The 47325-nt window shown below is 38.6% G+C and carries 42 protein-coding genes, 2 tRNA genes, 1 riboswitch and 1 other annotated feature; of the genes, 9 read left to right on the top strand and 35 right to left on the bottom strand.

The annotated features are described in order from the left end of the window. Positions 1–126: 126 nt before the first annotated feature. The 10 genes from HMPREF0634_RS01855 to serS form a co-directional block, all read right to left on the bottom strand. Positions 127–216: transfer RNA gene (locus HMPREF0634_RS01855), tRNA-Ser, on the bottom strand. A gap of 58 nt (positions 217–274) precedes the next feature. Further along, positions 275–1909: a cell wall-binding repeat-containing protein gene (locus tag HMPREF0634_RS01860; RefSeq protein WP_007788505.1), complete on the bottom strand. Its 1635-nt coding sequence runs from the start codon at positions 1907–1909 to the stop codon at positions 275–277. Between the two features lie 153 nt (positions 1910–2062). Further along, positions 2063–3238, bottom strand: a complete 1176-nt coding sequence (locus HMPREF0634_RS10095) for a thiamine phosphate synthase (protein WP_007788490.1) — start codon at positions 3236–3238, stop codon at positions 2063–2065. Between the two features lie 9 nt (positions 3239–3247). After that, positions 3248–4423, bottom strand: coding sequence for a 2-iminoacetate synthase ThiH (thiH, locus tag HMPREF0634_RS01875; RefSeq protein ID WP_007788496.1), 1176 nt, complete (start codon positions 4421–4423; stop codon positions 3248–3250). A gap of 12 nt (positions 4424–4435) precedes the next feature. Next, a complete protein-coding gene (locus HMPREF0634_RS01880) occupies positions 4436–5203 on the bottom strand; it encodes a thiazole synthase (RefSeq protein WP_007788536.1) in 768 nt (255 codons plus the stop codon). Between the two features lie 68 nt (positions 5204–5271). Beyond that, positions 5272–6000, bottom strand: a complete 729-nt coding sequence (gene thiF / locus HMPREF0634_RS01885) for a sulfur carrier protein ThiS adenylyltransferase ThiF (RefSeq protein WP_007788499.1) — start codon at positions 5998–6000, stop codon at positions 5272–5274. After that, positions 5993–6187, bottom strand: a complete 195-nt coding sequence (thiS, locus tag HMPREF0634_RS01890; protein ID WP_007788497.1) for a sulfur carrier protein ThiS — start codon at positions 6185–6187, stop codon at positions 5993–5995. The genes thiF and thiS overlap by 8 nt, the downstream gene beginning before the upstream one ends. A gap of 314 nt (positions 6188–6501) precedes the next feature. Continuing rightward, positions 6502–7878 (bottom strand): alanine/glycine:cation symporter family protein, encoded by a 1377-nt coding sequence (locus HMPREF0634_RS01895; protein WP_050786331.1) that lies wholly within the window; start codon positions 7876–7878, stop codon positions 6502–6504. 896 nt (positions 7879–8774) lie between these two features. After that, a complete protein-coding gene (locus HMPREF0634_RS01900; protein ID WP_040565626.1) occupies positions 8775–9008 on the bottom strand; it encodes a hypothetical protein in 234 nt (77 codons plus the stop codon). Positions 9009–9481: 473 nt separating this feature from the next. Continuing rightward, complete coding sequence (serS, locus tag HMPREF0634_RS01905; RefSeq protein WP_007788491.1) at positions 9482–10762, bottom strand: serine--tRNA ligase; 1281 nt, start codon at positions 10760–10762, stop codon at positions 9482–9484. A gap of 131 nt (positions 10763–10893) precedes the next feature. Continuing rightward, positions 10894–11101, bottom strand: a binding site (T-box leader). 264 nt (positions 11102–11365) lie between these two features. On the opposite strand from serS, the gene HMPREF0634_RS09735 reads away from it, so the two are divergent. Together HMPREF0634_RS09735 and HMPREF0634_RS01910 are read left to right on the top strand one after the other, a co-directional pair. Continuing rightward, on the top strand, positions 11366–11518 hold the full coding sequence (locus tag HMPREF0634_RS09735) for a hypothetical protein (RefSeq protein ID WP_007788516.1): 153 nt from the start codon (positions 11366–11368) through the stop codon (positions 11516–11518). Next, on the top strand, positions 11502–12137 hold the full coding sequence (locus HMPREF0634_RS01910; protein WP_007788495.1) for a pentapeptide repeat-containing protein: 636 nt from the start codon (positions 11502–11504) through the stop codon (positions 12135–12137). Before HMPREF0634_RS09735 ends, HMPREF0634_RS01910 begins: the two co-directional genes overlap by 17 nt. A gap of 353 nt (positions 12138–12490) precedes the next feature. Here HMPREF0634_RS01910 and lysA read toward each other — a convergent pair whose 3' ends face one another. From lysA to HMPREF0634_RS01950, 8 genes are all read right to left on the bottom strand, one after another. Then, positions 12491–13786, bottom strand: a complete 1296-nt coding sequence (gene lysA / locus HMPREF0634_RS01915; RefSeq protein WP_007788531.1) for a diaminopimelate decarboxylase — start codon at positions 13784–13786, stop codon at positions 12491–12493. Positions 13787–13892: 106 nt separating this feature from the next. Beyond that, complete coding sequence (locus HMPREF0634_RS01920) at positions 13893–14969, bottom strand: alanine racemase (RefSeq protein ID WP_007788513.1); 1077 nt, start codon at positions 14967–14969, stop codon at positions 13893–13895. Positions 14970–14984: 15 nt separating this feature from the next. Further along, entirely contained in the window at positions 14985–16136 is a 1152-nt protein-coding gene (locus HMPREF0634_RS01925) for a M20 metallopeptidase family protein (protein WP_007788523.1), read from the bottom strand. A gap of 117 nt (positions 16137–16253) precedes the next feature. After that, a complete protein-coding gene (gene dapD / locus HMPREF0634_RS01930; protein WP_007788522.1) occupies positions 16254–16973 on the bottom strand; it encodes a 2,3,4,5-tetrahydropyridine-2,6-dicarboxylate N-acetyltransferase in 720 nt (239 codons plus the stop codon). Positions 16974–17014: 41 nt separating this feature from the next. After that, on the bottom strand, positions 17015–17746 hold the full coding sequence (dapB, locus tag HMPREF0634_RS01935) for a 4-hydroxy-tetrahydrodipicolinate reductase (protein WP_007788493.1): 732 nt from the start codon (positions 17744–17746) through the stop codon (positions 17015–17017). Position 17747: 1 nt separating this feature from the next. Continuing rightward, positions 17748–18647 carry a 4-hydroxy-tetrahydrodipicolinate synthase gene (dapA, locus tag HMPREF0634_RS01940; RefSeq protein ID WP_007788494.1) on the bottom strand — a complete coding sequence of 300 codons (900 nt, stop codon included), beginning with the start codon at positions 18645–18647 and terminating at the stop codon, positions 17748–17750. A gap of 54 nt (positions 18648–18701) precedes the next feature. Further along, positions 18702–19685, bottom strand: a complete 984-nt coding sequence (locus HMPREF0634_RS01945) for an aspartate-semialdehyde dehydrogenase (RefSeq protein ID WP_007788503.1) — start codon at positions 19683–19685, stop codon at positions 18702–18704. Between the two features lie 178 nt (positions 19686–19863). Further along, positions 19864–21069 carry an aspartate kinase gene (locus HMPREF0634_RS01950; RefSeq protein ID WP_007788489.1) on the bottom strand — a complete coding sequence of 402 codons (1206 nt, stop codon included), beginning with the start codon at positions 21067–21069 and terminating at the stop codon, positions 19864–19866. A 291-nt stretch (positions 21070–21360) separates the two neighbouring features. Beyond that, positions 21361–21536, bottom strand: a riboswitch (Lysine riboswitch). 181 nt (positions 21537–21717) lie between these two features. Here HMPREF0634_RS01950 and HMPREF0634_RS01955 point away from each other — a divergent pair. Then, positions 21718–22371, top strand: coding sequence for a hypothetical protein (locus HMPREF0634_RS01955; protein WP_040565627.1), 654 nt, complete (start codon positions 21718–21720; stop codon positions 22369–22371). A gap of 103 nt (positions 22372–22474) precedes the next feature. On the opposite strand, the gene HMPREF0634_RS01960 is transcribed toward HMPREF0634_RS01955, so the two are convergent. The 9 genes from HMPREF0634_RS01960 to HMPREF0634_RS02000 all read right to left on the bottom strand — a co-directional run bounded on the left by HMPREF0634_RS01960 (position 22475) and on the right by HMPREF0634_RS02000 (position 31689). Then, on the bottom strand, positions 22475–23302 hold the full coding sequence (locus tag HMPREF0634_RS01960) for an exodeoxyribonuclease III (protein WP_007788492.1): 828 nt from the start codon (positions 23300–23302) through the stop codon (positions 22475–22477). 285 nt (positions 23303–23587) lie between these two features. After that, the gene (gene tuf, locus HMPREF0634_RS01965) at positions 23588–24781 is read right to left on the bottom strand and encodes an elongation factor Tu (protein WP_007788515.1); all 1194 of its coding nucleotides are present in this window, start codon (positions 24779–24781) and stop codon (positions 23588–23590) included. 214 nt (positions 24782–24995) lie between these two features. Further along, positions 24996–27062 carry an elongation factor G gene (gene fusA / locus HMPREF0634_RS01970; RefSeq protein ID WP_007788540.1) on the bottom strand — a complete coding sequence of 689 codons (2067 nt, stop codon included), beginning with the start codon at positions 27060–27062 and terminating at the stop codon, positions 24996–24998. 37 nt (positions 27063–27099) lie between these two features. Beyond that, positions 27100–27570, bottom strand: coding sequence for a 30S ribosomal protein S7 (gene rpsG / locus HMPREF0634_RS01975; RefSeq protein ID WP_007788527.1), 471 nt, complete (start codon positions 27568–27570; stop codon positions 27100–27102). Positions 27571–27787: 217 nt separating this feature from the next. Continuing rightward, the gene (gene rpsL / locus HMPREF0634_RS01980) at positions 27788–28210 is read right to left on the bottom strand and encodes a 30S ribosomal protein S12 (RefSeq protein ID WP_007788509.1); all 423 of its coding nucleotides are present in this window, start codon (positions 28208–28210) and stop codon (positions 27788–27790) included. Positions 28211–28425: 215 nt separating this feature from the next. After that, positions 28426–29706, bottom strand: a complete 1281-nt coding sequence (locus tag HMPREF0634_RS01985) for a nucleotide sugar dehydrogenase (RefSeq protein WP_007788520.1) — start codon at positions 29704–29706, stop codon at positions 28426–28428. A 17-nt stretch (positions 29707–29723) separates the two neighbouring features. Beyond that, a complete protein-coding gene (gene ispF / locus HMPREF0634_RS01990; protein ID WP_007788550.1) occupies positions 29724–30197 on the bottom strand; it encodes a 2-C-methyl-D-erythritol 2,4-cyclodiphosphate synthase in 474 nt (157 codons plus the stop codon). Positions 30198–30245: 48 nt separating this feature from the next. Beyond that, positions 30246–30938 (bottom strand): 2-C-methyl-D-erythritol 4-phosphate cytidylyltransferase, encoded by a 693-nt coding sequence (gene ispD, locus HMPREF0634_RS01995; RefSeq protein WP_007788511.1) that lies wholly within the window; start codon positions 30936–30938, stop codon positions 30246–30248. Next, entirely contained in the window at positions 30925–31689 is a 765-nt protein-coding gene (locus HMPREF0634_RS02000; protein ID WP_007788534.1) for a helix-turn-helix transcriptional regulator, read from the bottom strand. Before HMPREF0634_RS02000 ends, ispD begins: the two co-directional genes overlap by 14 nt. A gap of 327 nt (positions 31690–32016) precedes the next feature. Here HMPREF0634_RS02000 and HMPREF0634_RS02005 point away from each other — a divergent pair, with 327 nt between their 5' ends. Beyond that, complete coding sequence (locus HMPREF0634_RS02005) at positions 32017–32568, top strand: flavodoxin family protein (RefSeq protein ID WP_040565628.1); 552 nt, start codon at positions 32017–32019, stop codon at positions 32566–32568. A 138-nt stretch (positions 32569–32706) separates the two neighbouring features. On the opposite strand, the gene HMPREF0634_RS02010 is transcribed toward HMPREF0634_RS02005, so the two are convergent. The 8 genes from HMPREF0634_RS02010 to HMPREF0634_RS02045 all read right to left on the bottom strand — a co-directional run bounded on the left by HMPREF0634_RS02010 (position 32707) and on the right by HMPREF0634_RS02045 (position 39128). Continuing rightward, positions 32707–33288: a hypothetical protein gene (locus HMPREF0634_RS02010; protein WP_050786329.1), complete on the bottom strand. Its 582-nt coding sequence runs from the start codon at positions 33286–33288 to the stop codon at positions 32707–32709. A gap of 130 nt (positions 33289–33418) precedes the next feature. Next, positions 33419–34645, bottom strand: coding sequence for an aminopeptidase (locus tag HMPREF0634_RS02015; RefSeq protein ID WP_007788488.1), 1227 nt, complete (start codon positions 34643–34645; stop codon positions 33419–33421). Between the two features lie 39 nt (positions 34646–34684). Next, on the bottom strand, positions 34685–35854 hold the full coding sequence (locus HMPREF0634_RS02020; RefSeq protein WP_007788529.1) for a CapA family protein: 1170 nt from the start codon (positions 35852–35854) through the stop codon (positions 34685–34687). A gap of 244 nt (positions 35855–36098) precedes the next feature. Beyond that, entirely contained in the window at positions 36099–36638 is a 540-nt protein-coding gene (locus tag HMPREF0634_RS02025; RefSeq protein WP_007788546.1) for a hemerythrin domain-containing protein, read from the bottom strand. A 1-nt stretch (position 36639) separates the two neighbouring features. Further along, positions 36640–37248, bottom strand: a complete 609-nt coding sequence (locus HMPREF0634_RS02030) for a hypothetical protein (RefSeq protein ID WP_007788524.1) — start codon at positions 37246–37248, stop codon at positions 36640–36642. Between the two features lie 12 nt (positions 37249–37260). After that, on the bottom strand, positions 37261–37446 hold the full coding sequence (locus HMPREF0634_RS02035) for a DUF1858 domain-containing protein (protein ID WP_007788548.1): 186 nt from the start codon (positions 37444–37446) through the stop codon (positions 37261–37263). 173 nt (positions 37447–37619) lie between these two features. After that, entirely contained in the window at positions 37620–38936 is a 1317-nt protein-coding gene (locus HMPREF0634_RS02040; RefSeq protein ID WP_007788507.1) for a metallophosphoesterase, read from the bottom strand. Positions 38937–39054: 118 nt separating this feature from the next. Then, positions 39055–39128, bottom strand: a tRNA-Arg gene (locus HMPREF0634_RS02045). A 147-nt stretch (positions 39129–39275) separates the two neighbouring features. Between HMPREF0634_RS02045 and mnmE the strand changes: the two genes are divergently transcribed. From mnmE to HMPREF0634_RS02070, 5 genes are all read left to right on the top strand, one after another. Then, complete coding sequence (gene mnmE / locus HMPREF0634_RS02050; protein WP_007788486.1) at positions 39276–40655, top strand: tRNA uridine-5-carboxymethylaminomethyl(34) synthesis GTPase MnmE; 1380 nt, start codon at positions 39276–39278, stop codon at positions 40653–40655. A 29-nt stretch (positions 40656–40684) separates the two neighbouring features. Then, a complete protein-coding gene (gene mnmG, locus HMPREF0634_RS02055; RefSeq protein WP_007788545.1) occupies positions 40685–42565 on the top strand; it encodes a tRNA uridine-5-carboxymethylaminomethyl(34) synthesis enzyme MnmG in 1881 nt (626 codons plus the stop codon). Between the two features lie 95 nt (positions 42566–42660). Then, positions 42661–43389, top strand: a complete 729-nt coding sequence (gene rsmG, locus HMPREF0634_RS02060; RefSeq protein ID WP_007788538.1) for a 16S rRNA (guanine(527)-N(7))-methyltransferase RsmG — start codon at positions 42661–42663, stop codon at positions 43387–43389. Between the two features lie 359 nt (positions 43390–43748). Then, positions 43749–45074, top strand: coding sequence for a DUF1254 domain-containing protein (locus HMPREF0634_RS02065; protein ID WP_007788541.1), 1326 nt, complete (start codon positions 43749–43751; stop codon positions 45072–45074). 89 nt (positions 45075–45163) lie between these two features. Then, positions 45164–47107 carry an alkyl/aryl-sulfatase gene (locus HMPREF0634_RS02070; protein ID WP_007788543.1) on the top strand — a complete coding sequence of 648 codons (1944 nt, stop codon included), beginning with the start codon at positions 45164–45166 and terminating at the stop codon, positions 47105–47107. Positions 47108–47325 lie beyond the last annotated feature (218 nt).

The raw sequence follows: 47325 nt of genomic DNA on the forward strand, positions 1-47325 counted from the left end.
ATAATTTTATAGATTTTATTGATTTAAATTATCACCAACGTTATTTGACATAGAGCCATTATTTCTCTCACCAAGGCTAAATATTATACAACCATATATTTTCATGTTTATTTAATTCATATTTAATGGCGGAGAGAGAGGGATTTGAACCCTCGGTGCAGTTTCCCACACACCCGCTTTCCAGGCGAGCCCCTTAAGCCACTCGGACACCTCTCCGTATTATTACCACCTAAATAATAATACCACAAGTAGTCCAATTTTATAAGCCCCTATTTTAATTATAATCAATAAATTCCAGCATATTGTCCATCTTCCTATTCATAATACCGCCCACTGAACGATACCCTACACCATAATAACCAAGGGAAGGATCCGTAAGTTCATACTGCCTCAAGGCCCTAGTCCATAGTTCCTTTTCTTCATAGGTAGGGCTCTTTACATGTATGTTAGGATCTTCATGGTCCGGTTGGGATGAGTAGAAGGTGCAATTTCTAGAGTTCTTCTGACAAAACTCCTTTACCCCATCATGACAGGCGAAGTGGTCTACATTACCCCCACTCTTGTCATGGCTGTTCTTGGCAAGACTCTTGTAGGAGAAGTTGTTACCATGTTCAGCTTCAAATTTTTCTATGGCCCTGATAACAGTATTCTTGTCTATTTCCAGGTTCCTATTCTTGGTAAATATTATATTTTCCTTATTTACACCCATAGTTTCAAGAGCTCTTACCATCTCCATATCTCTTAGATAGGTAAAGTCTTCCCTACTAATCCTGCTCCTTCCAGTCCTGATAAACTCACGGTCCAGGGCCTCATATATCCAGCTCTTGCTGCCATCAGTCATCAGTATCAGGTAGACCTTCCTACCATCCTTTACATCCCTGATTATATCCAGTCCCATATCAATTGTCTCATCATCCTGGTGGGGATTTATATATACTACATCTGTCATATATTTTTTAACCAGGCCACCTACAGCCACTATCTTTTGGAAGTGGTAGTCGTGGACTTCTTCACTTGTCTTCTTAACCAATACTATATTGGCATTCATAGCTGCAGCCAGGGGAGATGCTGCTACTGTATCTGCAAATGTCTGACCTGAAGCAACCAGGCCATTCTTAGCTTCTGGGTAGTAGTCTTTTTGGATAATCCTAGATGTTTGATACCTGTCCTGACCACTTATTCTCCTAGCCTTGCCTATCTTGGCCATGGACTCCTTACTGATAGTATTTTCACCACCAATTACCAATACTTCTTCTGCCCCATAGTCATTTATAATTTTTGCCATCTTGTCGTCTATATCTCTTGGTACCAATAGCATTGGAATTCTGTTCATATAGGAATAAGATGACATAGATAGGCTGTCTGCAAATACCTCACTGCTTGCCAATATCAGGTTCTTCTTTATATCGTTATTATTTTTATGGGCAAATTCTCCACACTTATAAGATAGGTCAAATGGTCTATCGGCGCTGATACTTGTAACCTTGTAACCCTTGCTAGCCAAGTCAGATCCTAGCTTTGGATTTATATTAGAACCTACAAGATAGGCGTGTTCAACCCCCAACCTAACCATTTCTTCCCTGGTTCCCTTATCTAGTCCACCCTTACTGTTCAAGAGTATAGGGGCATCTAGGTAGGCTGATACCTGGATGGCAGACATACTGTCTACATAGTTAGACCCATCTACTATTATAACCTCATCTGAATGGTCATAGGCCATCTGTGATATGAGCCTGGATGTCTCCTGCCTGTCCCCACCACTTAAGCTTATGTAGTCCCTACTAGAATCGGTAAGGAATTGGTCAACTTGTTTTTCTCCATAGGCTTCTACACCCAGGCCTCCTACCAATCCCAGTCCAATACTAATCACGCTAGCAAGTGCCAGACATTTATTTAAAAACTTAACCATTAATATACCTCCAAATAATAGAATTTCACATAAAAATTTCTCTCTTCAATAGAATATCACATAATACGGACCTTGTAATTATATTTTAATCCGCAATTTATTAATTTTATATATTTTAGGTAATTTTTACTTATTAATACTATCTACTTTAGCCTATTTTGATTTTTCTTCCCTTCTTTCCTTAAAGAAGTCGGTCAATATCTTGCTGGCCTCTTTTTCCAGTATACCAAACTCATAGTCTATCTTCCTATCCTTGTAAACCTCTAGTTTGAAATCATTGTGTTTGCCTACCAGGTGGTTTTTCTTATGACTGGCCCCTATATATAGGCTCTTTATCCTAGAATTTTCTATAGCACCAGCACACATTAGGCAGGGCTCCATGGTCACATACATCTGACAGTCATATAGTCTCCACCTGCCTAGGGCCTTGGCCGCCTCCTGGATGGCTACCATCTCTGCATGCTGGGTTGGGTCCCCTGTCAGCTCTACCTGATTAAAGCCCCTACCCACAATCTGGCCATCATATACTACTACGGCACCTATGGGTGTTTCCTTCATGGCATAGGCCTTCCTAGCCTCTTTCAAGGCCTCGGACATAAAATAGGCCTTGTCACTAGCCCCTATTTGACCTGACCCAAGACTTCCCTGGTCAGACTTATCCATGCTTCTAGCTGGCCCACATGCCTTGTGACCAAACTTGCCATCCCTCATAAGGCCGGACATAACTGCTACACCCTGGGCACCTCTTTCAAGAACCTGGTCCACCCTATCTGGGCCTATCCCACCTATGGCATAGACTGGTAGTTTAGAAGTTTTACACATTTTATCCAAGAAGTCCAGACCCCTGGGATCCAGCCCCTTCTTACAGTCTGTTGGGAAGATATGACCGGCAAATATATGGCTGGCCCCAAGTCTTTGGGCCTGGCTGGCCTCATCTAGAGAATGGGTAGAAACACCTATACGATCAAAATGGTCTATAAAAGACTGATATTTTTCCCCATCTCTGGCCAGGTCTAGGAGGTCATAGAGGGGCATATGAATATTTTTTATCCCCAATTCTATGGCAGATTTCCAGTACTTGTGGGCATAAATGTCTATCTCATAAGCCTGACAGAGTTCCTGGACATCCCCCAGTAATTTTAGGTAGACTTCCTGGTCTAAGTCTTTTTCCCTCAAGACTAGGCCTTCTATTAGGAAATCCTCCAAATAGATTCCCTGCCTATAGGCTACAAATACCTCTTCAAGCCTCTTTAAAAGACCCTCCTGGCAGATTTTCCTATTGGTTACGACCATCAATTTTTTCTTATTTCTTTCCCCTCTTTTTTCCATACTACTCCCTTACTTGATACCTTCTTCAGTCAGGTTAATATAGTCACTCATGACCGGCTGTAGGCCTCCTGCTTTTATGGCTTCAAATACCTCTTTAACATCTCTAGTGTCAGCGATTTCAAACTGTTCATCGCCCTTTTCATTTTCAATTTCCTCGGAATGACTTCCTATACCCGTACTTACACCAGCAGATATCTTGGTAGCTGCTATTTTTATAATGTTGTCCCTAAACCTTGGTAGCTCCCTAGTTGATACCGTGATGCTGGCAAATGGCAGGAAGATCCTATAGGCACAAATTATCTGTAGTAGTTGGGTTTCGTGAACATCCTTAGGATTTATTTTATCATTATTTATAATAGGTCTCAACCTCGGACAGGAAATTGCTATCTCTGCATGGGGGTACTTTTGCTGGAGTAGGTAGGCATGGTAGCCTGTAGCAAAGGCATCCTTCCTAAAATCATCCAAGCCTAGTAGGGCTGCAAAACCGACCCCTCTCATGCCTCCCCTTAGGGCCCTCTCCTGGGCATTCAACCTATATGGGAAGACCCTCTTGTGGCCTGCCAAATGTAGGGTTTCATACTTGTCAGAATTATAGGTTTCCTGAAATACTGTAACGTAGTCTGCCCCACAAGAATTAAGGTAGGCATATTCATCAGTATTCATAGGGTAGACTTCCAGGCCTACTATACTAAAATACTTGCTGGCCAACCTACAGGCCTCCCCTATATACTTTACATCAGAGTGCTTCCTACTCTCCCCAGTCAGGATTAATATTTCTTGAAGGCCTGTCTCCGCTATGGCCTTCATTTCTTTTTCTATCTGGTCGAAATTTAACCTAGACCTCTTTATCTTGTTGTGGGAATTAAAACCACAATAGATACAGTAGTTCTCACAGTAGTTGGCTATATATAGGGGGGTAAACATATATATTGAATTACCAAAGTGGGCCCTTGTCTCCCTCTGTGCCCTCTGAGCTATCTCTTCTAAAAAGTCCTGGGCAACTGGTGATAGGAGGGCCTGAAAGTCCCTAGGTGACAAGATATCCTTGGCAAGGGCGACTTTGACATCACTTGCAGTAAATGAATCATAGTCATAGGCCTCCATCTGGTCTATTACCCTGGCCATAATATCTGATTCTAGTCTTTCCATCCCATCCATATATTCCATGTGGTCTAATTTCTTCATATCTGGCACCCCCTAGTCCTCTAAGAATCCTGTTAGTGGTGATGAAGCGACCCCACCCTTTTCTACAACCCTGCCCAGCTTGGCAAGATAGGCCAGCCTACCAGCTTCTATAGCCTGTTTAAAGGCCTGGGCCATCATAGGTATATCTCCTGCAGTAGCTATGGCTGTATTGGCCATTATAGCTGCAGCCCCCATTTCCATAGCCTCACAGGCCTGGGACGGTCTACCAATTCCTGCATCTACAATTACAGGTAGGTCTATTTCATCTATCAAGATCTGGATAAAGTCCTTGGTAACCAAGCCCTTGTTTGATCCTATTGGAGATCCAAGTGGCATTATACAGGCTGCCCCTGCATTTTTAAGGTCCCTGGCCACATTTAGGTCCGGGTACATATATGGCATAACTATAAAGCCCTCCTTGGCAAGGATTTCTGTAGCCCTTATAGTCTCCTGGTTGTCCGGTAGTAGGTACTTTGAGTCCCTGATTACCTCAATCTTTACGAAATCACCGCAACCACACTCTCTTGACAGCCTGGCTATCCTGACTGCCTCTTCAGCATTTCTCGCCCCTGACGTATTTGGTAGAAGGGTCACTCCCTTAGGTATATAGTCCAGTATATTTTCAACCTGGCCCCCAACTGCCCTCCTCAAGGCTAGAGTAATAATCTCTGCCCCAGCATACCTTACCGCACTATCTATAAGGTCTAAGGAATACTTACCTGACCCCAATATAAACCTAGAATTAAACTCTCTACCACCGATTATCAACTTATCATCCATAATTATTTCCTCCCTATTTTTCATCCTTAATTAATTCTTTTAAAAATGTACACTTAATATTTTTCGTCCTATCCTTCTAGACCCATAATTAGCCTAAGGATTATATTGGCCTGGTGACCTGCACATATGCTGACCCTCGGGGCCATCATACCAGGTGTAAGCTCAAAGTCAGACCTCTCATCCCCACATAGGTATAGCCTGGAAAACTTCTTTTGAGTCCTAATAAGGTTGGCATCATCCAGACCGGCCATGCCGGAAGCTGCTATTACCAGCTTGTCATTGGAGTTGGCCAGGACCTCTGATACCACCATTGACTTTGTAGCTGGATCATCCAGGGCTTCACATATTATTTGTTGGCCTTTGACAATGTCCATAATATTGTCCCTATTGATTTTAGTATCTATGACCTCTAGGTCTATAAAGGGGTTTATGGACCTTATAACCTCTACCAGGGCCTGGGTCTTTTTCATACCTATATGGCCCAGGCTATAATACTGCCTGTTTAGGTTTGAAGCCTCCACCTGGTCAAAATCAACCAAGACCAGCTTGCCTATATCAGACCTGGCCAGGTAGACTCCTATATTAGATCCCAGGCCTCCAAGGCCCAAAATACAGATGCTGGACCTAGCCAAGACCCCCTCTGGATCACTTATATTTCTCTTAAATATATCCTGAGGGCCTAGTACTCTTCCTCCTATATTTATATTTTTTAGTCCCTTATATATACTTCTCTTTAAGCTAATGACATTCTCTTCTTTTTCCCTAGACTTCTCGAATTTACCCTCTATCTTAACCACCCCCTACAAAACAAACTATCTCTACCTTGTCTGACTCATTTATTACATAGTCTCCATAGGTCCCTCTTTTTATAATGGTCCCATTTACCTCTACGGCCAGCCTATCTACATCAAAGCCTTGGTCTTGCAAATATTTAAGTAGACTTTGACCTCCAGCCAACACTTCCTGTCCATTTATAATCGCCATGATTTCACCATCCTTTTTCGTGTAAATATTCATTTTTGCTGAAAAAAAACGCACGAAGGAAGCCTACACCCGTGGTGGTGTACCCCTTCGTGCGACGTTAATCAACACTCTGATGTTATTTTACTATATTTTTACTTCAAATACAATAGGAAATCGATATTTCAAGTAATTATATTGTCTAACCTTCTGAAGTCTATCCGAATCAAAAAAGTTTTTTGCCCCTTGAATTATCAAGCCACTAAAAAACCGACCCAAGAATCAGACTTTGTCTAATCCCCTAGGTCGGCTAAATTTTCTAATATTAAGCTAAAATATTATTCCCAATAGTCTAGGTCTTCAGGATTTAAACCAACAGACTTAGCGTGGAATTCTGGTTCCTTACCAGCCTTCTTCTGTTCTTCATAATCCTTAAGAGCCTTAATAGCTACTCCACCCAAAATTACACAGCAAGGGATGTTTATAAGAGCCATCAAGCCCATTGTAATATCAGCTAGGGCCCAAGCTGCTTCCATTGATATGATTGCACCAAAGAATACTACTAGTGCAGCGACCACATAGAATATCTTCATAAATCCATCACTTGGCTTCTTGTTACCATTTAGGTAAGATAGGCCTGTTTCACAATAGTAAAGGTTACCTATCAATGTAGTGAAGGCAAACATAATCATAGCTACTGTAATAAATAGAGGTCCAAATGAACCAAATATAGAACGTAATGATTCCTGTACCATTGGTGCACCTGCCATATCAGGCTTGATAGCAACGCCACTGATTAATATCATAAATGCTGTTGCTGAACAAATTAATAAAGTATCTATATATACAGACAAGAACTGTACTAGACCCTGCTTAACTGGGTGAGATACTTCTGCTGATGCTGCTGCATTAGGGGCAGAACCGACACCGGCCTCATTTGAGTAAAGTCCACGCTTGATACCATATACTAGACAAGATCCCGCTAGACCGCCTGCAAATGACCTACCACTAAAGGCATCTGTAAATATCATTCTGAATACTTCTGGTAACATTCCTATATTTAAAACTAGGACTATGATTGAAACTAGCACATAAGCTACACCCATGAACGGAACTATAACCTCTGTTACACGGATCATACTCTTACCACCGCCAACTATAGATATGAAAACTGCAAGGGCTATAATTGCACCTATGATTTTTGGTGTTACACTTGGGTTGTAGAAACCATATACTGAGAATGTGGACTGTAGGTTATATGAGCACAATAGGTTAAATCCAAAACCATATGTCAATATCAAACACACAACGAACAAACCTGCAAGGAACTTGCTCTTCAAAGCTGTTTCAATATAATAGGCTGGACCACCATAGCAACCACCTGTTTTTTCATCTTTACGCTTGTAGATCTGTGCTAGTGTAGATTCTATAAAGGCTGTTGCCGAACCAACTATAGCTAGGACCCACATCCAAAAGGCTGCACCTGGACCACCAAGTACTATAGCTGTAGATACACCAACGATATTACCAGTACCTACACGAGATGCAGTAGAAACCATCAAGGCCTGGAAAGAAGAAACTTTTCCTTTTTCACCTGGCTTTTCCTTAACTGCCCTTATAGATTCTGGAAATAATCTAAGCTGGACAAAATTTGTCCTAAAACTGAAGTAAATACCTGCTACTGCTAGTACTACTATCAAAATAGGATAGTACATAACGTCATCGATTTTTGTCAATAATTCTAAAATAAGTCATTCCTCCCCTTTTGCAGAATAAGATATCCCAGCAGTCATCCTAATTGGGTACTGTTATTAGATACCAATACTCTGAAATTTAACATATTTATTACTAATTTATTCCACAATAATATTATCCTATAAATAGGGTAGAATTGCAAGTAGAAAAATAAATATTTCAAAAAAAGCATTTGCCTATCATTCTTTTTATAAAAAATGAATAATGTTATGCATTTTCGGTCATATATAAAATATTTACATATTATCGAGGTCTTTTTTTGAAAGTTATGCATAAATAAATTCATAAATTAGGGGTATTCCAGACACAAATGAAATAAAAATTTCAATTGTTTCAATATGATAAAATTATCCTTATCTTAAAAACCATAGAATGTAAAAAACCTTTGTTCCTTTTACATAGTAGAAGCTACCATTTATAGTTTTTTATACAACTTTATACTTGGTTTTCTTCTTAGTTCTTTTATAATTTTTGTTTCTAATAAGATGATATATGTTATAAACAATATTTTGATATTTGTATTATTGAATAGCCTGTATTACATAACAAGTCATAAGTTCCAAAAATATAAGTTAAAAATAAAGTAAAAAAAGAGGAGTGTCGTCTCCCCTTCAAAACCTAGAAAAGGTCTCTTAAGTCGTTCATGATTTAAGGGACTTTTTTCCGTTGTATAATCCTCACCAGAATACTCCATTTAGCTAAAGAAAGAGCCTATAGTCTGGTACACTATAGGCTATTTTAAAATAACAAATTGTTAATCTCTTTAGCTACATATATTTAACATAGCTTCATTTATATAGTGTTACCTATATACAAGTTAGCGCATTTTTGATTACTGCTTTTAGATTATATATGTTTAAATCTTGCTTCTTTTTTCAATACTATCTAGGAGAATTAAAAATAATCCTATCATAAACAATTTACTTCTGCTAAAATATATAACATTAAAAATTTCAGAAAATCTAACTAGTTCTATATCAACTGGTCTGAAATTAAATACAAACCATGAGGAAAAAATACATATTAGTATATCAATTATTATTAATATAATCCCCACATCTTTTTTATTTATTTTATCTCTATTTTTCATATTTTATTTATCCTTTATTAAATTATGTCTGAAGTTAATAAATTTTGCTTTTTTATAAGGAGTTCTACTTAATACTTTACCATAAATGATAATGTACTCACAAGAATAGCATTTTTCATTGCTCTACTTTTTTCAATTTATTATTCATAATAAATCACCTCCAAATAATATTATTATAATAATATTATTTATTTTGCAAAAAGTCAACAAAAAAGTCAGAAAATTTTCAAAATTATTTTTTCATAATTTGTAATAGTAAGTTGAACTTGGTTATTTTTTTCTTCCCATTTTAAAAGCCCTCCTATGATAATTGTTTTACCATAGAAGGACTTATTTTAATTTACAGGTTTTTTTGCATACTCTCTCATATTTAATATATTCTACTGATTTAAACTATCACCAATCTTATTTGACAAGAGGCTATACTCCTTGCCTAGACTCATCGTTCTGCAAGTAGTATAGTAGGATCCCAACTATTTTATTAAGTCACACTTCATATACTTTCTTAGGGCTTCCGGAACCACTACGCTGCCATCAGCCTGCTGGTAGTTTTCAAGTATAGCAGCAAGAGTTCTACCAACTGCCAAACCTGATCCATTTAGAGTGTGGACAAATTCAGTCTTGGCATTTCTATCCCTCTTAAATCTGATGTTGGCCCTTCTTGCCTGGAAGTCTTCAAAGTTTGAACAAGAAGATATTTCTACATACCTGTTGTAACTTGGCATCCAAACTTCTAGGTCATACTTCTTGGCAGCAGTAAAGCCTAGGTCTCCTGTACATATCTTAACCACCCTATATGGTAGGCCTAACAACTGTAGCATCTTTTCAGCATCATTAGTCAAAGTTTCTAATTCCTGGTAAGAATCTTCTGGCTTAACAAACTTAACTAGCTCTACCTTATTGAACTGGTGCTGTCTAACTAGACCCCTAGTATCCCTACCAGCTGATCCGGCTTCAGACCTGAAGCATGGAGTGTAGGCACAGTGCTTGATTGGAAGCTTGTCCAAGCTCAATATTTCATTGTTGTAAAGGTTAGTTACTGGAACTTCTGCAGTTGGTACCAAGAAGTATTCTAAACCTTCTAGCTTGAACATATCCTCTTCAAACTTAGGTAGCTGGCCAGTCCCTATAAAGCTGTTTCTATTGGCGATGAAAGGAGGTATTACCTCTGTATAGCCGTTATTTTCAGTATGCTGGTCAAGGAAGAAACCTATTAGAGACCTTTCTAGCTTAGAACCCAAGCCCTTAAGCACTGTAAATCTTGATCCTGTTATCTTTCCACCTCTTTCGAAGTCAAGTATATCAAGGTCTGTTCCTATGTCCCAGTGGGCCTTGTGTTCGAAATCAAACTTTGTAGGCTCTCCCCACCTTCTTATTTCTACGTTGTCTTCATCAGTTTCACCCTGTGGTACATCTGGGTGTGGTACATTAGGTATTCTCATTAGCCTATAAACTAGCTTTTCTTCTACTTCCCTAAGTTCAACGTCAAATTCCTTTATCTTGTCAGATAAGACCTTTAGTTCAGCCTTTATCTCGTCTATATTTTCACCGTTTTTCATCATTACTGGTATCTTCTTAGAGTCAACATTTGACTTGTTCTTTAGGACTTCAACTTCCTTTAAGATAGCCTTTCTCTTGTCATCCAAGTCTAGTACTTCATCAAGGTCCTTAGGATCAAATTCTCCTTCACCCCTTCTGCCCATCAAAAGCTTAATCTCATCAAGATTTTCTCTAATTCTCTTTACGTCTAACATATCTTTACCTCTCTTTATAAATAATATATTTTTTGTATTTTTAATACTGGGACCCGGCAAAAAAGCATGATTCCTAACAAGGGTATATGATAGGTCCTGTATTTTAATAATAAAAAAAGACTCCCATCCCAATAAGGGACGAAAGTCATAATTCCGCGTTGCCACCCTAGTTGGCTATATAAATAGCCCACCTCTAACCCTTATCGCAGGTCCTACGTCTAGTACTATTTCAAACTAGAAGCTCCGGAGTAGATTCAGGAAAACTTGCCATGGGTTCACACCGACCACCCATTCTCTGAAGACAGGACTTAACTTACTAGGCTCCATCATAGCCATCAAATCTATATGTATCCATTATATACCTATTAAAGACCTTTTTCAAGCCTAACTTACTATGGATTTACATAGACCTCTCTTAGTTGTCAAGACATATGTTACACTTTGAGAAATACTCTAATCAACAGAGTATAAACTGTTGAAATTATGTGTAAAAAATTGTATAATAATAATGCCCGCACCGGCCAACAGTGATGTTGGTAATAGTATTGTCCACGGACAGAATGGGGTCTAAAAAGTACTATTTGCAAGGAGGTGATGTCTACTATGAATAAAATTTCAGATGTATTAACAGTGATTAGTTTTATATTATTTATTGTTATAAAAATATTTGAAAATAATAATTACAGTATGGCATCACTGTTGTGTGGTGCTATTTTTATATGGAAAGGACGTGTATTTGTTGGAGAAGGGATATGATTCGAAAATATTTGCAAAAAAGAGGAAACAAAAATACCCTAGAAATAAGTTTTTTTCTTATTCAGGAGTGAGTAGGGATGATAAAAACTTCAGTTACAAAGATTTTCGTAATTCAGATTCAATACACTCTTCATTTAAAAGATGTAAGTTTTTTGGTACTTTATTTAAAAAATCAAAATTGAAGTATTGTTCTTTTGGTGGTGCTATTTTTACGGGTATAACATTTACGAATTGCAATTTTAGAGGAAGCCGATTTTTAGGTGCTGTTTTTGATAATTGCTTTTTTGAACACTGCATTTTTCAAAAATGTAATTTTAAAAATGCTCAATTTATTAATACCTATGTTAAAAGTTCAAGTTTTAAAGAAGCATCAGGTTTAAAATTAGATTTAATAAAATACGACATAAGCGAATTAAATATAGTAGATGATAAGGTGTTAGAAGATTTGAGGTCAAAATATATTAATACTAATGTAGAAAATGTTATTAATAAAATTGATATCAGTAGACTATTAACCGTTTTTGAACGAGATAGATTAGAAAATACACTAGATGCTTTAAAAGAAAATGATAAGATAGATACAGTAGTTTTTAGTCATGTCTTGGCGAAAATTAAATAAAAACAATTACAGGTGATAGAAAATAAAAATCTATCGCCTTTTTATGTCTTGAATTGTCAAATCAAATGCAACTCTACTGAATGATAAACCTCGTATGGAGTTTTCCAATTTAAGCATTTGCGCGGTCTAAGATTTATTTATTTCATTTTTGCTTCAACATAGCTATCTGATTGATTAATAGAGAGTATAGAATTTTTTCTGTAAATTTGCCTTCTATGGTAATTTACAGAAAAATTTTATACTCTAGGTTTTTATCTGTGTTCTAACATCTTCTTTTATTTACTCTTAAAAATAGTTTACATGTCTAAAAATATACTATATATAATCTATTATTATTTGTCTATTATAATTGACTATACCTGATTTTTAATTAAATCTTCCAGACTCTCTCTCTTTATAACAATCTTGTCCTTGCCATCACCAACAAATACTACTGCTGGCTTTTGCATAAGATTGTAGTTAGATGCCATGGAATAATGGTAGGCCCCTGTACAGGCTACTACCAGAATATCACCTATTTTTGCCTCAGGTATCCTGACATCCTTGGCTATCAGGTCTCCTGACTCGCAGCACTTACCGGCTATTGTTACAAGAGAGGCGTCCTCCTCATTCATCCTATTTGCCAGGGCAACCTCGTACTTGGCACCATAAAGGGCAGTCCTTATATGGTCGGTCATGCCACCATCAATTGACACATATGTCCTTACACCAGGGATTTCCTTTATAGTTCCTACCCTATATAGGGTATAGCCTGCTTCACCGACTATAGACCTACCTGGCTCTAACCACAATTGTGGTATGGCCAAACCTTGGCTCCTGGCAGACTCTTTTAGGCAGGCTATTATCTCTTCTAGAGCATCCTCTATTGGATATGAGACATCCTCATCTGTATATCTGATACCAAATCCTCCACCTATATTTAGGATTTTCGCTTCAAAGTCAAGATCCTCTTTAAGGTCCTTTAACCAAACAAAAACTTTCTTGATTGCCGCCTGACTGCCTTCTGTACCAAATATCTGTGACCCTATATGGAAGTGTAGTCCTATTAGGTCTATATTTTCAGCCCTCAATATGGCTTCTACACCCTCCCTGGCCTGGCCATTATCTATATTTAGACCAAATTTAGAGTCTGTATTTCCTGTTGTTATAAATTCATGGGTATGGGCCTCTACACCTGGAGTAACCCTTAATAGGGCCTTTGCCCTCTTGCCCATTTCTCCGGCTATCCTATCTATCCTTTCAACCTCAGCAAGACTGTCTACAACAAAGCAGCCTATATTACTTTCTAGGGCATAGCCTATTTCATATTCTGTCTTGTTGTTACCATGAAGATGGATTTTCTGGGAGTCAAAATCTACTGAAAGGGCATTGTATAGCTCTCCAACAGATACAACATCTAGGCCCATGTCTTCTTCCTTCATTATCCTTACCAATTCCTTACATATAAAGGCCTTGCTTGCATATGAAATATGGTAGTCAAGTCCAGACTTTGATAGAACCTTGTGAAACCTCCTACACTGGTCTCTTATCAGGCCCTCGTCATAGACAAATAAGGGGCTTCCATACTTATCTACCAGGCTACATGTATCTACCCCACCTATTTCAAGATGGCCCTTTGAATTTATTCTTCCGCTTCCATGTAATTGCATACTTATCCCCCTTCTAAATACTCTTTTTATACTATACTTCTATCTATTATTTATATTTATATTTATCTTTCTTATTCTTTCCTTTTATTTATTTCTATATAATACTTTATCCATCTATTTCTATATAGTCCACATCAAGACTCATATGGTTTAACACAGATATTTGCTCTGAGTTGCTGGCCACCCCCTTGAAGGTATATTCATGGACCGGTATATCATGGCCATAAAAATAAACTTCATCACCAAGGGTTACAGCCTCATCTATAATAGCTACTGAATGGCTCATCATCAGGGAAACCAAAGGATACCTCCTCTTGTTTATCTCCAAGTCATGCCCCCTTATCCTTGACCTTAAGAGGCCATCTCCATAGCCCATATTTATAACTGCAAGGTCTGTAGGTTCCTTAGCCACAAAGGATGAACAATACCCTATACTCTGACCTGGATCAAGGTGGATTATAGACAAGACCCTTGCAGACAGACTGATTGCATGGTCTATCTTTTTAGGACATTCCCTGTAGGGTAGGCAACCATACAGGTATATTCCCAACCTAACATGACTATGGTCTTCTAGCAAGCCATCCCTGGCAAAGGAGGCGCTATTTTGAGCATGGATAAATTTAAACTTATGAACTCTTTTGGCTGCTGCTAGGGCATCAAGCCAAATTTCTCTCTCTCTTTCATAGGTCTTGTCTTGGTCGAACTCATCCGCCCATGAAAAATGTGTCCATACACCTTCTATATCTATATTATTGTCCCTTGCAAGGGACAATATCTCTGACATTTCCTCCTTAGACCTACAACCTGACCTCCTCATACTTCCTGCCCATTCAAGCTGCCAAGATATACCCTTCATATCTTCAAGGTTATTTTTTACAAAGTCAAGGTTGGCTATGGCCGTAGAAATCCTATACTTTCTCAATAGATCGAATTCCTTGGCTGGGTTTAGGGATATAATTGTTATATCCTCATATAGGTCTCTCATCTTTATACATTCCTTTAAAGATGTAGTTGCAAAGACCCTTACTCCTGCCTTGTAAAAGGTCTCTACTGCCCTTTCTAGACCAAAGTTATAGGCATTGTTTTTTACTACTGCTATCAAGCCTCCATCGGTTTCTTTAAGGACCCTAGTCGCATTTTTGTAGATAGCCCCCAGGTCTATTCTCAATTTTGCATTTTCCATTTCAATTACACCTACCTAATTACAATAAGCCCTTACTACTTCTACAAGGAAGTCCACCCCATATACCAGGGCCTCTTCCCTCATCTGTAGTGTCGGCGTATGAAGTCCTGTCGTATAGCCTAGGTCTTCATTTCTAATTCCTACAAAGGAATAGTTTACTGGCCCAAGCTCTGAGAAGAAGGAGAAGTCCTCACCCAATAGGTAGGGCTCTTCTTTAAATTCAAAACTAGCCCCTGTATTTTGTGCTGCCCTTTCCACTAGGTCTAGTAGGCAGGCATCATTTAAAAGGGCAGGATAGCCCTCTTTAAAGTTTAAATCAACCTTGCACCTGCTAGCTATCTCCAGGCCCGAACAAATTTCTTTCATTCTATTTTTTATTATTTTAAGGTCATCGCCATCATAGGTCCTGATAGTCCCCTCCATGTGGCCATTTTCAGGAACTGCATTCATGACTTCTCCTACAGACATCTTACCCACATGGATTATATTAGTATGCTTACAGTCTAGGTCATAGACAGTAATTGCCTCTATTTGTTGGTAGATGTTTACACAGGCATTTAGGGCATTTAGGCCATTTTCTCTCAGACCAACATGGGCAGTCCTTCCCTTTACATCTATGGTAAACTCATTGCAACTAGCCATTATAGGGCCTGGTCTTGTAACAATTTTTCCCTCTTCAAAATCCGGGTTTACATGAAGGGCATACGAGGCCTTGATATTATATTTTTTAAAATTATATTCCTTTATCAAGAGGTTGGCCCCACCAAAGGACTCCTCTGATGGCTGAAATACAGCCAGTATATTCACTTTTAGAAGGCCTGACTTTTTCAATTCCAGGATTTCCTTCACTACACCCAAGAGCATGCTTGCATGAGCATCGTGGCCACAGGCATGCATGACCCCATCATTTTGGGATTTGAAGTCTACATCATTCATTTCCCTTATAGGAAGGGCATCTACGTCTGCCCTCAAAATGATAGTATCTTGTCCCCCTCCATCTATATAGACTATGGTCCCTGTATTTAGGCAGGTCTCATAGGTCAAGTCCATCTTGTCAAGTTCAGCCCTTATATAGGCGGCTGTCTTATACTCTTTTTGGGACAACTCCGGATTTTTGTGTAGGTGTCTTCTCCACCTTATTAAATCTTCTAACCTTGTTACCTTCATATATTCACCTACTATCTATACAAAAATTAGTATTAACTATATTCAAAATTATACCATCTTTACAAAATAATTTATAAAGTATAATTCGAATTTTCGTTAATACTAATTTGATTATATTTATTCTAAACTTCTTAAAGCATCAACTATGCTTATCTTTTCTCCTTCAACATCACTAGTCTGCTTTATTATCCTGGCAGGCACACCTGCAACTACTGCCCCTGGTGGAACATCTTCTGTAACAATAGCTCCTGCTGCAACTACTGCCCCTTTTCCTATCCTTACACCCTCAAGGACTACCGCATTAGCCCCTATAAGAACATTGTCTTCTACTACTACGGGATTTGCATTTGCCGGCTCTATAACACCTGCTAATACTGCCCCTGCTCCTACATGGACATTCTTACCAGTAGTTGCCCTACCGCCAAGGACTGCCCCCATATCTATCATGGTTCCTTCACCAACTACTGCACCAATATTTATTATTGCCCCCATCATAACTACTGCATTATCCTTTATAACTGCATGCTCACGGATAAAGGCACCCGGCTCTATTCTAGCATTTACATCTGATAGGTCCAACAGGGGTATAGCACTGTTTTTTCTGTCGTTTTCAACCACGTAGTCTACTATCTTGTCCCCATTGTTGGCAAGGACTTCCTTCCAGGTATTTAGGTCTGTAAATAGGACTCTTGACCCTTCACTTCCAAATGCCTTTACGCTTTCTGGTAGGTCTATATTGGATAGGTCTCCCTTTACATATACCTTAACTGGCGTTGTCTTTTTAGACGTGGCTATATAGTTAATTATCTCTTCTGATGTCAAAAAATCTTTTGCCATAAAATCCTCTCTTTCATATATCTTATATTATGTATTTTAATTTATAGGTTTTCAAATGTATAGAAGCCATTTTCCCTATTTTGCAGACCTTGGGCTGCCTTTAGGGCTCCATCAGCAAAGATCCTTTTTGACTGGGCCCTGTGGGTAATCTCTATAACCTCATCCACTCCGGCAAATAAAACCTCATGTTCACCCACTATGGTTCCACCCCTTAGGCTGGCCATTCCGACTTCCTTCTTATCCCTCTGGTGTTCGGCCTGGCTCCTGTCATATACAGGGAAATAGTCGCTGTCCACTGACTGAATTGCCTCTAGTAGCTTTATTGCCGTACCACTTGGAGCATCTATTTTCTTATTGTGGTGGCGCTCTAGGATTTCTATATCAAATCCATCTGACAACAGTGGCGTCAAGAACTTTAAGGCCTTTGTAAATACATGGACCCCATAGCTCATATTTGCACTAAAGAAGATAGGGCAATATCTTGCAGCCTCATCCATAAGGTCCTGTAATTTTTCCCTGGCCCCAGTTGTAGCCACAACTATTGGGGTCTTGTGGTAACTAGCCCCCCTCAATAGTTCACTTGTATTATTAGGGTGGGAGAAGTCTATAATAGCATCTGACTCTGGTAAATCATTTATATCCTTATATACTGGATATGGTGGGTTTTCAAGGTCTTGTATTGAAAATATGCCAAGTATTTCGTGACCCCTTTCAAGAGCTAGATTTTCAACCACTCGGCCCATCACACCATAACCGCCAAGTATTAATTTCATTTTAAGCCTCCAAACTTAGGAACTCTCTATACAGTCCTAGTGTATTTTCTCTTACAGCATCTGTTGTAGGAATCAAAGGAAGTCTGAAGTTTTCTTCCCCGTAGCCCATTTCCTTTAATACAGCCTTGACTGGTGTTGGGCTGACATCTGAGAATAGGGCATCTATAAATGGGTTTAGGGCAAGCTGTAGGTCCCTGGCCTCATTTATCCTTCCTTCCTGGTATAGGCTATATACCCTTAAAAATTCTACTGGTAGACAGTTAGATACAACACTGATTACCCCATCTCCACCGTGTACCAGGAAGTCAAAGAAGCTTCCATCATCTCCACTATAAAGATTAAAGTCTGTATTAGGTCCAAGGTATCCCCTTATCCTATCAAGATAGGCAATATCTCCAGTTGCATCCTTTAAGGCCACTATATTCTTGTGCGTGGCTAATTCTGCCACTGTTTCAGGGTTTATAGTCATACCCGTCCTACCTGGAACATTGTACAGGATAATTGGTATATCAACACTGTCTGCTATAGCAAAATAGTGGGCTAACAAACCTCTCTGGCTTGTCTTGTTGTAGTAAGGTGTTACAAGAAGGGCTGCATCTGCCCCATTTTCCTTTGCAAGTCTTGTATGCTCTATGGCTGTAAGGGTATTGTTTGATCCTGTTCCCAATATTATAGCACAGTCCCTGTCTCCCCTAATCCTTATAGTCCTCTTCAATAGGTCTAACTTTTCATCTATAGTAAGGGTTGCCCCTTCTCCTGTAGTACCTGCCACTACTATTCCATTTATGCCAGAGCTTATCTGAAACTCTACCAGGCTTTCATAGGCTGCATAATCTATACTTCCATCACTATTCATAGTCGTTGCTATCGCTGTAGTTACTCCATTAAAAATTGCTGTCATTTTTATTTCCTCCAATTATTCTTATTAACTATTGTCTATTTATCAATTGTATTTTTACCTATTTTCTTCTAGCATTTCTGCAATTTGAACTGCATTGCTGGCTGCACCCTTTCTAATGTTGTCTGCCACACACCAAATGTGGAAACTATTAGCTTGTGATATATCCCTTCTTATTCTACCTACAAAAACTTCATCACGTCCTGTGGCTTCTATGGCCATAGGATAAATGTTATTCTGTGGGTCATCGACTACTATTACACCCGGTGCCTTACTTAATATATTTCTAATATCTTCAACCTCTGCAGACCTTTCAAGAGTAATGTTTATTTCAACTGAATGTGAGTTTAAAACCGGAACCCTGGCACAAGTTGCAGTGATAGAAACTTCATCACCCAAATTTAATATCTTCTTTGTCTCCTCTATCATCTTCATTTCTTCTTTTGTATATCCGTTATCTAGAAAAACATCTATATGAGGAAGCACATTGTTGTATATTGGATGGGGATACTTTTTAGGAGCCTGTCCATCTCGACCATTTATCAAGTCATCTATTCCCCCCTTACCAGATCCTGATACAGCCTGGTAGGTAGTATAGGATATCCTCTTTACCCCATATTTGTCAATCAAAGGCTTTAATGGTACCACCGACTGGATAGTCGAGCAATTTGGATTTGCAATTATCCTTCTCTTTAACTTAGGATAATTACACTCTGGAACTATGAGGTCTATATCTTCCTCCATTCTCCATGCACTTGAATTGTCTATAACTATAGCCCCATGCTCTTCGGCTATAGGGGCAAACTTCAAGGATGTTGTTCCCCCTGCTGAGAAGATCGCATAGTCTATATCCTTATCAAATGAATGTTCATTTAATTCCTCAACTACCACATCTCGGCCCCTAAACTCTAATACCCTTCCTGCTGACCTGGATGATGCCATTAAATATATATTATCTACCTTGAGCTTACTTTCTCCCAAGCGTTCTATCATCTTAGTCCCTACTAAACCTGTTGCACCAACTATTGCAAAATTTGCCATACTCGTATCTCCCTTACAAAAGCATTCTATAAATAAAATTTCTAATTCAATCTCTTTACTCTTTTTTCTTGTATGTGTACTTACACCATATATCTAAATATCTTATATCCATCTTTGTATTGAATTTCCTATTTGCCTAATATTCCATATATGGTATATATCTTATTTATAAATTGGACTATATATTAAACTCCTTACACAGTAATATAACTGCCTTTTCAGATAAGTCCTTGTCTATAGCATAGGATATTGATATTTCCGATGTTGTTACCTGGTAGAAGTTGATTCCATTTGAACACAAAATCCTGAAAGCCCTTGCCGCAACACCACTTACATCCCTCATGCCTGACCCTACTATACTTACCTTGGCACAATCTGTACGGACTGAATACTTTATACCGCTAAACTTATCATTTAGGCTATCCAGAATCTGGTTTAAAAAGTTTCTATCTGTATCCTTGCAGGTGAAGGAAACATTCATATCATCCCCTGATACAATCTGACTGATCATATCTATATTTACACTGAACCTATCCAACTGATTAAATAGTTCTTCTACAAAATTTGTCCCTATATCACTACAAGCCAGTGTGACATGTAGTATATCCCTGTCCAAAGCTACTCCTGTAACAACCTTCTTTTCTAATAAGTCTGTATTTGCCATAATCCAAGTTCCTTTCGTATCTGATAATGTTTTTCCTAAATATAATGGTACATTGTAGTTTTTAGCTATTTCAACACAACGTGTTTCAAGAACACCTGCACCTAAGGCTGACAACTCAAGCATTTCCTCATAGCTAACCTGACTTAACTGTCTTGCTGCCTTGTATATTCTAGGATCTGTCCCAAAGACACCTGTTACATCTGTATATATCTCACAGGGAGCCCCTATAGCCGCGGCCAAAGCCACTGCTGATGTATCAGAACCACCCCTGCCCAGGGTTGTAATTTCCAGGTTCTCATTGTAACCCTGGAAACCTGCAACCACTAAAATATCAAATTCATCCAACTGGTCATTTAAAAAGTCTGCATCTATATCTGCTATCCTGCTCTTAGTATGTTGACCAAAAGTCCTGATACCAGCTTGTATGCCGGTCAATGACCTTGCCCTTACCCCCATATCATTTAGGCTAATAGCCATCAGGGAAATAGTATTTTGCTCCCCTATTGCTAGCAGGGTATCTAACTCCCTGACATCCGGATTGTCAGTTATCTTCTCAACTTGTTTTAATAAGTCATCTGTAGTCTTTCCCATGGCAGAAACTACGACTATTAACTTCTCCTTATTCTCTACTCTTCTTTTTAGGTAAATTGAAATATCCTTTATTTTTTCAATCGTTCCTACCGAACTTCCCCCAAACTTTAGTACAGAAACTTGCTTCATAAACTCATCCTCCATTAATGTACAATAATCATAATAAATTATTTAAATTAATTAATAGGAATATATGTCCTTATTCTATTCTTTAATAAAAAAAGGCAAATGTAGTTAGTCCACATTTGCCCTAAAAATTATAAATCCTCAAGGTATATTTTATCCTATAGTCAGGTCTTCTTTTACTGACCTCACTTAGATATATCCTCGTTTAATCGACATATTATGGCTAGCTCTCCATTAAAAAAGACAAATGCAGGTAGCCTACATTTGCCTATAATCTCTCCCTAATATGACAATCTCCTGGCTAGCCCTCCATTATACTTGTATAATGACAGAACAAAAACTATTAATCCCTGTTCCAACAATACTTGCAAAGCACTACAAGTATTATTTCGGCAACATCCCCTTTCGAAGTAGACTGCTTGCTTTCATTGCCTATTCCTACTCTTGTCAGTTGCGCCTCTATCCTATTTATTAAGTTATAAGCTATTATATAGCAAATAATAATATTTGTAAAGGCTTTCTTTTTAATTTAGTAGTAATAAATATTTTTAGAAATAATTGACAAAATAGGTATAAAGTGATATTTTTAAGATAAATATAAACTAGTTTAAAAATATTTTTCTTTATTTGATTTTTTATAGGAGGTTAAGTATGAGTAAAAAATTTGTCATCACTATTCTCTCTCTATGTCTGCTCACTATGGGTTCTTATGCTTATTTTTCATACTACGACAAAAAAGAAATACCCAAAAAAGTAAATACTGATTTAAATAGTTCTGAATTGAAAAAATACGAAGATAGGAGAAACTCTTTATTAAAAGAAAATCTTAGCTTGTATGATATTGGAGATAGATATGATATTCTATGGAATCAAGCCCTAAAAGGTGAAGAGGGTCTTGTTTCATATGTAAATAAAAAGTATCCGAACTTATCAGATACTGACAAGTTGAAAAAACAGGTTTCTGTTTTAGAATACTTAAATAGAACAAGGACACAGGTAGATTTTAGTGGAGAATTTCTAAATGTTGTATTCAAAGAAGCACAATTAAGTGATTATTTAATAAAGAATAATAAAAATGGAGATATTTCCAATAAAAATAATATTGAAACATTGGCAACAAATTTTGATGATTTGTCTAATAAGTCGGATTATAATAGGAAAGAATTAATAGATTTTCTTATACAAATAATTACAGCTAATCTATCAGCTAATGATATAGAGAAATTAACCAATAATGAGAAGATTCCTATTGATGTACGAAACGCAATTAAAAAAAATAATCCTCAACCTGTACCCCAAAATTAGACAAAAATGATGGTACCTAGAGGCATTACAATAGTGAGTTAAAAACAGGAAGGTGGGATAAAGTTCCACCTTCCTGTTTTATATATATAAGCCTATATTCTATTTAAAGCTCTACTTCTAGAAGAATTGGTGCATGGTCCTGTCTTTCTCCAGAATCTACCATTTCTGATACCCTTACCTTGTCAGCTACATCTTGACTAACTATCCAGTAGTCAATTCTCCAGCCCGTATTATTTACCTTGCTAGTCTTTACCCTCTGGGCCCACCAAGAGTATACCTCTTCTACATCTCCGTGAACCTGCCTAAAAGTATCTACAAAACCTCTGGCAAGCAAGTTTGTAAAGCCTTCTCTTTCCTCATCAGTAAAGCCTGGTGACCTGTGGTTAGAAGCTGGATTAGCCAGGTCTATTTCCTTATGGGCAACATTGTAGTCACCACAAGCAAGTACAGGCTTGTGCTTGGCTAGACCTTCTAAATAGTCTGCATACTTTTTATCCCATGCCTGCCTATCATCCAACCTTTTTAGGCCATCACCGGCATTTGGTGTATATACCTGTGTTACATAGCAAGAGTCTAGCTCAAGGGTGATAATCCTTCCCTCAGAATCCATTGTACATGGGGCTCCTATTTCAGGATATGTAGCCTTTACATCCATACCCTTCTTATATAGGAACATAGTTCCGGCATATCCCTTTCTGGCAGGCTCTACAGATGACCTCCAAACATGGTCATAGTCAGAAAAAATCTCTTCTAGACACTCTATATGCTTCTTAGTTGGCCCCTTGGCTGACAGCTTAGTTTCCTGTAGGGCTATAATATCTGCATCCATACCGGCCAGATTTTTTAATACATCTCTAGATAGTAGGGCCCTGGCAGAATCACTTGTTAGGGCCGCATTTAGAGAGTCTATGTTCCAAGAAATTAATTTCATGCTTACCTCCTCATTAAATCAAGTATTATTTTTCAATGCTTGTAGTTAATACTACTTTTTAACTAAATTGAATTTCTAGTTTAAATATAATTATTGCTTGTTTGCCTGGACAAAATCCATCATATACTATTATACCCAATAATTGCTAATCGATACTAGCTAGAAGAAAAATATTGTATAAACTATAGTTAGTTTATATAAGTTTTATACAACTCCCTATCCCTTGCCTACATTTATAAAAAAAGAGAGTGGCAAGCACTCTCTTATGTATATCAAATAATATAATTATTCAATTATAGAAGCAACAACTCCAGAAGCTACTGTTCTACCACCTTCTCTGATGGCAAACCTAAGACCTTCTTCAACACATATAGAGTTGATTAGGTCAACTTCAATTGTTACGTTGTCACCAGGCATAACCATTTCTATTCCTTCTGGTAGCTTACACTCACCAGTTACGTCAGTTGTTCTGAAGTAGAACTGTGGTCTATATCCATCGAAGAAAGGAGTATGTCTACCACCTTCTTCTTTCTTAAGAACGTAGATTTCTGCAGTGAACTTAGTATGAGCGTTAACTGTTCCTGGCTGAGCAAGAACCTGTCCTCTTTCGATTTCGTCTCTCTGAACACCTCTTAGTAGAGCACCGATGTTATCACCAGCTTCTGCCTGATCTAGTAACTTTCTGAACATTTCTACTCCTGTTACTACAACCTTTCTTGGTTCTTCAGTCAAACCAACTAGTTCAACTTCATCAGAAACCTTAAGAACACCTCTTTCAACTCTACCAGTTGCAACCGTACCTCTACCAGTGATTGAGAATACGTCTTCTACTGGCATTAGGAATGGCTTGTCAACATCTCTTTCTGGAGCTGGGATATATTCATCTATTATGTTGTAGAATTCTATTATCTTTTCTCCCCATTCAGAATCTGGGTTTTCAAGAGCCATTAGGGCAGAACCTCTAACTATTGGAGTGTCATCTCCTGGGAAATCATATTCGTTAAGTAACTCTCTAACTTCCATTTCAACTAGTTCAAGAAGTTCTTCGTCGTCTACCATGTCACACTTGTTTAGGAATACAACGATGTAAGGAACACCAACCTGTCTAGAAAGTAGGATATGTTCTCTTGTCTGAGGCATTGGACCATCTGTTGCAGCAACAACTAGGATAGCACCGTCCATCTGAGCAGCACCTGTGATCATGTTCTTAACATAGTCAGCATGTCCTGGGCAGTCTACGTGAGCGTAGTGTCTAGCTGGAGTTTCGTATTCAACGTGAGCAGTAGAGATAGTGATACCTCTTTCTCTTTCTTCTGGTGCCTTGTCTATGTTGGCGAAGTCTACCGCTTCACCTAACTGATACTTGTTGTGTAATGTCTTTGTTATAGCTGCTGTTAATGTAGTCTTACCGTGGTCAACGTGACCGATTGTACCAATATTAACATGTGGCTTACTTCTTTCAAATTTAGCTTTTGCCATTTTAAGTTTCCTCCCTTAAGAAATAAATTATTTATTAATTGGAGGGCGGAATCCACCCCCCTTTTTATTCTTTATAAGTATATCACTTTTATACTTATTTTTCAACATTTCATTAAAAATCTGATGATTTTTTAGGTCTATAAACGAATTTTCAGTTATTTTTCACTTTATAAAGTTCAATACCTGACCCTTTATAATAAATTAACCCTTCAGACTACTTACCTTCTGTTATCTTCTTAGCAACAGAACCTGGTACCTGTGCATAGTGGTCAAATATCATAGTGTAAGTCGCTCTACCCTGAGTAGTGGATCTAAGGTCTGTAGAATATCCAAACATTTCAGATAGTGGAACATGAGCTCTAACAACCTGAGCCCCATTTCTTTCTTCCATACCCTGAATCATACCTCTTCTAGAGTTAAGGTCACCCATAACGTCACCCATGTAATCGTCTGGAGTAACAACTTCAACTGCGAAGATTGGTTCAAGAAGAACTGCATTACCCTTCTTCATTGCATCCTTGAAGGCCATAGAAGCTGCCATCTTGAAGGCCATTTCTGATGAATCGACTTCATGGTAAGAACCATCGTATAGTTCAACTGCAACGTCAACAACTGGATAACCAGCTACGATACCTGACTGCATAGCTCCCTGGATACCCTGGTCAACTGGACCAACATATTCCTTAGGTACAGATCCACCAACAGTCTTGTTTTCGAACTTGTATCCTTCACCTGGCTCAAGTGGGTTAACTCTGATCTTAACGTGACCGTACTGACCTCTACCACCTGACTGCTTAGAGTACTTGTACTCAACATCAACTGGAACTGTTATAGTTTCTCTGTATGCAACCTGAGGAGCACCAACTGTAGCTTCAACCTTGAATTCTCTAAGAAGTCTGTCAACGATGATTTCAAGGTGAAGTTCACCCATACCACCGATGATAGTCTGGCCAGTTTCTGCATCAGTTCTAACTGTGAATGTAGGGTCTTCTTCAGCAAGCTTCTGAAGAGCTACACCCATCTTTTCCTGAGCTGCCTTAGAAGCTGGTTCTATGGCAACGAAGATAACTGGTTCTGGGAATTCCATTGATTCAAGAATAATAGGCTCATTAGGATCGCATAGTGAGTCTCCTGTAGTTGTATCCTTAAGACCAACTGCAGCTGCTATATCACCTGCATAAACTTCTGTTATTTCTTCTCTTGTATTGGCATGCATCTGAAGGATACGACCAATTCTTTCTCTCTTATTCTTTGTAGCATTTAGTACATAAGAACCAGATTCTAACGTACCAGAGTAAACTCTGAAGAAGGCTAGCTTACCTACGAATGGGTCAGTCATAATCTTAAATGCAAGAGCTGAGAATGGTTCTTCATCTGATGCATGTCTTTCACTTTCTTCACCATCTGGTAGGATACCCTTTATAGATTCTATGTCAGTTGGAGCTGGTAGGTAATCTATAACTGCGTCCAATAGTAACTGAACACCCTTGTTCTTGTAAGCAGTACCACAAAGTACTGGGTTCATTTCACAAGCTATAGTTGCCTTTCTGATAGCTACCTTTAGTTCATCTATTGTTATTTCTTCACCTTCTAGGTACTTCATCATTAGATCTTCGTCAGTTTCTGCAACTGCTTCTATCATGATTTCCCTATATTCATTGGCCTTGTCTACCATATCAGCTGGTATATCTACGACTTCGATTTCAGTACCTTCATCGTTCTTGTACATACTAGCTTTCATAGTTAATAGGTCTATGATACCTGTGAAGTTTTCTTCGCTACCTATTGGTAACTGTATAGCTACAGCGTTAGCCTTTAGTCTATCCTTCATCATTCCTACAACATTTAGGAAGTCAGCACCCTGTCTATCCATCTTGTTTACGAATGCTATTCTAGGAACACCGTAAGTTTCAGCCTGTCTCCATACATTTTCTGACTGAGGTTCAACTCCTGATCTAGCACAGAAAACTGCTACAGAACCATCAAGTACTCTTAGAGATCTTTCAACTTCTACTGTGAAGTCGACGTGTCCAGGAGTATCTATGATGTTTACCCTGTGGCCATCCCACTGACAAGTTGTAGCGGCAGAAGTAATTGTGATACCTCTTTCCTTTTCCTGTTCCATCCAGTCCATCTGAGATGCACCGTCGTGAGTTTCACCTATCTTATGAGTACGTCCAGCATAGAACAAGATTCTTTCAGTAGTTGTAGTCTTACCTGCATCTATGTGGGCCATTATTCCTATATTTCTAGTCTTTTCCAATGGAAATTGTCTAGCCATTTCTTTCCTCCTTAATTATTTCAAACTCAGCTGATGACTACCATCTGTAGTGAGCAAATGCCTTATTAGCTTCTGCCATCTTATGAGTATCTTCTTTCTTCTTAACTGAAGCTCCTGTGTTATTAGCTGCATCCATTATTTCCTTTGCAAGCTTTTCAACCATTCCCTTTTCGCCTCTAGCTCTTGTATATTTTACTAACCATCTAAGTCCTAGAGTCTGTCTTCTGTCAGCCCTAACTTCGATAGGTACCTGATAGTTGGCACCACCGACTCTTCTAGCCTTAACTTCTAGTACTGGCATGATGTTTTCCATAGCCTTGTTGAATACTTCTAGAGCATCTTCTCCAGTTCTTTCAGCTACTAGTGCGAACGCATCATATACTATTCTCTGTGACTTTCCTCTTTTTCCGTCATACATTAAATTATTTATTAACTTTGTTACTACCTTACTTCCGTACATTGGATCTGGTAAAATTTCTCTCTTTGGAACATTACCTTTTCTTGGCATTACGCTTCCCTCCTTAATTATTAAAGTTAAATCATAGGTACTCGACATTGTTTGCCGTGATGCCATAAATATATTATTTAAAGCATCGAACTATAATCAATTGCTGTTTTCCAGCTACTTGTTTGTCCAATTCTGGCTTGAACCTGCCCTGGGACTTATCCCCTCTGTAGACCACTCTTTATGGTCTACTAAAACTAAGTAAGTTTTTATCTCTTAATTACTTCTTAGCTTCTTTTGGTCTCTTAGCACCGTACTTAGATCTTGACTGTCTTCTAGCGTCAACACCTGCAGTATCTAGTGTACCTCTTAGAATATGGTACCTAACACCTGGTAAGTCCTTTACTCTACCACCTCTGATCATAACAACACTATGTTCCTGTAGGTTATGACCTTCACCTGGTATGTATGCAGATACTTCTATTCCGTTTGTAAGTCTAACTCTGGCAACCTTTCTAAGGGCTGAGTTTGGCTTCTTAGGTGTTACTGTCTTTACAGAAGTACAAACACCTCTCTTCTGTGGAGCACTAATATCAGTGGCCTTCTTATATAAAGAATTGTAGCCCTTCTGAAGTGCTGGAGCAGTAGATTTCTTTTCTACAGCTTTTCTACTCTTACGTACTAATTGGTTGATTGTTGGCATCAACTGCACCTCCTTTTGTTAAAATTTTCGATCTTGTTAATTGACCGCCAACCGGACCAATATGCTTAGCATATTGATTAATTGTTTTGATGCTTTTAGTCTTCACTAAAAAGGTATGCAATCCGTAGATTACATACCTTATAATTTTATCACCTCAAAGGGCTTGTGTCAACTAGTTTGTAGAATAATTTTTACTTTTTAAAATGGCTTTTAAATTAATCCCTCTTAAATAAATCTCTAGTATATACCTTATCAACCACATCATCTAAACAGGCATCATACCTATTGGCTATTATACTGTGGCTTATAGATTTAAACTTTTCAATATCATTGACTATCCTGCTACCAAAGAATGTAGTTCCGTCAACCAGGGTAGGCTCATATATGACCACAGTTGCCCCCTTGGCCTTTAACCTCTTCATGACCCCCTGTATAGATGAATCCCTGAAGTTATCTGAATTTGACTTCATAGTAAGTCTATAGACTCCTATAATACATTCCTTTTCATTTTCAAGAGAATATTCTCCATTACTATAATAGTCATCGTAGCCAGCTAGTTTTAGTACCCTGTCTGCTATAAAGTCCTTCCTGGTCCTATTGCTTTCAACTATAGCAGACATCATATTTTGTGGAACGCTATCATAATTGGCCAAAAGCTGCTTGGTATCCTTAGGCAGGCAGTAGCCCCCATACCCAAATGATGGATTGTTGTAGTCGCTACCTATCCTAGGGTCTAGGCAGACCCCCTGGATGATATCCTCTGTGTTTAAACCCTTCATCTCTGCATAGGTATCCAGCTCGTTAAAGTAACTAACCCTAAGGGCCAGATAGGTATTGGCAAAAAGTTTGACTGCCTCTGCTTCTGTAAATCCCATTGATAGGATATCTATATCTTCTTTAATTGCACCCTCTGCCAGGAGGTTGGCAAATATATTGCTGGCCCTGGTCAATTCTTGATCATCCTTGTCTGTAGACACTATTATCCTGGATGGATACAAATTATCATAAAGGGCCTTTGACTCCCTCAAAAATTCAGGACTAAAGATAATATTTTTAGTCTTATACCTGGCCCTGACCGATTCTGTGTAGCCGACCGGTATAGTAGACTTGATTACTATAATGGCCTCCTGGTTTACCTGCAAAACTTTTTCTATAACCGCCTCTATGGCAGATGTATCAAAATAGTTCTTTTGGGCATCATAATTAGTGGGTGCAGCTATGACAACATAATCCGCATCCCTATAGGCCATATCTGTATCTAGGCTAGCCACCAGGTCTAGGTCTTTATTGGCCAAGTAATCTTCTATATAGTCATCATGTATAGGAGATTTTTTCCTATTAATCATATTCACTTTTTCTTCTGCCACATCTACAGCTACAACCCTATTTGCCTGGGCTAGAAGTATAGATATGGATAGGCCCACATAACCTATTCCAGCTACGGCTATCTTGTAAGACCTATTTAATTTTGTTTCTTGTCTGTCCAAAATTTTCATCCTATAGACCCTTCTTTCTATTTTTCAACCAACAATACTATGGCCTGGGAAGATATACCCTCCTTAGCCCCTGTAAAACCTAGTCCTTCTTCTGTAGTTGCCTTGACATTTATATTGGTCTTGTCTGTATCAAGGACCCTTGCAAAGTTATCTATCATACTTGACAAGTGGGGAGCCATCTTAGGTGCCTGGGCTATAATCGTACAGTCTGCATTTCCCAACCTGTAACCCCTCTTGTCCATAAGTCCCTTGGCATAGGCCAAGAGTTTTAAACTGTCCGCCCCCTTGAAACCGGGGTCTGTATCTGGAAAGTGCCTGCCCAAATCGCCCTCTCCCAGGGCCCCAAATATAGCATCTATTAGGGCATGAGTCAAGACATCAGCATCTGAATGACCCAGTAGTCCCCTATCATAGTCTATCTTAACACCACCTATTATAAGGTCCCTGTCCTCTACAAGTTTATGTACATCATAGCCTATTCCTACTCTCATTAGCTTCCTCCTTATTGGCCTAAAAACCTATCTCGCTCTCCTTGAGGCCTATAAATCAAATATATAGCTGGCCTGTTTTATGTCTTCAGGCGTTGTAATCTTGTTGTTCACATATGAACCCATAATCATCTTGACCCTATGACCATACCTTTCAACTAAGCTGGCATCATCTGTCCCCAAAAAGGACTCCTGCCTAGCCCTTACGTGGGCATCCCTTATAAGGTCAAACCTAAAAGTTTGTGGTGTCTGGGCACACCAAACCTGGCTCCTATCCGGAGTATCAATTATCAGTCCATCTGGACCAACTATCTTGACAGTGTCCTTGCTAGGAACTCCAACACAAGTTGCACCAAAGTCTACTGTTTCTAAAATTGACCTGGTAATAATATCCTCATCTACAAATGGCCTGGCCCCATCATGTATTAGGAGAATATGAGTATCATCTGAAATCTCAGCTATACAATTATATATAGAGTCTTGTCTCTCTGCTCCACCCACAACCTTGACTACATTCTTAAATCCATACTCACCTATTATTGAATCTATTTGGTCCCGGTCTTCCTCCCTTATAGCCAAGACTATCTTCCTAACCATAGGATGGTCGTAAAACCTAGCTATGGTATGGGCTATAATAGGCCTGTCTCCTAGATTCAAAAGAATCTTGTTCTTATCAGCCATCATCCTCTTGCCAGAACCAGCTGCCAGAATAACCACATCTGCATTTATTTTAGTCTTCTTCATTTTCTACCACCTTGGCTATCCCATGCGGATGTTTTCCATTATTTCCTTCCTTGGCAGACTTGGACCCTACACTATACTTGAAGGCTGAGCCAGTCTTTCTGAAACTGCCCGGTGATATACCCACAGTTTTTGTGAACACAGTGGAAAAGTAACTTACATTTCTGTAACCACACTCCTGGCTTATTTCAGCTATATTCTTCTCCGTTTGTAAAAGAAGTTTTCTTGCACGGTTTAGCTTCCTATAATTTACATAAGTACTAAATGTATAACCCGTCTTTTGCTTAAAAAGCTGAGATAGGTAGCTCTTGTTTATATGGGCATACTCGGAAGCCTCTTCTAAACTAATCGGTTTTTGTATGTTATCATCTATATACTTAAAAACGCTCTTTAGGGATGGATTAACACCCAGAATATTATTTTCCAGCATTTCATCGTAATACTGGCCTATTATCATGCTGGCTGTCGGTATAAAATTCTTACTTGTTATCTTCTTATGCATTAGTATAGTACAATGATAACAACAATGTTTCAGGGAAATATTATATGTAAAAAGTGTATAGTAGTAAATGGCATAATTAAGACTGTTCAAAAATGCCCTATAAGCCACTATATTCTCACTATCTACCCAATCTTTTACCATTTTTTTGAATTCTTCCATTGTGTTTTCCATATTGCCCCTGGCAAGATTTTCACACAAGGCCCTATAGTCTATATCCATATCAAAACTATCTAATTGCGTTATCCTATGCATAAGCACACCCCCTTCATTGATTATTTATATGGTCTATAAATTAAATGCACATAAATTTCAAACTCCTACGATATCATATATTATATATCATATAGAAAGTAAAAAATAGGGTCTATATGTAAAAAGTCCTAAATATAGTTAATAAATTAATAAATATAGTTAATTGATTATAAAATTCATTGTGGTAAAATATAAGTATAGCGAATATATATTGAGTTTAATTAAAATTTTTAAAAATAATAAAAAAATATGATAAAGAGGTCTTGGACAGTCTTTAGTAGACTAATTATGATAAGGACTGGGACCAAATAAGTTTTGGAGGTAGTTATGAAAATTGCTGTAGTATATGGATCATTAACAGGAAATACAGAAAGATTAGCTAGGGGGGTATTCGATAGAATTAGCCCAGAATACGAAAAATCCCTATTTGATATAAAGGACAAACCAGACCTAAGTGACTACGATGTTGTTGCCTTTGGTTTTTGGGTTGACAGGTCTTTCCCTTACAAGGCTATGAAGGACTTGATTTCAGAAACACGTGACAAGGATGTCTTCCTAATGGGAACAATGGGTTACTACCCGGACTCAGACCACGGCCAGGCATGTATAAAGAATTCTGTAAGCCTGGTTGATAAGTCTTGTAACCTTATGGGATATTTCATCTGTAATGGAAAGGTAGATACGAAATTACTAGAAAGAATGGCGCAAATAAAACCTAAGAACATGGGTGAAGAAATATTTAAAAAGCATATGCTTGATGAAAAGAACCTTATCAGGTATAAGAAGCTTGGTGAGCATGTCAATGAAACTGATATTGAATTCTGCTCGGCAAGGTTCAACGAAAGAATTGCCATAAAGGCAGCTATTGATAGTTTATAATTTCAATATATAAATATATATGGAATTATGATTCCCCAAATTCCTACCAACATAATTTTTTTTAAAATTATGTTAGAAAAGGCAACTAACCCCCAATTAGTTGCCTTTTTCTTTTAGATTTTTATTTACATTTAAGACCTACTCATCAGCTCCCTGGACTTCAACTTCCACATCCTTGTCCTTCTTGTGGTCACCAAATTTGATCTCATTTATCATGTCCATCCACTTGCCGGTCTTGCTAACATAAAATTCGTAGCTATTGCCCTTTTTCATAGTAACCCTGATACCATCATTGGTAAAAGGAGTAGGCTTGAACCTTTCAATTGATTCAGCCTTAGTTATAGATAGCCTTATGGCCTTCTTTTCTATCAATTCCGGGTCTGGTGTATTGGCAAATATCAACATCTTGTCGGTAAGGTATAACCAGCCCTTCTTTATCTTGCCATCCTTCATCTGGGCCTGACCATCATACCTCAAGATTCCCTTTTGGCTCATCTTTATAGCGAATATCCTCATATTAGTAGTATCAGTTCTTCTCCTGTTTAACATGAGACCTGTCATGAAGAAGGTACCCCCCATCAGGATAAATATATATAGGAAGTAGTTTAGGTTGCCCATTGTTAAACCATTCTTGTAAAGCCTACCTGCATTTAGGGCTACACCAAAAATTATCCCTACCAAAACAGATTTTTGTAACTGTTTAAATACATCAGTTGTCATTGTATTACCTCTCTCTAATCACATTGCATAAAGTCAACCTATTTTAATAGTCTTTTATTAACTCTTAATAGGTCTTTTATAAATTATCTTTTTGCTTACTAGCTTTTATACCATTTTTCTTAATCCAGCCCTAAAAGGCCCAGTTTCCATCCTTGAATATCTGGAATTCCTGACCATCTTCTTGGACACCAACTATATCTAGGTCCTTGTCCCCTATCATAAAGTCTACATGGGTAATACTCACATTTATACCCAGACCATCCTTGTCTTCTTCAGCTATATTGGCCCCGTCCTTTACACAAGAACTGTAGGCTGCCCCTATAGCCAGGTGGCATGATGCATTCTCATCAAATAGGGTAGTATAGAAGACTATATCCTTATTTGAAATAGGTGAATCATAAGGTACCAGGGCAACTTCACCCAACCTAAATGATCCCTCATCAGTCTCTATCAGGTTTTTTAAATTTTCCTTGCCTTTCTTGGCATCAAAGTCTACAACCTTGCCTGCCTCGTACCTAATCCAAAAATCTTCTATCAGGCTACCAGCATATACCAGTGGCTTAGTACTGTGAACTATACCATCCACCTTGTACTTGTGTGGCATACCGTATATTTCCTCAGATGGTATGTTAGGGTTAAAGAAATTACCCTTAGGATCCTTGGCTGCCCCACCCAACCAGATATGGTTGTCTGGTAGACCTATTACTAGATCTGTCTTTGAAGACTTGTATCTTAACTCCTTGAAGTTCATCTTGTTCATAAAGGCAGTCTTTTCCTTTAGGTTCTTGTTGTGGTCTTTCCAGGCAGCTACAGGGTCTTCAGTAACCCTTGAACAGTCCAGTATATTTTTCCATAACTCTTCCACAGCTTCATTCTCAGCAAGGTTTGGATGGACCCTCTTGGCCCAGGCTAGGGATGGAACTGCTACTATAGACCACTTAACCCTATCGTTTAGGGTATATGATCTCCATTCCTTAAGATACTTGCCTGCCTCCTTTTGGAAACGGCCTATCCTATCTGGGTCTACCCCCTTCATCAAGTCTGGATCATTGGCTATGATAGACAGGAAGGACCCTCCCTCCTTAGCAATCTGAGTATACTTATATGACTGCCACTCTGGATATTCATCAAAGGCCTGGCTAGGTGCATTTAGGTACTTTTCCCTAGTTATAGCCTCATCAGAATACTCTACATATACATGCTTGGCTCCAGCCTTATAGGCCTCCCTGACACACCTCCTGGCAAAGTCCCTTGACTCTACATCAGCCCTGATTAAGAGACTCTCGCCTGGTTGAACATTTATACCTGACTTGATAGCCAGCTGGGCAAACTTATCTATTCTACTATCTAAACTCATCTTATCTTCTCCTTATTTTCTAATATTTTTCATAAAAAGCTACTTATTTTCCAAAAACTCCTGTGGAATTATACTCTTGACTATATTCCTATAATTTTCAAGGTGGTAAGCCCCATTTCCGTACATTTCTATGTGCCTGTTAGCCAGGTCTTTTGGGTACTTGTCCATCCTGTAGACAGAACCATCAAGCCCATACTGGTTTCTCTCCAAATGGAATACTAGTGGAACAAACTTGGGCTTGTCTATATACTTTTTATCGCCATCCTTGACAAAATCAAAGGTAGCCATACCCTCTAGGTAGGTAATAGGGGTCAACATATTATGGACAAAGTTACCTGTACCATAATATACCAGGGTCTTCTTTTTGTCCTGGTTTTCCAACCACTTAACCGTCTGAATCTTGTGAGCATGGCTTCCCAATACCACATCAACACCCAGGTCACTAAAAAGTTTTGAATACTTCTTTTGTGTATAATCTAGGGCTTGAATCCCTTCTTCTCCCCAATGACAGGATACTAGTATAAAGTCAACCTTGTCTTTTATATTAGCTATATCCTTTCTTATCTTATCCTCATTGAGATAGGAAACCCTATAGTCTGTATCTGGAATAATACCATTAGTACCATATGTATAACATAAAAAACCGACCTTTATACCCTTCTTATCGATGATAAGAGGCCTATCCCTATCTTCTTGGGATAAAAAGACACCTGTATGGTAGACATCAGTCTGGTCCCATAGTTTTATTGACTCAGGAATAGCCCAAGACCCCTTGTCAAGTGAATGATTGTTGGCCATATTAACCATATTAAAGCCAGCCCTGGTCAAGGCAGGTATCATGGCCTGGGGTGTATTGAACTTTGGATAGGTACTAATCCCAAATTTATCTCCCGCTATAATGGACTCCTGGTTAATATACTTGAGGTCATACTGGTCCAAGTCCGGCCTTATATTTTCATATAGGTGGTCAAAATCATACTGGCCATCACCAAAAACGCCCTTGCGCCTATCAGCTGCATTATAAATAGAGTCGTGGATAAGATTATCCCCAACACCTGCAAACCTGAGCCTCTTAACAGCTGATTCCTGGTCACGAACCTTCTTTTGTGAACTGATTTCCGTTTGAAAAAAATACGTCACTGATAAGAAAAATATTAATACTATACCAAGAGATAGGAATATAAAGTTCTTTTCGTTTTTAAAATTCATTTGATCCACCCGTTTCATTATTATTTAAGTATTTTCCTAAGCTTCTCAGTACATTATATCACAAGAACCTGTATATCTCTATACGAGTGAAGACAAGATATTATTTTAAATTAACATTTTCAGGGAAAAAAAGCGACCAGGCCTTTGGCTTGGTCGCTGAAAGAGTAAATGGGAGGTTACCCTTCTTAAATTTGACTACTAAATGTATTTTAATAACTTATATCTATATTATGATTATGGAATACTAGCTTACTGACTCCAACCAAGATTCAAACCTATCTCTAGCCTGACCATCCCTTTCTTCAAAGGCCCTTGTCTCTTCATCGACCCTCTTCTTTAGGTCATCGCTTAATTCTCTTATGGCAAAAGTATATACTACCCTGTCTTCCTTATCTATATGCCTAGCCAAAAGATCTCCATAGGCAACCGCATTGGCTATAATGTCCAGCTTGTACATATCATCCTGGCTCTTTTCATAATTATTCAAGGCCTCTTCTAGGTTAGCCATAAAGAGCCTGCCTAGGTCGTGTTCAACCAACATTCCCTGCCTGATTAACTTTTCTGCAACAGGTGGAAGCTCATCTACCATTATCTTAAATAGGACTTCTTCCTCCTTGCCGTGGTGGTGCTTATCAGCATAATTTCTTGCAAAATCTATATACTGTCTAAACTTATCTATTTCAACAGCCTTGCCATCAAGGATATCCTTACAGCTAGACTTCATTATTCCTACAAATTTCAATATATTCTGGTGTTCTGCCACCAAAAGGTCTATACCGTACATATTATTTCCTCCTAAGTTCAAATTCATTTTCCCCATTCCATGTGTATGATATATCAGACTGACCTAGCAGGCCTTCAATCACACTAGTCCTTATATGGTAAAAGTCCTTACTTGACCTACCATAAGGCTCCCAATAGTCTGCGTGGATGTCCAACCTATCTCTCCACCTGAATGAATCTTCAGTAGAGTCTAGCATTTCTTCTACCCTATCACATGGCATTCCGTTTAGCATCTTGCCTGCTATGGCCGGGTATACCTCTTCTATACTTAGGTCACTACCAAGATTGTGGTCCTGACCATACTGCCTTCCTATATTCTTAATATCCTCTATAGTAAATATATCTGACTTAATCGCCTCATCAACCACAAAGGCAAGTCTCTTTTCAACTATAACTACTAGTGATTGTAGAGACCCATGTATATTTGTAGTATCTACTATTTCTTCCAAGCTACCCGCTGGCACACCTGCCAAACTAAGGTCTAACTTCAGTTCTAGCTCATCATTACCAGTCTTTTCTCCTGCTGCCCTTACTATGGCATCAACCAAGCCCTCTTGGAACTTGATTTTGTTGTACATTATGTGGTGGATTGGTCCCAAAAATAAACTCATCTCTTCCACCTCCTACTTGCTGTTTAACTTAGCTAGTACATCTTCTACCTTTAGGCCATGTACCATACATGCATCCTCTAATGACTCCATCTGTGATGATGGGCAGCCTAGGCAGTGCATACCAAAGCTTGTTAGTATTTCGTATGCTCCTTCATTTTCCTTTAATACATTTCCTATTATAGTGTCTCTTGTTATCATAATCTTATTCTCCTTTTCATATATATAATTTATTTTGATTTTTTTATTATCTAGCTCCTTGCTATATACATATCATAAATCATTCCATAAAAAAATTCGGTTGTATATGCAACCGAATTAATCTTTTTTATATTTTTTTAATTATTCTACTTATCCTACTTCTTGTACCTATCCTACTGGAAAATTTCCAACCTATTATGATCACTTATGGTATCAGTATATATGCTGTTCAAATATGATCCAGTAAAAGTTCTCTCGCAATAGTCCATCCACAACTTATAGGCAGGATTATCAAGGGACAGGTCCGGTCTCTTGTCTAGACTTCCTGAAAAATAATGTATGTTGGTATCTACCATAAAGTCCATCATCATTTCCTTGTCTTCCTTGCTGAGGTCTAGCTTGGCCAACTGTTTTTCTGTCTGAAGCCTTGTACACCTGACAAAATACTCCCTACTTGTATTTTCAAAATCTAAAAGGTCTGAGTCCTGGTGCTTATACTTTTTCATCCAATAGGCAACATCCAGGCTTTCCGTATGGTAGGTCATATTATTCCTCAGGTCCATATCCAGGACCCCATATAGGTTTGGGTAAAGACCCAGGCAGGCCAGGGCTATATCGTGGACCCTCTTATGCTCTGCCATATGCTGGATGTGCATATGACCACTAAGGTTTATCCTAACATTATACTTGTTGTAGAGGTCTACCAGCCTGGAACTATTTGTAATCTTATAGCCAGCTATAAAGAGCTTGTTGTGGGCAAGTATATTTTGGTGGCTGACGCCAATGACCCTCATATTCATATCCTTGGCTTTTCTCAACCACTTTTCTATCCACCTGTAGCTAGAATTTGATATGGTTTGGTCATTGCCCTTGGTAGAGGTTTCAACCATGATTAAGTGGCACTTATTGCCTAATTGATAGACATAGTTAAGGGACTTCTTGTCTCTTGAAACTACATCAGGGTCATCCTTACCGTAACCATAGTCCTTGTATATTTCTTCAAATTCTTCAATAGTAACAGTCTCTACAGGCCTAGTAGCGTCGCCCTCAAAGGCCAGGGCCATTTCATTTTCAAGGTCGTGGTTGCCAGGTAGGACCAGGACCTTAATCCCCTTGTCCTTTAAAATCTTAAATTTATTGGCAAGACCTATATGGCTCTCTTTTTCCCCATTATAGGTCATATCACCACTTACAATAACCAGGTCCGGTTTTGTCCTTATCATTTCCAGGACAAAGGCATCCATTATCTGGTCTATATACCTCATCATCTTCCCATCACTTTTCTCTATAGTATCAACAAAACTCTTGCCATAATCAGTAAGGCTTGGTGACAGGTAGTGGATGTCTGTTACATGGACTATCTTTATATTCTTGTCATCTATTATACTCGTATTTAATCCGTTATTTTGGGTATTTGGTGACTTTTCCTTCCTGGATAAAACAAAAAATGCCACCACTATTATTGCAACTAGTGTGATAAATATTACCATACTACCACCTCCATATACTTAGGATATCACAAAAAACTTATTTTTTCTTATTTTTCTAGCAAGGCTATGCCTACTAGAATATAAAAAACATGGTAGAAAAAAATCTACCATGCCTAAGTGCGCCCAGCGGGACTCGAACCCACAACCGCTTGATTCGTAGTCAAGAACTCTATCCAGTTGAGCTATGGGCGCAAATTATCATACCATAAGATTATACCATAAATTTTTAAATCATACAAACAAAATCGACCAATAATTTTTGCTCCCAAACCGGCTATCTCCAGTCATTATATGATATAATAATATATTATGCAAAAATACTAAACATAGGAGGTTAGCATGTTTATTGATGATACAATTGCAGCGATAGCCACTGCCCCTGGTCAAGGTGGTATCGGCATTATCAGGATAAGTGGACCTGATTCACTAAAAATTGCAAACAAGATATTCTCGCCCTTCCATAAGGGGTCAATCCTCGACTACCCTATCAGGACCCTTATCTATGGAAATATACTAGATGGCGATACAATTATAGATGAAGTACTCCTAGCCTATATGAAGGGACCAAACTCTTATACAGCCGAAGATGTAATAGAAATCAACTGTCATGGTGGCTTTATATCAGTCAGGAAAATACTGGAACTAGTTCTAAAATCCGGTGCTAGAATGGCCCAGGAAGGTGAATTTACCAAGAGGGCATTTTTGAACGGAAGAATAGACCTGTCTCAGGCAGAGGCTGTCATAGATATAATAAATGCCAAGACTGAGGAATCCCATAATGTTGCCCAGTCCCAGCTAGAGGGGACCCTATCAAAAAAGATAAGGAGCCTAAGAGACCAGATAACCGGCATCCTAGCCCAGCTAGAAGTAGCCATAGACTACCCTGAAGAAGACATAGAGTTTATAACCTACAAGGAACTGGTTGACCAGACAATAGATGTTAATAACCAGGTGAAAAAACTCTACCAGACAGCAGATACGGGAAAAATACTCAGGGAGGGCCTAAAGACTGCCATCCTGGGTAAGCCAAATGTAGGTAAATCATCCCTGATGAACCTAATACTTGGAGAAGACAGGGCCATAGTAACAGACATTCCTGGTACTACCCGTGATGTAATAGAAGAATTTGTAAATATCAAGGGCATCCCCCTAAAGATAGTCGACACTGCCGGTATAAGGGCCACAGATGACCTGGTAGAAAAAATCGGCGTGGAAAAATCAAGAGAGCATATGAAGCTGGCAGATTTGGCCCTGGTAGTCCTAGACTCATCTAGGCCCCTAGACCAGGAGGATATCCAGATCCTGGAAAACATAGACCAGGCCAAGTCCCTAGTAATTCTAAACAAGACGGACCTGGCTTGTCAGATGGATATAGAAAGCTTGAAATCATATGTAGACACAAAGAATATAATAAATATATCCGCCCTAAAGGGCCAGGGTATAGACCTCATCCATGACAGGATGGAAGACCTGGTATTTGAGGGTAAAATAAGTGATTCATCAGACCTGATGATTACAAATTCCAGACACAGGGATGCTATCTATAAGGCTATGGTATCAATAGGTGATGCTATCAATTCATTAAATGATAGGCTACCTTACGACTTTATCGAGGTAGACCTAAAGGATGCCTGGGATAGTCTGGGATGTATCAATGGAGATACAATAGAAGAAGACCTGCTAGATACCATATTTAGCAACTTCTGTATAGGCAAGTAAGAAGAAATTTTGAAAGGATTAAATAATATATGGAAAGATTTGAAGCGGGAAGCTACGATGTCATAGTCGTAGGTGCCGGCCATGCCGGATGTGAAGCCGCCTTGGCCAGTGCAAGAATGGGTATGAAGACCCTAATGATCACCCTGTCCCTGGATGCGGTAGCAGCCCTAGCCTGTAACCCATCAATAGGTGGAACTGGTAAGGGTCAGCTAGTCAAGGAAGTGGATGCCCTTGGTGGCCAGATGGGACTAAATATAGACGCTACATACATACAATCAAGAATATTAAATACGGCCAAGGGTCCAGCAGTCCACTCCCTAAGGGCCCAGACAGACAAAAACCTCTACCACAGGGTTATGAAGGAAACTATAGAAAACCAGGAAAATCTGGACCTTATCATGGATGAGGTAGAAGAAATCCTCCATGAAGGAAAGAGGGTTACAGGTGTGGCTACCAGGTTGGGTTGTGAGTACAAGTCAAAGGCAACCATATTGGCAACCGGAGTCTACCTACAATCAACGATATTTATAGGCCATGATACCTTCAAGGAGGGTCCAAATGGACTTGGTTATGCAAAAAAACTAACCTATAACTTGAAAGAATTAGGCTTGGATATGAGGAGATTTAAGACCGGTACCCCAGCCAGGGTCCACAAGGACAGTATAGACTTCTCAGTCATGGACCCACAACCGGGGGATGAAAAGGTAGTACCATTTTCTTTTATGAATGAAAACATAGAAAGGGACCAGATAACCTGCTACCTAACTAGGACTACTCCGGCCACAAAGAAATTAATAGAGGACAATATTACCAGGTCTGCCATGTACAGTGGAAATATAGAAGGAACAGGACCTAGGTACTGTCCATCTATAGAAGACAAGATAGTCAAGTTCAACGACAAGGAAACCCACCAGCTCTTTATAGAGCCAGAAGGCCTGGACACAAAGGAAATGTATATCCAGGGTGTATCAACTAGTTTCCCCCTAGATATGCAGGTAAAAATGTACCGTTCTATTAAGGGTTTGGAAAATGTCAGATTGATGAGACCGGCCTATGCCATAGAATATGACTGTATCAACCCTACCCAGTTAAAGCAGAACCTGGAGATCAAGGGCCTGGAAAATCTATTCTCAGCAGGCCAGTTCAATGGAACATCAGGCTACGAAGAGGCTGCTGCCCAGGGACTAATAGTCGGCATTAACGCAGTCCTAAAAATAAGGGGCCAAGAAGCCCTTATACTTGATAGGTCTGACGGCTACATAGGGGTCCTAATAGACGACCTGGTAACAAAGGGTACAAACGAACCTTATAGGATGATGACCTCAAGGGCTGAATACAGGCTATACCTAAGGCAGGATAATGCCGATATGAGATTGACTCAAAAGGGTTATGATATAGGCCTGGTAAGTCAGGAAAGATATGACAGGTTCCTCAAGAAAAAGGCTGATGTAGACGCTGAAATAGAAAGGTTGAAAAATGATAGGATAACACCTAAGGAAATCAACCCTATCCTGGAGGAAAGGGGTATAGTTGGTTTAAACAACGGCCTGTCCCTGTATGAATTTTTAAAGAGGCCAGAGATAAACTATTCACTACTAGAAGAAGTTGGCAAGGGGTCAGACAAGGACCTATCCGATGAGGTCAAAGACCAGGCAGTAATAATGATAAAATACGAGGGCTATATCAGCAAACAGATGAAGCAGATAGACCAGTTTAGAAAGTTAGAAAAGAAAAAACTAAACCCTGACCTAGACTACGATGAAATCGACGGACTAAGGATAGAGGCTAGGCAAAAGCTAAATGCCATCAAGCCAACATCAATCGGTCAGGCTTCTAGAATATCCGGTGTATCACCTGCTGATATATCTGTATTACTAATATACCTAGAACAGGTAAGAAGAAAAAAATAGAAAACTACTAACAGGTCTTTAAATTAAAGACCTACTAGTAACTATAAGACATGAAAAGGTCTTTATTTGATGAATTTGGAGACTTGGAGGCTTAAATGAATCAAAATATTGAAAACATAGAATTACTAAAAAAAGGACTGGCTGATTTTTCAATCCTGGTAGACGACTTAATGGTAGACAGGTTTGAAAAATACAGACAAATCCTGGTAGAATACAACCAGCATATGAACCTAACAGGCATAACAGAGCAAAGAGAGGTCTATATCAAGCACTTTTTAGACTCTGTAGCCATCTTTAAAAACGGATATATTGGTGATGGCCTATCAGTTATAGATGTTGGCACAGGGGCTGGTTTTCCAGGCCTGCCATTTAAAATTTGTAATCCAAATATCAGGCTAACCCTACTAGACTCTCTTAACAAGAGGATTAACTTCCTAAAGGCAGTTGGCCAAGAATTAGGCTTAGATGGAATAGACTATGTCCATGGCAGGGCTGAAGATATGGCCCATAAACCAGACCATAGGGAAAAGTACGATATAGCAACAGCAAGGGCCGTAGCCAGTCTACCAGTTTTACTAGAACTGTGCGTCCCTTATGTAAGGCTTGGTGGCTTCTTTATCTGTCTGAAGGGACCTAGTGTAGATGCAGAATTAGAAGATGCTAAAAACGCCATGAAGATACTTGGTGTAAGGCTGGTTGAAAGGATAGATGTCAGCCTACCTGACCAGGAATTAAAGCATAATATACTGGTATTCAAAAAGGAAGAGCTCACTCCGGCTAAGTATCCAAGAAAGGCCGGTAAACCTTCTAAAAATCCACTTTAATTTATAGCTTTATGTGTTGATATCCAAAATCTTGTAATTTTACCTATCTAATGATATAATATATTATTAGCGATACAAATTGTTTTTAGAGAAAAAAAATAAAGTTGACATAGAAATCATAGGCTCATATAGATATTACTAAACTAAACTCAAACTTGTTGTCGCTATCGAAGCCCATGTATAAAGCAATTCCGTAAAAGGCTTTGAATTCGTACATCTCATGCTTGCTATTGTCATAATGTGTGTGATAATGCTTGTTTGTGAACAGTAGGTCGGATAATGAGCTTATTTTATGCAAATATATGCTTATGTGTGAGTTTACACAAAAACTAATATGAAATATTAAGGGGGATTTTAAGATGAGAGAAAAAATGAAAATGGACAGAGAAAAATCACTTATTGAGCAAGCGTTTATTTTTTCTTTTCCACTTGTTCTGATGGACATTACTAAAGAAGTCAGCACCAACGCAACTGAACCCACAAAGTCAAAAGCTCATGTTAACCAGTTTTTTCATGCAAAGACACTTGCTACATCAGAGTTTAGACAGGTTGTTACACCAAATGTTGATACGCTGTATTCTCAGGTTTTTTTTGATTTAAAGGATGATGCACTTGTAATTAGAAAGCCTTATGCTGATAGATATCTGACTTTTCAGATTATGGATGCATGGTCTAATACCGTGGCAATCTTAGGAACGGGTGGAGATACGGACGAAGAAAAAACATACATACTTACAGGTCCTTCTTTCAGGGGAGATATTCCTAACGGAATGGATAGAATCGAAGTTCCTACATCTATTGGATGGCTTATTGGAAGAACAATTTGCTATGGCACAGAAGATATACCAAATATCTACAAATTGCAAAATGATATGGATGCCAAAACCCTATCAGTTTTTCTATCTAATGGTGAAATGTCAAAAGGCTCTGATGACGAAAATAAAGACGGTGTCCCTATCGCACTTGCAATGAAACTTTCTCCAACGGAGTATTTCGAGAGATTCAATAAACTGCTCATTGATAATCCTTCATATCCTGAGGATAATGAATTGCTTATGGAGTTTGCGGATTTAGGAATAGGCGCTGGACTATGCTTTAGCCCTTCTCTTTCTTCTGAGGATTTGGAAAGTTTTTGGTGTGAGATGAAAAAATTACTTATTCCTAAATTGACTAAAGAAACATTAGGATTTATGGTTAAAAATGGCAACTTTAAATTCTATGGTCACCCGATAAGCCATTTTGGTAAGGAATATGGATACCGTTGTCTTATTGCAATCGCAGGTTTCGGTGCAAATCCTGTAGAGACCGCCGTATACCTTAAAGCAGAAGATGATGATAGTGGAGAGAAACTTAGTGCTAAAAACAAATACTTGTTACATTTTATGCCAAACAGTTTACCACCAGTGGGCGAACATGGTTTTTGGTCTGTGACTGCATATGGAGATGATAATTTTTTAATTTCAAATCCACTTAACCGTTATGCAATAAGCAATCGAAGCAATTTCAAGCTAAACGAAGATAATTCCTTGGATTTAATACTCCAAACTGAAGAGCCAAATGATAATAAGGGAAATTGGCTACCTGTTGGTAATGGCGGATTTCATCTTTTTCTTAGAATATACAGACCTGATAACAGTGTGCTAAACGGAATATGGGAAGCTCCTAAAATAACTAAAATCGACTAAATGCAAAGCAAGTCGAAACAATACTATATATCGTAAAACTTAACTATAGGATTACTAATAAGGAAACATATTAACAGGAGGAAAATATTATGTGTATAGATAAAAAATTTTTAAGCAGATCCCGTTGTTCATGTGCAACGACGAGTACAGCTAATGCCAACAGAACATGGTATTCTTTACTTAATTTTTCAGATGAACGTGAAAAAGAATGTGCACTAAGAGGACTGATTGAATCCCCAGATGAACTTGTTATTAAGCGTGACGACGGTGAAATTGCATGGGATCTTAGAGATTTTGATTTTATCAAGGATAAGGAAGCACCTGATACTGTAAATCCAAGTCTATGGAGACATACACAGCTCAACACTTATGCGGGACTTTTTGAAGTATGCGACGGTATATACCAGGTACGTGGATACGATATGGCAAATGCCACTTTTATTAAAACAGATAATGGCTGGATAATTTTTGATGTTTTGATGTGTAAGGAAAACATGGAATCAGCCATGTCACTCATGGAAAAGCATTTTGGAAAACTCAATATCAAGGCAATTCTTTACAGTCACTCTCATATAGATCACTACGGTGGAATTATGGGTGCAATACATCCTAATCAAGTGGCTGATGCTGAGCTTAGCCTAGAAGAACAGCTTGCTTCAGGTAAGACTCTGATATTAGCACCTGAAGGATTCTTAAAGCATGCAGTAAGCGAAAATATTTATTGTGGAGCTGCTATGGGAAGAAGAGCCCAATATCAGTATGGTTCGATGATGAAAGCCGGCGAAAAAGACCGTATGGCAATAGGTATAGGACTTGGACAGTCGAGAGGAACGATTGGACTACTGCCACCTACAATAGAGATAAAAGGTAATGATACTTTAACGATAGACGGACTTGAAATTTGCTTTCAGCTGACGCCTGGAACGGAAGCACCAGTGGAAATGAATGCCTATTTCCCTAAATATAAAGCTCTTTGGATGGCTGAAAATTGCACTGGAACTATGCATAACGTTTATACTCTACGTGGAGCTCAAGTACGTGATGCTGAAGCATGGGCACGCTACATACTGGAAGCAGAATATCTTTTCGGAGACGAAACAGAAGTAGTTTTCCAGTCTCACAATTGGCCGCACTGGGGAAAAGAAACCGTAAAGGAATATATGCAAGATACAGCTGCAGTTTATCAATATATAAACAACCAGACACTGTACTATATCAATAAAGGTCTTACCCCTGCAGAAATTTCAAGAAAATTGGAACTTCCTGACAGGCTTAATAAAGTTTGGTATTGTCGCCAGTATTATGGAACATTAAGCCATAATATAAAAGCAGTTTATCAGCGATACATGGGTTGGTACGACGCCAATCCGGTAAATCTTAATCCGCTTACTCCCGAAGATACTGCAAAAAAATGGATTTCATACCTTGGTGATTTAGAAAACGTTATGAGTAAGGCAAAAGAAGATTTTGACAAGGGAGAATATCAGTGGGTGGCTCAGTTGACAAAGGAACTCATATTTGCCAAACCGGATTTTCAGGAAGCAAGGGATTTATGTGCAATGGCGCTCGAACAGCTCGGTTATCAGTCTGAGAGTGGTCCTTGGCGTAGCTCCTATCTTATGGGAGCGTGGGAGCTCCTTGATGGGAATCAGTCATGTAATGAAGGAACGGTAAAGGGCAATGAAGTAATGATGATGGGTATGACAACAGAGATGATACTATCATACATAGATATTATGACAGATGCTCTGGCAGCACAGAACGATAATTTTACACTAAACCTTAAAATTACTGATACGAACGAGGAGTACCTCACAGTGAGAAGAGATGGTATTCTTCTTGTCTATAAAGGAAAAGCGAAACATAAAGCAGATTGCTCCATCAGCTTGAAGCGTCTACAGCTACTGTCACTTATGCTTGGGGAAACAAAAGTGATAGAACAAATTTCCATAATAGGAGATCAAACTGTACCGTTACGTCTTATAAAATATATGTCTCCCTTAGTACTAAACTTCAACATAATAGAACCTTAAAATCATGACCACCCGTCCAACGGGTGGTCATGATTTTGTCCCTCTTTTCTCCTCATAATTTTTTGTATGACGGCTTCAATAAAATGTTTTAGCAATTCTCGTTCCTTTAGTGTTAAATGAGTATAGTGATTCATAGTACCTCCTGATTTTTAGATGTCTTAGCAAACTCTATTTTATCAGATAACTATGAATCATTTTTGTTGCACTTAGATTATATA

The organism is Peptostreptococcus stomatis DSM 17678, assembly GCF_000147675.1.
Classification (GTDB): Bacteria; Bacillota; Clostridia; order Peptostreptococcales; family Peptostreptococcaceae; genus Peptostreptococcus; species Peptostreptococcus stomatis.

Bases quoted from the DNA above. Each gene is read 5' to 3' on its own strand.
- tuf (WP_007788515.1), bottom strand. From the start codon at position 24,781: ATGGCAAAAGCTAAATTTGAAAGAAGTAAGCCACATGTTAATATTGGT.
- thiH (WP_007788496.1), bottom strand. From the start codon at position 4,423: ATGAAGAAATTAGACCACATGGAATATATGGATGGGATGGAAAGACTA.
- HMPREF0634_RS01960 (WP_007788492.1), bottom strand. From the start codon at position 23,302: ATGAAATTAATTTCTTGGAACATAGACTCTCTAAATGCGGCCCTAACA.
- mnmE (WP_007788486.1), top strand. From the start codon at position 39,276: ATGTTTATTGATGATACAATTGCAGCGATAGCCACTGCCCCTGGTCAA.
- HMPREF0634_RS02030 (WP_007788524.1), bottom strand. From the start codon at position 37,248: ATGAGTTTATTTTTGGGACCAATCCACCACATAATGTACAACAAAATC.
- HMPREF0634_RS01880 (WP_007788536.1), bottom strand. From the start codon at position 5,203: ATGGATGATAAGTTGATAATCGGTGGTAGAGAGTTTAATTCTAGGTTT.
- HMPREF0634_RS02040 (WP_007788507.1), bottom strand. From the start codon at position 38,936: ATGGTAATATTTATCACACTAGTTGCAATAATAGTGGTGGCATTTTTT.
- rsmG (WP_007788538.1), top strand. From the start codon at position 42,661: ATGAATCAAAATATTGAAAACATAGAATTACTAAAAAAAGGACTGGCT.
- HMPREF0634_RS01895 (WP_050786331.1), bottom strand. From the start codon at position 7,878: ATGTACTATCCTATTTTGATAGTAGTACTAGCAGTAGCAGGTATTTAC.
- HMPREF0634_RS01920 (WP_007788513.1), bottom strand. From the start codon at position 14,969: ATGGAAAATGCAAAATTGAGAATAGACCTGGGGGCTATCTACAAAAAT.
- dapA (WP_007788494.1), bottom strand. From the start codon at position 18,647: ATGACAGCAATTTTTAATGGAGTAACTACAGCGATAGCAACGACTATG.
- HMPREF0634_RS01925 (WP_007788523.1), bottom strand. From the start codon at position 16,136: ATGAAGGTAACAAGGTTAGAAGATTTAATAAGGTGGAGAAGACACCTA.
- HMPREF0634_RS02070 (WP_007788543.1), top strand. From the start codon at position 45,164: ATGTGTATAGATAAAAAATTTTTAAGCAGATCCCGTTGTTCATGTGCA.
- HMPREF0634_RS02010 (WP_050786329.1), bottom strand. From the start codon at position 33,288: ATGACAACTGATGTATTTAAACAGTTACAAAAATCTGTTTTGGTAGGG.
- HMPREF0634_RS02025 (WP_007788546.1), bottom strand. From the start codon at position 36,638: ATGTACGGTATAGACCTTTTGGTGGCAGAACACCAGAATATATTGAAA.
- serS (WP_007788491.1), bottom strand. From the start codon at position 10,762: ATGTTAGACGTAAAGAGAATTAGAGAAAATCTTGATGAGATTAAGCTT.
- HMPREF0634_RS02005 (WP_040565628.1), top strand. From the start codon at position 32,017: ATGAAAATTGCTGTAGTATATGGATCATTAACAGGAAATACAGAAAGA.
- dapD (WP_007788522.1), bottom strand. From the start codon at position 16,973: ATGGCAAAAGATTTTTTGACATCAGAAGAGATAATTAACTATATAGCC.
- rpsG (WP_007788527.1), bottom strand. From the start codon at position 27,570: ATGCCAAGAAAAGGTAATGTTCCAAAGAGAGAAATTTTACCAGATCCA.
- HMPREF0634_RS02020 (WP_007788529.1), bottom strand. From the start codon at position 35,854: ATGAATTTTAAAAACGAAAAGAACTTTATATTCCTATCTCTTGGTATA.
- HMPREF0634_RS01860 (WP_007788505.1), bottom strand. From the start codon at position 1,909: ATGGTTAAGTTTTTAAATAAATGTCTGGCACTTGCTAGCGTGATTAGT.
- HMPREF0634_RS02015 (WP_007788488.1), bottom strand. From the start codon at position 34,645: ATGAGTTTAGATAGTAGAATAGATAAGTTTGCCCAGCTGGCTATCAAG.
- HMPREF0634_RS01950 (WP_007788489.1), bottom strand. From the start codon at position 21,069: ATGAAGCAAGTTTCTGTACTAAAGTTTGGGGGAAGTTCGGTAGGAACG.
- thiS (WP_007788497.1), bottom strand. From the start codon at position 6,187: ATGGCGATTATAAATGGACAGGAAGTGTTGGCTGGAGGTCAAAGTCTA.
- ispD (WP_007788511.1), bottom strand. From the start codon at position 30,938: ATGAAGAAGACTAAAATAAATGCAGATGTGGTTATTCTGGCAGCTGGT.
- mnmG (WP_007788545.1), top strand. From the start codon at position 40,685: ATGGAAAGATTTGAAGCGGGAAGCTACGATGTCATAGTCGTAGGTGCC.
- HMPREF0634_RS10095 (WP_007788490.1), bottom strand. From the start codon at position 3,238: ATGGAAAAAAGAGGGGAAAGAAATAAGAAAAAATTGATGGTCGTAACC.
- HMPREF0634_RS01985 (WP_007788520.1), bottom strand. From the start codon at position 29,706: ATGAAAATTTTGGACAGACAAGAAACAAAATTAAATAGGTCTTACAAG.
- HMPREF0634_RS01900 (WP_040565626.1), bottom strand. From the start codon at position 9,008: ATGAAAAATAGAGATAAAATAAATAAAAAAGATGTGGGGATTATATTA.
- dapB (WP_007788493.1), bottom strand. From the start codon at position 17,746: ATGAAATTAATACTTGGCGGTTATGGTGTGATGGGCCGAGTGGTTGAA.
- HMPREF0634_RS01945 (WP_007788503.1), bottom strand. From the start codon at position 19,685: ATGGCAAATTTTGCAATAGTTGGTGCAACAGGTTTAGTAGGGACTAAG.
- HMPREF0634_RS02000 (WP_007788534.1), bottom strand. From the start codon at position 31,689: ATGCATAGGATAACGCAATTAGATAGTTTTGATATGGATATAGACTAT.
- HMPREF0634_RS01955 (WP_040565627.1), top strand. From the start codon at position 21,718: ATGAGTAAAAAATTTGTCATCACTATTCTCTCTCTATGTCTGCTCACT.
- rpsL (WP_007788509.1), bottom strand. From the start codon at position 28,210: ATGCCAACAATCAACCAATTAGTACGTAAGAGTAGAAAAGCTGTAGAA.
- HMPREF0634_RS09735 (WP_007788516.1), top strand. From the start codon at position 11,366: ATGAATAAAATTTCAGATGTATTAACAGTGATTAGTTTTATATTATTT.
- HMPREF0634_RS02065 (WP_007788541.1), top strand. From the start codon at position 43,749: ATGAGAGAAAAAATGAAAATGGACAGAGAAAAATCACTTATTGAGCAA.
- HMPREF0634_RS02035 (WP_007788548.1), bottom strand. From the start codon at position 37,446: ATGATAACAAGAGACACTATAATAGGAAATGTATTAAAGGAAAATGAA.
- fusA (WP_007788540.1), bottom strand. From the start codon at position 27,062: ATGGCTAGACAATTTCCATTGGAAAAGACTAGAAATATAGGAATAATG.
- ispF (WP_007788550.1), bottom strand. From the start codon at position 30,197: ATGAGAGTAGGAATAGGCTATGATGTACATAAACTTGTAGAGGACAGG.
- lysA (WP_007788531.1), bottom strand. From the start codon at position 13,786: ATGCAATTACATGGAAGCGGAAGAATAAATTCAAAGGGCCATCTTGAA.